The sequence below is a fragment of the Paenibacillus sp. B1-35 genome (assembly GCF_050474385.1).
In the GTDB taxonomy this organism is placed as follows: Bacteria; Bacillota; Bacilli; order Paenibacillales; family Paenibacillaceae; genus Paenibacillus_B; species Paenibacillus_B alvei.
The window spans coordinates 518,753-564,413 of sequence record NZ_JBCHVJ010000005.1; the positions used below are offsets into that span (position 1 = coordinate 518,753).

At 45.7% G+C, this 45,661-nt stretch carries 42 protein-coding genes, 1 tRNA gene and 1 rRNA gene (1 of these 44 only partly in view); 12 read left to right on the top strand and 32 right to left on the bottom strand.

What is annotated here, in order from left to right:
• The 15 genes from walK to rpsF all read right to left on the bottom strand — a co-directional run.
• Positions 1 to 102, bottom strand: the 5' end (the start) of a protein-coding gene (walK, locus tag ACQ5BJ_RS19030; protein WP_372515385.1) for a cell wall metabolism sensor histidine kinase WalK. Its footprint begins 1,686 nt before the window's first position; 102 of the gene's 1,788 nt are visible here — the first part of the coding sequence; its start codon is at positions 100 to 102; the stop codon falls past the left edge of the window.
• A gap of 80 nt (positions 103 to 182) precedes the next feature.
• Positions 183 to 917, bottom strand: coding sequence for a response regulator YycF (gene yycF, locus ACQ5BJ_RS19035; RefSeq protein ID WP_268599174.1), 735 nt, complete (start codon positions 915 to 917; stop codon positions 183 to 185).
• A 209-nt stretch (positions 918 to 1,126) separates the two neighbouring features.
• Positions 1,127 to 2,662, bottom strand: coding sequence for a peptidoglycan DD-metalloendopeptidase family protein (locus ACQ5BJ_RS19040; protein ID WP_289356756.1), 1,536 nt, complete (start codon positions 2,660 to 2,662; stop codon positions 1,127 to 1,129).
• Positions 2,663 to 2,986: 324 nt separating this feature from the next.
• On the bottom strand, positions 2,987 to 3,763 hold the full coding sequence (locus ACQ5BJ_RS19045; RefSeq protein ID WP_430111961.1) for a spore coat protein: 777 nt from the start codon (positions 3,761 to 3,763) through the stop codon (positions 2,987 to 2,989).
• Positions 3,764 to 3,999: 236 nt separating this feature from the next.
• A complete protein-coding gene (locus ACQ5BJ_RS19050) occupies positions 4,000 to 5,283 on the bottom strand; it encodes an adenylosuccinate synthase (RefSeq protein ID WP_005545412.1) in 1,284 nt (427 codons plus the stop codon).
• 174 nt (positions 5,284 to 5,457) lie between these two features.
• Positions 5,458 to 6,816 carry a replicative DNA helicase gene (gene dnaB / locus ACQ5BJ_RS19055; RefSeq protein WP_268622910.1) on the bottom strand — a complete coding sequence of 453 codons (1,359 nt, stop codon included), beginning with the start codon at positions 6,814 to 6,816 and terminating at the stop codon, positions 5,458 to 5,460.
• 1 nt (position 6,817) lies between these two features.
• On the bottom strand, positions 6,818 to 7,261 hold the full coding sequence (rplI, locus tag ACQ5BJ_RS19060) for a 50S ribosomal protein L9 (protein ID WP_005545414.1): 444 nt from the start codon (positions 7,259 to 7,261) through the stop codon (positions 6,818 to 6,820).
• Positions 7,258 to 9,216, bottom strand: a complete 1,959-nt coding sequence (locus tag ACQ5BJ_RS19065) for a DHH family phosphoesterase (protein WP_268622911.1) — start codon at positions 9,214 to 9,216, stop codon at positions 7,258 to 7,260. The genes rplI and ACQ5BJ_RS19065 overlap by 4 nt, the downstream gene beginning before the upstream one ends.
• A gap of 11 nt (positions 9,217 to 9,227) precedes the next feature.
• Positions 9,228 to 10,181: a DUF2232 domain-containing protein gene (locus ACQ5BJ_RS19070; RefSeq protein WP_238555788.1), complete on the bottom strand. Its 954-nt coding sequence runs from the start codon at positions 10,179 to 10,181 to the stop codon at positions 9,228 to 9,230.
• A 101-nt stretch (positions 10,182 to 10,282) separates the two neighbouring features.
• On the bottom strand, positions 10,283 to 10,705 hold the full coding sequence (locus ACQ5BJ_RS19075) for a CBS domain-containing protein (protein ID WP_005545418.1): 423 nt from the start codon (positions 10,703 to 10,705) through the stop codon (positions 10,283 to 10,285).
• Positions 10,706 to 10,852: 147 nt separating this feature from the next.
• Positions 10,853 to 11,830: an LCP family protein gene (locus ACQ5BJ_RS19080; RefSeq protein WP_005545420.1), complete on the bottom strand. Its 978-nt coding sequence runs from the start codon at positions 11,828 to 11,830 to the stop codon at positions 10,853 to 10,855.
• Between the two features lie 708 nt (positions 11,831 to 12,538).
• Positions 12,539 to 13,030 (bottom strand): hypothetical protein, encoded by a 492-nt coding sequence (locus ACQ5BJ_RS19085; RefSeq protein WP_005545423.1) that lies wholly within the window; start codon positions 13,028 to 13,030, stop codon positions 12,539 to 12,541.
• Positions 13,031 to 13,305: 275 nt separating this feature from the next.
• Complete coding sequence (gene rpsR, locus ACQ5BJ_RS19090) at positions 13,306 to 13,575, bottom strand: 30S ribosomal protein S18 (protein ID WP_005545426.1); 270 nt, start codon at positions 13,573 to 13,575, stop codon at positions 13,306 to 13,308.
• 20 nt (positions 13,576 to 13,595) lie between these two features.
• Positions 13,596 to 14,087: a single-stranded DNA-binding protein gene (gene ssb, locus ACQ5BJ_RS19095; RefSeq protein ID WP_005545428.1), complete on the bottom strand. Its 492-nt coding sequence runs from the start codon at positions 14,085 to 14,087 to the stop codon at positions 13,596 to 13,598.
• Between the two features lie 51 nt (positions 14,088 to 14,138).
• Positions 14,139 to 14,426 carry a 30S ribosomal protein S6 gene (rpsF, locus tag ACQ5BJ_RS19100; protein WP_005545431.1) on the bottom strand — a complete coding sequence of 96 codons (288 nt, stop codon included), beginning with the start codon at positions 14,424 to 14,426 and terminating at the stop codon, positions 14,139 to 14,141.
• A 236-nt stretch (positions 14,427 to 14,662) separates the two neighbouring features.
• On the opposite strand from rpsF, the gene ACQ5BJ_RS19105 reads away from it, so the two are divergent.
• Complete coding sequence (locus tag ACQ5BJ_RS19105) at positions 14,663 to 14,857, top strand: YjzC family protein (protein ID WP_005545433.1); 195 nt, start codon at positions 14,663 to 14,665, stop codon at positions 14,855 to 14,857.
• Positions 14,858 to 15,609: 752 nt separating this feature from the next.
• Here ACQ5BJ_RS19105 and ACQ5BJ_RS19110 read toward each other — a convergent pair.
• The 3 genes from ACQ5BJ_RS19110 to ACQ5BJ_RS19120 form a co-directional block, all read right to left on the bottom strand.
• A tRNA-Ser gene (locus tag ACQ5BJ_RS19110) sits at positions 15,610 to 15,700 on the bottom strand.
• A gap of 64 nt (positions 15,701 to 15,764) precedes the next feature.
• Positions 15,765 to 15,971, bottom strand: coding sequence for a DUF951 domain-containing protein (locus ACQ5BJ_RS19115; RefSeq protein WP_005545435.1), 207 nt, complete (start codon positions 15,969 to 15,971; stop codon positions 15,765 to 15,767).
• A complete protein-coding gene (locus ACQ5BJ_RS19120) occupies positions 15,971 to 16,906 on the bottom strand; it encodes a mechanosensitive ion channel family protein (RefSeq protein ID WP_268622913.1) in 936 nt (311 codons plus the stop codon). Before ACQ5BJ_RS19120 ends, ACQ5BJ_RS19115 begins: the two co-directional genes overlap by 1 nt.
• 146 nt (positions 16,907 to 17,052) lie before the next feature.
• Here ACQ5BJ_RS19120 and yyaC point away from each other — a divergent pair, with 146 nt between their 5' ends.
• The gene (gene yyaC / locus ACQ5BJ_RS19125; protein WP_005545438.1) at positions 17,053 to 17,640 is read left to right on the top strand and encodes a spore protease YyaC; all 588 of its coding nucleotides are present in this window, start codon (positions 17,053 to 17,055) and stop codon (positions 17,638 to 17,640) included.
• A 15-nt stretch (positions 17,641 to 17,655) separates the two neighbouring features.
• Here the strand turns inward: yyaC and ACQ5BJ_RS19130 are convergent, their stop codons facing one another.
• The 6 genes from ACQ5BJ_RS19130 to ACQ5BJ_RS19155 all read right to left on the bottom strand — a co-directional run bounded on the left by ACQ5BJ_RS19130 (position 17,656) and on the right by ACQ5BJ_RS19155 (position 25,361).
• A complete protein-coding gene (locus ACQ5BJ_RS19130) occupies positions 17,656 to 18,147 on the bottom strand; it encodes a DUF4446 family protein (RefSeq protein WP_005545440.1) in 492 nt (163 codons plus the stop codon).
• Positions 18,148 to 18,730: 583 nt separating this feature from the next.
• A complete protein-coding gene (locus ACQ5BJ_RS19135) occupies positions 18,731 to 19,585 on the bottom strand; it encodes a ParB/RepB/Spo0J family partition protein (protein ID WP_163979212.1) in 855 nt (284 codons plus the stop codon).
• Positions 19,578 to 20,339: a ParA family protein gene (locus ACQ5BJ_RS19140; protein ID WP_005545445.1), complete on the bottom strand. Its 762-nt coding sequence runs from the start codon at positions 20,337 to 20,339 to the stop codon at positions 19,578 to 19,580. Before ACQ5BJ_RS19140 ends, ACQ5BJ_RS19135 begins: the two co-directional genes overlap by 8 nt.
• A 226-nt stretch (positions 20,340 to 20,565) precedes the next feature.
• Complete coding sequence (gene noc, locus ACQ5BJ_RS19145) at positions 20,566 to 21,381, bottom strand: nucleoid occlusion protein (RefSeq protein ID WP_005545448.1); 816 nt, start codon at positions 21,379 to 21,381, stop codon at positions 20,566 to 20,568.
• A gap of 539 nt (positions 21,382 to 21,920) precedes the next feature.
• Positions 21,921 to 24,254 carry a S8 family serine peptidase gene (locus tag ACQ5BJ_RS19150; protein WP_430111969.1) on the bottom strand — a complete coding sequence of 778 codons (2,334 nt, stop codon included), beginning with the start codon at positions 24,252 to 24,254 and terminating at the stop codon, positions 21,921 to 21,923.
• A 168-nt stretch (positions 24,255 to 24,422) separates the two neighbouring features.
• Positions 24,423 to 25,361, bottom strand: coding sequence for a helix-turn-helix transcriptional regulator (locus ACQ5BJ_RS19155; RefSeq protein ID WP_430111971.1), 939 nt, complete (start codon positions 25,359 to 25,361; stop codon positions 24,423 to 24,425).
• A gap of 124 nt (positions 25,362 to 25,485) precedes the next feature.
• On the opposite strand from ACQ5BJ_RS19155, the gene ACQ5BJ_RS19160 reads away from it, so the two are divergent.
• A complete protein-coding gene (locus ACQ5BJ_RS19160; RefSeq protein WP_005545455.1) occupies positions 25,486 to 25,935 on the top strand; it encodes a VOC family protein in 450 nt (149 codons plus the stop codon).
• 65 nt (positions 25,936 to 26,000) lie between these two features.
• On the opposite strand, the gene rsmG is transcribed toward ACQ5BJ_RS19160, so the two are convergent.
• The 7 genes from rsmG to rpmH all read right to left on the bottom strand — a co-directional run bounded on the left by rsmG (position 26,001) and on the right by rpmH (position 32,669).
• Positions 26,001 to 26,726, bottom strand: a complete 726-nt coding sequence (gene rsmG / locus ACQ5BJ_RS19165) for a 16S rRNA (guanine(527)-N(7))-methyltransferase RsmG (protein WP_268593706.1) — start codon at positions 26,724 to 26,726, stop codon at positions 26,001 to 26,003.
• A gap of 68 nt (positions 26,727 to 26,794) precedes the next feature.
• Entirely contained in the window at positions 26,795 to 28,693 is a 1,899-nt protein-coding gene (mnmG, locus tag ACQ5BJ_RS19170) for a tRNA uridine-5-carboxymethylaminomethyl(34) synthesis enzyme MnmG (protein ID WP_268599168.1), read from the bottom strand.
• 75 nt (positions 28,694 to 28,768) lie between these two features.
• On the bottom strand, positions 28,769 to 30,145 hold the full coding sequence (gene mnmE, locus ACQ5BJ_RS19175; RefSeq protein WP_268622915.1) for a tRNA uridine-5-carboxymethylaminomethyl(34) synthesis GTPase MnmE: 1,377 nt from the start codon (positions 30,143 to 30,145) through the stop codon (positions 28,769 to 28,771).
• 195 nt (positions 30,146 to 30,340) lie between these two features.
• On the bottom strand, positions 30,341 to 31,105 hold the full coding sequence (gene jag / locus ACQ5BJ_RS19180) for an RNA-binding cell elongation regulator Jag/EloR (RefSeq protein ID WP_005545459.1): 765 nt from the start codon (positions 31,103 to 31,105) through the stop codon (positions 30,341 to 30,343).
• On the bottom strand, positions 31,102 to 31,881 hold the full coding sequence (locus ACQ5BJ_RS19185; RefSeq protein ID WP_040735641.1) for a YidC/Oxa1 family membrane protein insertase: 780 nt from the start codon (positions 31,879 to 31,881) through the stop codon (positions 31,102 to 31,104). The genes jag and ACQ5BJ_RS19185 overlap by 4 nt, the downstream gene beginning before the upstream one ends.
• Before the next feature lie 105 nt (positions 31,882 to 31,986).
• On the bottom strand, positions 31,987 to 32,325 hold the full coding sequence (gene rnpA / locus ACQ5BJ_RS19190; protein WP_005545461.1) for a ribonuclease P protein component: 339 nt from the start codon (positions 32,323 to 32,325) through the stop codon (positions 31,987 to 31,989).
• Positions 32,326 to 32,534: 209 nt separating this feature from the next.
• Positions 32,535 to 32,669: a 50S ribosomal protein L34 gene (gene rpmH, locus ACQ5BJ_RS19195; protein ID WP_040735642.1), complete on the bottom strand. Its 135-nt coding sequence runs from the start codon at positions 32,667 to 32,669 to the stop codon at positions 32,535 to 32,537.
• A gap of 872 nt (positions 32,670 to 33,541) precedes the next feature.
• Here rpmH and dnaA point away from each other — a divergent pair.
• The 6 genes from dnaA to gyrB all read left to right on the top strand — a co-directional run bounded on the left by dnaA (position 33,542) and on the right by gyrB (position 39,987).
• Entirely contained in the window at positions 33,542 to 34,897 is a 1,356-nt protein-coding gene (gene dnaA, locus ACQ5BJ_RS19200) for a chromosomal replication initiator protein DnaA (RefSeq protein ID WP_005545462.1), read from the top strand.
• A 246-nt stretch (positions 34,898 to 35,143) separates the two neighbouring features.
• Entirely contained in the window at positions 35,144 to 36,286 is a 1,143-nt protein-coding gene (dnaN, locus tag ACQ5BJ_RS19205; RefSeq protein WP_005545464.1) for a DNA polymerase III subunit beta, read from the top strand.
• Positions 36,287 to 36,323: 37 nt separating this feature from the next.
• Positions 36,324 to 36,548, top strand: a complete 225-nt coding sequence (yaaA, locus tag ACQ5BJ_RS19210) for a S4 domain-containing protein YaaA (RefSeq protein WP_197267165.1) — start codon at positions 36,324 to 36,326, stop codon at positions 36,546 to 36,548.
• A gap of 3 nt (positions 36,549 to 36,551) precedes the next feature.
• A complete protein-coding gene (gene recF, locus ACQ5BJ_RS19215) occupies positions 36,552 to 37,664 on the top strand; it encodes a DNA replication/repair protein RecF (RefSeq protein WP_268599166.1) in 1,113 nt (370 codons plus the stop codon).
• Between the two features lie 27 nt (positions 37,665 to 37,691).
• On the top strand, positions 37,692 to 37,937 hold the full coding sequence (gene remB / locus ACQ5BJ_RS19220; RefSeq protein ID WP_005545469.1) for an extracellular matrix regulator RemB: 246 nt from the start codon (positions 37,692 to 37,694) through the stop codon (positions 37,935 to 37,937).
• Between the two features lie 139 nt (positions 37,938 to 38,076).
• Entirely contained in the window at positions 38,077 to 39,987 is a 1,911-nt protein-coding gene (gyrB, locus tag ACQ5BJ_RS19225; protein WP_430111996.1) for a DNA topoisomerase (ATP-hydrolyzing) subunit B, read from the top strand.
• Positions 39,988 to 40,102: 115 nt separating this feature from the next.
• Here gyrB and ACQ5BJ_RS19230 read toward each other — a convergent pair whose 3' ends face one another.
• Positions 40,103 to 40,846: a YheC/YheD family protein gene (locus tag ACQ5BJ_RS19230; protein WP_268622916.1), complete on the bottom strand. Its 744-nt coding sequence runs from the start codon at positions 40,844 to 40,846 to the stop codon at positions 40,103 to 40,105.
• A gap of 470 nt (positions 40,847 to 41,316) precedes the next feature.
• On the opposite strand from ACQ5BJ_RS19230, the gene gyrA reads away from it, so the two are divergent.
• The 3 genes from gyrA to ACQ5BJ_RS19245 all read left to right on the top strand — a co-directional run.
• Positions 41,317 to 43,830 carry a DNA gyrase subunit A gene (gene gyrA, locus ACQ5BJ_RS19235; protein WP_171417375.1) on the top strand — a complete coding sequence of 838 codons (2,514 nt, stop codon included), beginning with the start codon at positions 41,317 to 41,319 and terminating at the stop codon, positions 43,828 to 43,830.
• A gap of 153 nt (positions 43,831 to 43,983) precedes the next feature.
• Positions 43,984 to 45,120, top strand: a complete 1,137-nt coding sequence (locus tag ACQ5BJ_RS19240) for an HD-GYP domain-containing protein (protein WP_430111978.1) — start codon at positions 43,984 to 43,986, stop codon at positions 45,118 to 45,120.
• Positions 45,121 to 45,457: 337 nt separating this feature from the next.
• A 16S ribosomal RNA gene (locus tag ACQ5BJ_RS19245) occupies positions 45,458 to 45,661 on the top strand; the annotation flags it as partial.

Consider the following 45,661-nt stretch of genomic DNA (forward strand, 5'->3'; position numbering starts at 1 on the left):
ATAAATAGACATAAGCTCTGCAGTGTTCTGCAGCTCCTTCGTAAAGTTGGTCGTCTGCGTATGCTTCATGGAACTGACGAAATAGACGCCTATGAGTTGCATTGCAATCAAGATGAGCAATACATAGATAATAATCAGCTTTGCTTGGATCGTACGAAAAAACCGGCCTATTCCCCGCTTCACTAGAAGCCTCCGCTCCGCGGATTGCGCATCATATAGCCCAATCCACGCCGAGTGATGATATATTCCGGCTTACTTGGATCGTCCTCAATCTTTTCGCGCAATCGCCTTATCGTCACATCCACTGTACGCACATCTCCGAAATACTCATAGCCCCATACGGCCTGCAGCAAATGCTCGCGTGTCATGACCTTGCCTGCGTTGCGCACTAAATAGAACAGCAGTTCATACTCCCGATGAGTTAAATCAAGCATTGCGCCGTTCTTATATACCACATACATATCCGTATCAATAAGCAGCTCGTGAAGCTTGATACCCTGCTTTTCAGCCAATAGCGCCTCGGCGTCCTCTTCTTGGGTCGGAGTCGAAACCTTGTTTTGACGCCGCAAATGCGCCTTTACCCGAGCCAGCAGCTCTCTCGTACTGAAGGGCTTCGTTACATAGTCATCCGCACCCATTTCAAGACCGAGCACCTTATCCAGCTCCGTGTCCTTTGCTGTCAGCATAATGATAGGCATATGCAAATGTTGACGCACCTCGCGGCACACGTCCATTCCGTCCTTCACGGGCAGCATCAAATCAAGAAGCATCAGATCCGGCTTCTCCGATAAGGCCAATTCAACAGCAGCTCCCCCGTCAAAGGCGCAAATTACCTCATAGCCTTCCTTTTCCAAATTAAATTTTAAAATATCTGCAATCGGTTGTTCATCATCTACAACGAGTATTTTGCCGTACACGAATCCACACCTCTCCCTCTGCCTTCACATTTCCAATTACATACTATGAATTCACAATATTCCGATCTGTATGCAGCTAGTCCATATGTCACTCTATTTTACCATAATTGTCTCTACATCCCGAACCCAAACGTTGGAGGGGACGGCATAACACGGCAGTTAAGCTACAAAAAAGACGGGACATCCGATTCGTCCCGTCTAGCTTGTGTTTATAAATATTTTAGAGGGTTTTGAACCTCGTCATTTTTGATAATCTCAAAATGCAGATGCGTACCGGTTGAGTCTCCCGTATTTCCCATGACACCGATATCCTGGCCCTTCTCAACAATATCGCCTACGTTGATGTTAATCTTGCTAAGATGGCCGTACAACGTTTTGTAGCCATTGCGATGATTGACAATAATGCAGTTGCCATATCCGTTCTTCACGCCCGCGAACAGCACAACGCCTTCATCGGCGGCCATAATAGAACGATCAGAGGATACCATGTCGATGCCCTTGTGCATACGCCCCCAGCGCTTGCCGAATCCGCTCGTCAAGGTTGCACTGTTCACTGGCCAGTCAAAGGAGCCTGTCCCTTCACCGCGCACGATTTTCGTGCCGCGAACGACAATTTCCGGAATGGCTGGCTCAACAACCTCTTGCTCAAGCCACTCCTCGTGGGACAGCTTGCCGTTGTCTTTCACCAGACGATAAGACATGCGCTTGAGTCCCTGCTTGCCCTTACGGACAACCTTCGACTCGCCAGAACGCATATTTGGGTCTTCCTTGATCACTTTTTGTGGCTCAGTAACTAAATATTCGCTATACGCCTCAACCGTCTTCACGGTAATAAGCGGCTTCGAATCTGTTAAGTTAAGTACTTGCCCCTCCTTCAATCGTTCTTCACCGATTTCTGGATTATTGCGATAAATTGCCTCCATCGACACATTCATCTTGTTTGCAATTGAAGAGACGGTATCTCCATCCCTTACAATATATTGGAGCTTATTCGTAAGACCTGTCGTCAGCTTGCTAATTGCCTCTTCTGGTGTTAACAGTTGCTTAGGGCTAATATTGGCATTTTCCGTGCTGACTCGCTCGCGGAAGCTGACGGATTCAAGGCGTGATACCGCCTTCGTTGCCTTTTCTGAGCGCATAGGCGCAGCCAGTACACGAACTTCCTTCGCATTGCCCTTTTTAGATGCCGAAGGCGTATACTTCGCCTTTACTTGCTTCAATACTTTATCAGCCGTTGCCTCATCATTGACATAGCCGATCGCCTTACCATTGATATTCAGTTCCACACCTTCTGCATAAGCAGTAGTCAATTGATCGAGCTTGTCGAGCGTTGCTGACGTCGTTGGCTCTGCCTTGAAGCCGGAATCCTCAATCGTTCGGATCCCTTCCCGATTCAACTTCATGTGAGCATTCGGATATTTAGCCTGCTCTTTTTGCAAACGCTCAGTATAGAAGCGCTCTATTTCACCAAGATTGGACACAGTGCCCAATAGCTCATCCTGATGATATACATGATAAAAAGTTATCGTATTAGCCTTTACATATGTAATGCCGCCCCATATCGCAGATGCGACCAATGCCATGCCGCTAGTTGCAAAAATAATTGTTCTTTTTCCCTTTGTCATCCATCGGGTTGCAGGATTCATCGCTAACCGTTCCCGCCATGCAGCCGTCCATTGTTGCCATCGGTTGCGGCTATCCATTTGTTCATCCTCATCCCGACGATTTCCGTTGAAACGTTCCATGATGGTCTCCTTTACGAATACAGTGCCTATATTCTCATACGTAGTTTGATTTTTTCTATGAAAAGTTGAAAAGTTACAAAAAATTAATGTTTTGTCATCATTTTTTAATGTACCATAGGTCGAAAGTACATTGCAACTTGACCGAATTCGTCGCTTTATAGACGTTCCTCACCTCGATACCCCTTACTTTTGCACACAAAAACGCGGAATTGTGCTCATCGAAGAAAAGATGGCCAATTCCGCGCTTATTATTTTCTCTATTTGCCCTGTTTATTCAAAACGTACCAATAGCTGTCCTACATGGTTTTTTCCATCGTATAAAGATTACGGAGTTCCTGTTCCCTCGTTTTTGCTCTCTTTCGTATTTGCTGTATTTGCTGTATCCGTTGTCTTCGATTCTCCAACCATCCATTCCCGCATCTCTTTATATTCCTCATCATTCAGATGCTTCGCCAGAATCTGCTCCACCTCGATAACCTCACTGGACGTCAGTCCGCCTTCCATCAATGTGGAGATGCGCTGCCAATCCTCCTGAGGCAGTTTCTTCATTAAGGTCGCAAAAATTTGCTCCTTCTTCTCCTTCGACAACTCTTCCTTGCTCTTCGATATCGATTCAGGCGGAACTATAATCGCTTCTCGTCCCTTTGATTCCTGACCGGATGATATACCTCCCATTACCGGCAAAGAACCATCAGGCGCCATATGTGAGCCGCTCTCGCCTTCATTCGTTTTATCAGTCGAAGGAATGGACGTTCCGTGATCCTCCTCCTTCGATCCCTGCCCTTTTTGGGTCGCTTGCTGCCCGTTATTGTCCGTACGCTCGTTCATACCGCTACTATTGTTGAGCGTGCCTCCCTGACTCTTCCCTATCGGAGTATTATTCTGAATACTAGCTGTTTGGGTATCAGAACCGAGTAGCACGCCCCACATAGAGGTTAACGTTAAAGGCTTCCGCTCTACTGGAATCTGGAATTTATCCAGAGCAGTTTGAATATATCGATCCACTACGATCGCTGTTGTCCCTATCGTTAATAAGCTAGATAATATGCCAACTACTAATATTGTCATTGCCACTCGCATTACACGCCATACTAAGCGCATCTATACTACCTCCTAGCCAGCCCTAGTCCCACGCGGCAGGCGCTATGCCTCCATCGTTCCTAGACGCGTATTAAGAGAAATAGAAGCACTAACCCGACTCTTTTTCCCCTATCTCGCATTTGGTCTCTTTACCGGCTCACAGTCATTTACTGCTTAGTATGCCCAAATATGCACAAAAAAAACGGCTACTCCCAAAGGAAAAGCCGTTTGTTTCCGTTTCAATATCATGCTTGCAATTAACGGTAGATAGGACGCACTTGATTCGTTTGCTCGCGGTTGCGGCCAACGGAGAAAATCGAGATCGGAATGCCTGTGAGCTCCGATACGCGCTTCACATAGTTGCGAGTTGATTCAGGCAGTTCATCAAGCGTTTTGCAACCTGTGATATCTTCCGACCAGCCTGGCATTTCTTCATAAATCGCCTCACACTTCGCAAGCATATCAAGGCTTGCTGGGTAGTGTTCGATAATTTCATCTCCACATTTATAAGCGGTACAGATCTTTACAGTTTCCAATCCGGTCAAGACGTCTAGCGAGTTCAGGGACAAGCCTGTAATCCCACTTACGCGGCGAGCATGACGTACGACAACACTGTCAAACCAACCAACGCGACGCGCACGGCCCGTAACTGTACCGTACTCATGGCCTGCTTCACGGATGAAGTCGCCTGTTTCATTGTTCAGCTCTGTAGGGAATGGGCCGTCGCCTACACGAGTTGTATAAGCCTTCGCTACACCGATAACCTCTTCAATTTTGGACGGGCCGACACCGGAACCGATGCAGACACCGCCAGCTGTTGGGTTCGAAGAAGTAACGAACGGATAAGTACCTTGGTCGATATCGAGCATAACGCCCTGCGCACCTTCGAACAATACCTTCTTGCCGCCATCGATTGCATCATTAAGCACAACCGAAGTATCAACCACATACTTGCGAATGAACTCTGCGTATTCGTAGTATTCCTGCAGCGTAGCTTCGATATCCAGCTCTTCGCCGCCGTACATTCTGATTAACTCGTTCTTCTCATTTGCCAAGTGGCGGAATTTCTTCTCAAATACATCCTTGTCGAGCAAGTCGACAATACGAATACCGTTCCGAGCTGCTTTATCCATATAACAAGGGCCGATCCCTTTGCGGGTCGTCCCGATCTTGTTCGGGCCTTTTCGCTCTTCTTCCAAGCCGTCCAGCACCATATGATACGGCATGATGACATGCGCACGATCACTGATGCGAAGATTATCGGTAGAGAAGCCATTTTCGTGAATATATTCAATTTCTTGGATTAGTGCCTTTGGATTGATGACCATACCATTACCGATTACACAAATTTTGTCTGTGTAGAATATGCCGGATGGAATCAGGCTCAGCTTATATTTCTTGTTATCAATCAAAATCGTGTGTCCCGCATTGTTACCACCTTGATAACGCGCAACCACGTCGGCGCTTTCGGCGAGGAAATCAGTGATTTTCCCTTTTCCCTCGTCTCCCCATTGGGTTCCTACGACGACTACTGTAGACATTTTCATACCCCCGTCGGGTGTTTACACACCGTTATTCACTGCTCTTTCAAGCGTTCGCTCCAAGCAGCATACCTAGTTTATCAGTCAAATAGTGCAAAGTCAACGAAAAGCGAACGTTGATATCCGACCTTAACCAAATGTTCGGAAAACAACGTTCGCTTTCTTTTACGCTTATTATCCCGCAGGAGCGTCCTGATGATTCCTTTCGTAGCTGACGAATTTGTTGAAGTTCTTCAAAAACACCAACTCCACCGTCCCTACTGGGCCATTCCGCTGCTTGGCAATAATAATTTCGATAATATTTTTTTTCTCCGTATCCTGATTGTAGTAATCATCACGGTAAAGGAAGGCTACGATATCGGCATCCTGCTCGATGGAACCCGATTCCCGAAGGTCGGACATCATCGGACGCTTATCCTGCCGCTGCTCTACGCCCCGGCTAAGCTGGGACAAGGCAATAACGGGAACTTCTAGCTCACGCGCAATCTGCTTCAAGGTACGGGAAATCTCCGAGACTTCCTGCTGGCGGTTCTCGCCAGGCTTACCGCGTCCTTGAATCAGCTGCAAGTAATCGATAAGAATCATGCCGAGACCGCGTTCTTTCTTAAGGCGTCTGCACTTAGCACGAATATCCGCTACCGTAATTCCCGGCGTATCATCAATGTAGACCTCTGCCTCGGACAAGGCTGCGATGGACATCGTCAGCTTCTCCCAATCGTCATCCTCTAACGCCCCTGTACGAAGCCGCCCTGCATCAACATTCGACTCGGCACAGACCATACGCTGTACAAGCTGTGCCGCAGACATTTCGAGACTGAAAATGGCTACCGTCTCCTTCGCGCGAACCCCAACATTCTGGGCAACATTCAAAGCGAAGGCTGTCTTGCCGACAGAAGGGCGGGCCGCCACAATGACAAGGTCACTGCGCTGGAAGCCTGACGTCATCTTATCCAAATCTGGGAAGCCTGACGGGATTCCTGTCGTTCCGCCGCCTTTTTGCTGGCTTAGCGTTTCTACTTTATCATAGACTTCCATCAACACATCTTTAATCGCGATAAAGCCGCTCGAAGAGCGGCGGTTCGAAATTTCCAAGATACGTCGTTCCGCATCGCTAAGCAGTCCAGAGACATCCTCACCGCCTGTATATCCTTCACTAGCGATTTGAGTGGCGGTTCGGATGAGACGTCGCATCATTGATTTTTCTTCAATAATTTGCGCGTAATAATCAACGTTGGCTGCGGTCGGCACCGCATTGGCCAGCTTCGTCAAATAGGACACGCTGCCGACGTCTTCCAACTGCTGCTTATCCTTCAGCTTTGCCGTAAGCGTCACGAGGTCAATCGGCTGGTTGTCTTCCCCCAGCTCGATCATGGCCTCATAGATCATCTGATGGGCCGGATTATAGAAGTCCTCGGACTGAATCCGTTCCATCGATGTAATCAACGCTTCGGACTGCAGCAATATCGCACCGAGAACGGCTTGCTCAGCCTCTAGGTTCTGCGGCGGAACACGATCGACATACATCTCATTCATTCTATTCCTCCGTTACGTGCACCTTCATCGTCGCCTTGACTTCAGGATGGAGCTTCACGGCTACATTCGTAAATCCAAGCGTACGAATCGGGTCATGCAGTTCGATTTTACGCTTATCTATTTTGATCTTCATGCCTGCAAGAGCTTCGGCAATTTGCTTTGATGTGATTGCGCCGAACAGACGACCGCCCTCACCAGCCTTTGCCTTTAGTTCAACCGTTGTTTCACCCAGCTTCTCTGCAAGCACTTCCGCATCGATCTTTTCTTGTTCCTTACGCTTCTCTTCAGACTTCTTCTGTTGATCCAGGGTCTTCAGATTGCCGTCCGTCGCCGGACGAGCCAGTCCCTGCTTGATAAGGAAATTTTGAGCGTACCCTTCGGAAACCTCTTTGACTTGTCCTTTCTTGCCTTGTCCTTTTACATCCTGCAACAAGATGACTTTCATTCGAACAACCCCTCTTCTGCGTCGATTTCTTCCAGCACGCGCTTTAGCTTCGCTTCTGCCTCAACCAGCGTACCTTGCAATTGTGCCGCGGCATTAGTTAAATGACCACCGCCGCCCAGCTGTTCCATAACAACCTGCACATTCATCTGGCCCAACGAGCGCGCGCTAATCCCGATGAGTCCGTCATGTCGCTCGCTGATTACGAACGAAGCGAGAACATCGGTCATATTTAATAGCGTATCAGCTACCTGTGCAATGAGCAACTGAGAAAATTTTCGTCCCGGTTCTGTAACCGCAACCGCAATATGCCCATAAAGCATCTGTGCATGGCGGATAACTTCCGCCTTCTGAATATACTCATCCAGATCTTCCTTCAAAATTCGCTGGATGAGCAGTGGATCCGCGCCCTGTCTGCGCAGGAAGCTTGCCGCATCGAATGTGCGCGAGCCTGTTCGCAGCGTGAAATATTTTGTATCCACAGTGATCCCCGCCAACAACGCCGTTGCCTCCAGCATGCTCAGATTAATTCGATTATGGATATATTGCAGCAGCTCAGTAACAAGCTCTGCCGTAGATGACGCGTACGGCTCCAAATAAACAAGAACCGCGTCATTTATAAACTCTTCACCTCGGCGATGATGATCAATGATGACAATCCGATCCGATTGAAGCAAGCGCGGCTCTTCCACCATAGAAGCTTTGTGCGTGTCACATACAACCAAAAGACTAGCTTCCGTAATCATTTCTATAGCTTCCGCTCGAGAAATAAACCTCGACCATAGAATTTCGTCCTTCTTCAAATAATCAACTAGACGATCAATCGACGGATTGCTCTCTTCCAGCACAATATAGGCTTCAACCCCAAGCATGCGACATGCGTTCAGCACTCCAATCGATGATCCAATCGAATCCGTATCTGGATTTTTGTGTCCCATAATGAAAACAGCATCGCTCTGCTTAATGAAGTCCCGAAGTGCATGAGCAATAACACGGGCACGGACGCGTGTCCGCTTTTCCACCGCATTCGACTTACCACCGTAGAACGATAGACGCTGGCCCATACGAACCGCCACCTGATCTCCTCCACGGCCCAATGCGATATCCAAGCTAGATTGGGAAAGCTGCCCAAGCTCCGGAATGCTGTCAGCACCTGCTGCAATTCCCATACTCAGCGTCACTGGGAGCTTGTTGTCCAGCGTCGTTTCCCGAACCTCATCAAGTATGACAAATCTCGTCTGCTCCAGCGCCTTGAGCGTCTGCACATCCATGATCATAAAATGGCGATCAGAGGATAGACGCTTCATCAGCACGCCATGCTCACCTGCCCATGACGTAATTTGACCGTTCACTCGGGCGAGCAGAGCCGCTCGCTGCTGATCGTCCAGTCCTTGTGTGGACTCCTCCAAGTTATCCATTACGACAACGCCGACCGCAATACGCTCCTCGTCATAACGCTTGCGCAGGCTCCACAAGTCAGTAATGTCCGTGAAGTAAACAACCCGCTCCTCTGGAACAATATCTGCATGTACGATTCGCCCGCCGATGAACAACTCTGCGGAACGATCCTTCTCTTTTCCCATATGAAGCTGCGGAAAGATGTCTGTCAATTCCTCGCCGACTAGCCCATCCTGACCGGTTAATTGAGAGACATAAGGGTTATGCCACTCAATGACACGATCTTCACGATATAGGAGGATACCATACGGCAGATCAACGATTGCCTCTTCCCCAGCCCGTTTTACCCGCAATCCAAGCGTCGATAAATACGACTCCGTCTCTTCCCGGAATTTGCGCTCTGCCGTGAACGATGCAACTGCGAGCGCTGCAATACAGAGCCATGCCAATACGCCTACTCCCCAATTGAACCAGGTGAGCACCAGGCTCATGGCGATCAGTACAACGAATGTCCAGCTTGTATGTTTCGTATACCAACGTTGAAACAATAGTTTAGGCATGCCTTCTCACCCTATACTTTTGGTTTGGACATGAACTTCCGCAGAGGAAGTACGAGATCCACCAATCCTACGATTCGAAGTAGTGAATAGAGCAGCGGAATGAACAATGCAGCTATTGTAATGACAATCGGCAGCACCTTGCCCCATTTCCTCATATGTGCAAAGAAGAAAAGGAAAGCAATTCCCTGCACCACGAATGCCAACTGCAAAAGTGGTGCCAAATTCAATAAAATCATCGTTAGAAAGCTGTCCGTTGATTTCGGGCCAACAAAGTCGAGAATCACAACGATGAAATAGTATACTACTAGGGACTTGGGAAGCATCCATTGGTGCACTGGCTTCATTTTTTGAACATCATGCCCTTGCGCAGTTAGCAATCTGCGGCTGATGGCATACGTAATTGTTCCCATATACAGCGCGCTCACAATCATCATGAATGGAACCATCTTACTCATGAGAAGCGCAAATTGCTGCTTCATTTCCGCCGTCACTTGTGTCGGGAATAACGCGGACTGTTCTACACCCACCATCCCATAGTTCAGCATTTCAATTACGAATTCATACACATTGAAGTCCAGAACCCACTTCGCAACGACAAAGAGGACAAGGGACTCGATAAGAAATGTCACGGTACCTGCAACAAATACAGAAAGTGCTGGTTTCCTGCCTTTAAACATTTGTCCAATGACAATGCCCGGAATAATAAAATACAAGGCGGAAACAGCTACATAAATGCCCGCTTTGCCCATCAATACATATACAATGGCAAGTACGGCAGCTGTGATGAGTGCGAACCCCTGCCTAGACTGTGTTGCGTACAGCATCACAAATGGAACCGCCATAAAACTCATCGTCAACACCTGTATCGGCTGCAATATGGATAATAACAATACGAGCGCTACAATCGCCCATAATAACGACGATGACCAGCGGTTTTTCAATTCGTTCACCTCTTGCGCATTCAATCTTTTTCCCCTGAATGTTATTCAGAGCCCGCTTACCGTACGGGTATACCCCTTTATCTTCCATAATTATGGAAAGGGCGTCATTTTCCATTATACCATATTTACCGCACGTCCATAGCTTTGGTGGCGAACTGCTCGCAATATTCTATAATTTGACTCCGCCTTACAATGCCAATGAAGCGGTTCATGTCGTCCACTACGGGGACAAAGTTTTGGACTTTGGCTAAGTTGATTAAGTCCCCCATGTTGGAGTCAATCCGAACAGATTTATTGTGCATATTCAGCGATACATCTTTCAGCATGAATTTTGAAGCGTTCTCAAACGTAATTGCGCCATTTGAGTTTTTCATGTGCCACAATAAATCCCCTTCAGTAACCGTCCCGACATATTCCCCATCATCGTTCAAAATGGGAACGGCCGTATACCGATGAAATTCCATACGTTCTAGTGTTTGTCTCAATGTTGTGTTCAGTGTTAGACTGACAACCTCATGTTTCGGTGTTAAGAAAAAAGCAATGTTCATCCGTTTGGTCTCCTCCTCAACGACTCCAGCGAGATGATCGCTGTAACTCCTTAACACTAAATTAACACATTTAGGCATACAAAAACAAAAAGCCAGCCGTAAAAAATACGACTGACTTTTTGCTTTTATTCCACTGCGTTCCGTTCTTTAATCTTCTTTTACTTCACGCGGTTCCATCAAATTCTCTTTGGTTGTTTTTGGATCCAGCCAGTTATCCAGCAAGGACTTGATATAATCCAGATCCTCGTCCTTCACCATATAGTACCAACCATTGCCGATCATCTTGCCATCGCCGTGCAGCATATAGCTGCTAATGCTTGGTATTCCGTCATTCGTGAACATTGTCTTGGCCAAATCAATCATATACTTCGGTCGCATATCCGTTGTAAAATTCTCACCCATAATTTCAATAAGCTCTGGAATGCGTCCGATTTTGTCCATTTCAATGGTACGCTGCATAACGGCATTCAAGAAGATTCGATGGCGCATCGTACGGTTCATATCTGAATCTTCACGGTAGCGTACGAAGTACAATGCTTCTTGACCATCATAAATTGGCTTGTTCGGCTCAATCCGGAACTTCTCGTGGTCTGGATCCTTGTTGACAATCGGCTTCGTAATCGGCAGCTTCACACCGTCTAATGCATTGACAACATCCTTTAATCCCTCGAAGTTAATCGTTGCATAATGGTCAACCTTATGCTTAAGCAGATTATCTACTGACTCCATGCTCATCTTCGCACCGCCGTAGGCATAAGCGTGATTGAGCTTCGTTTCGAATCCCTTGCCGATGATTTCCGTGTACGTATCACGCGGAATCGACAACAACAGCACCTTATTATCTTGTGGTCGAACTACAGAATATATAATCGTATCAGAACGTCCAATTTCCTTGCCTCGCTGGTCGACCCCCAGCAGTAGTACCGAGAATGGCTCCGTTACTTTGCGAATAACTTCTTCTTTGCCTTCAATTGGCTTATATGACTTATCAAGCGTCTCTTCAACATGTCCGGATAAGAACATATCGAAAGCCAGAACCGCGAGCTGCTTGCGGAAAATAAATCCGCTTATGCCGACAATCGCAATAATGGCAAGTGCGATTCCCCATTTTTTATATTTTTTCATTCCAGATCCTCTTCTTCCTTTATGTGATGCATTCAATCCAATCCCAATTCAACCGACACTTCTCACTTCATTAACTCGAGAAGTATTTTTTGTCCACTAGGACAGTAACTTCTCAAGCTCAATGACACTATCCACATTCCCCTAATGGAAAACAAAATGTTGCGTAACAAAGCCACCTGTGTTCATCCATGATCGCCTGACACGCATACAGTATTCCAAATTCCTCATGTGTATAGGGCTTCGGTCCCCTGTATTTCCAAATTGGCAGCAGCACATCGCATCCGCTTCGTCTTTCACAAGGATACCCGCCCCATTTGCCAACGACACGAATTTCCTATACCCGCATTTCCTATTCCCCTAGAATGCCTAGAGTGTTCTCATTGCATTGAAATTGCCGTGCTCACATTCATCACTTCCACAGCTTCTCAACCCATGAAAGGAGTATGCGATTCTCCCTGTGGGGGAAAGCTGTATCAGATATAGGATGAGCATGCACGGTCGTTTTTATCTGTATGTTACGACCGGTAATCCGAACCCTCTTTGGTATGTTTCTTTGATGATTATGCATGAAACAATATTTTTATTTTACATGCAAACGATCAAAAAGGAAAATACAGATTTCATGATCCAGATCACTAATTTGACAAAAGTACCAAAAAACCGCCCAAAAATGGGCGGATTTCGCACAAAATATGACAAAATATCCGATTAGCCGAACCAGCTTCTCACCCAGCGTATGACATCCAAGGTTAAAGGAATAAGTCCGAATCCGTGATTGCCAATCGCAATGATTCCATACGCATATTGACCCATCGCGATGACCCCTAACGCCAAATGGCTCATAGCGATAGCTCCAATGGATAACATGCTGCTTATCGCAATCGCCCCAATGGACAGCCAGTCACTTACGGCAATCGCCCCTACCGAAAAGCAATCACTAAATGCAATGGCCCCAGCTGCTGCCAGCAGTCCCAAGGAAATAGCGCCAAAAGCGAGCACGCCGACACTAATCATCCCCCCAGCAATTAGTCCAATGGCGATATCTCCGATTGCAATAAGACCAATTGCAACTTTGCTGTGTCGGCCCACTCGACTGGCGCCGCTGCTTCGAATGCTAATAATCGGAACCTGCGGGGACGGCCATTGATAGTCGATTTCTTGTCCATGCCAGCGCTTACTGAAACGTTCATGCCATCTCATTGCATTACCCCCCGCACCCATTTTCTTACGTCATTACTAGCTATTGTACCATCCAAAAAATCCGGAAAAATCAGCCCCAAGACGGAAATGGAACTGGACATAAGGCGGTGATTCTCCTCCGCTAGGTAAAAGGAGATAAGGATGTAATGATAATAAGATAAAGCATGCGTAGTTAATGTATGATCAGGCAAAAAGCTGAAAATATATTCCCGTTTTACCTTTATGTAATGAAAAAAGACAGCTGATTAATATCAGCTGTCTTTTCTGTACCTGCATTACTCTGTAGTGTATGGAAGCAATGCTACTTGGCGAGCGCGTTTAACAGCGATCGTCAAAGCACGTTGGTACTTCGCGCTTGTACCTGTTACACGGCGTGGCAAGATTTTGCCGCGCTCGCTGATGAATTTCTTCAACAGGTCGATGTCTTTATAATCAATGTGAGTGATTTTATTCACTGTGAAGAAGCACACTTTACGGCGCTTGTTACGGCCTCTACGGCCACCGAATTTACGGCCTTCGCCGCCTTCATTTTGCTTGAAGCTCATTCAATTCAGTCCTTTCCGTTTTAGAATGGCAAATCATCATCGGAAATGTCGATAGGTCTGCCGTCATCAGAGAAAGGATCCGCCGCTGCTTGTCCGCGAGAATTGGAATTCCCACCACGTGCTGGAGCATTGTACTGCGGCGCTGGTGCACCGTAATTACTGCCCATATCATCACGTGTTCCCCCGTTGTCACGGTTCGATTCCAAGAAACGCACATTATCTGCAATAATTTCAGTCACGTATACACGCTTACCTTCGTTATTGTCATAGTTGCGCACTTGAATGCGTCCTTCTACTGCTGTAAGCCGACCCTTGCGCAAATAATTTGCACATGTTTCCGCCAACTGCCGCCAAGTAACGACTGGAATAAAGTCCGCTTCACGTTCCCCACCTTGACTCGAGAACGGTCGATCAACCGCTAACGTAAACTGTGTCACTGCCACTCCAGATGAAGTGTAGCGCAATTCTGGGTCCCGTGTAAGACGTCCTATCAATATCACGCGATTCAACATGCTATCCCCTCCTTCGACGTATCCTTTACGAATTTACGATTGTTTTGGCTATTAAGCCACGTCGCTAACGACAAGATGACGGATGATTTCGTCAGCAATTTTCAGTTGACGATCCAACTCCGCTACTACTGCAGGTTCTGCAGTAAAGTTCACGAGAACGTACACGCCATCGCGGAACTTCTTGATTTCGTAAGCAAGACGGCGCTTACCCATCACATCGTGCTTCGTAATTTCTCCACCGCCGTTAGAGATAACGCCTTGGAATTTTTCGACTGCTGCTTGAACAGCTTCTTGCTCTACGTCAGGACGAATGATGTACATCAATTCGTATTTGCGCATTTCACGTTCACCTCCTTATGGACTTCAGGCCTCTGATCTTGTCAGAAGCAAGGAGCGAGAAAACTCGCACTAAACTAGTGTACCAAAATGAATCCTGACATGCAAGAAAAACTCTTTTTTCCAAGAGCAAACACTTTTCTCCATTCATGATTGGGAATCTGCACGCACACACTACAGAGGCAAGCGATCTCGTTACGCTTCTGCATCTATACGACAAGCATACAGGAGGTTACACGATGGGTGAGCGTACAGAATTCGAACCTGGAGACAAGGCGCCAAATGATGCCATCTATATGGAGGTTGGTGAAAGAAGTTTCCATACCGAGATTCAAAATCCAAAACAAATTAAGTTGAAAAGGGGAGATACATTCCCTGAAACGACGAACAAAGACCGCAAGTGGAAAAAGAAATCCCATGCCTTGACGCACTGATTATGGTCGTTCTCTTTTTTAAAGTATCGACGTATAAAACAGCGATTATGATCCATAATAACAACTGACGGTGCGAAGCGAGGTGGGTTCCGTTGAACAATGGAGCAAAGAAGCCTAGTGGAGACATTTAACTTTACGACATAAGAGAAGCGAGGGGTTGTGCTAAAGACCATTTGTCTGCAACACACTTATCGTAATATGGATTACTGCATAAGTATCCATATGCTGTAGGAAGCCTGAGCCATCTAATATTGTGAAGATTGAGGTCAATTAAGCACCGTCAACCAGGAAGGGATTTCGCGCAAGCGAAGTCCCTTTTCTATATGTCTTTACACCCTTATATAAACACATATACCTGCACGTTTTATGCCGAGTCACGCATAGAAATTTAATAATAACCCATAATAACAACTGACGGTGCGAAGCGAGGTGGGTTCCGTTGAACAATGGAGCAAAGAAGCCTAGTGGAGACATTTAACTTTACGAAATAAGGGAAGCGAGGGGTTGTGCTGTAGAGCATTTATCTGTAACACACTTATCGTAATATGGAATCCTTTATACGGTTCCATATGATAGGAAACCTGAGCCATCTAACATTGTGAAGATAGAAGTCGAATAAGCACCGTCAACCAGGAAGGGATTTCGCCAGGCGAAGTCCCTTCTTTTATTTTCCTTGGCAGCAACAGCAGCATAATCAGCTAATATGCAAAAAACTCCGAAGCCTCAGCTTCGGAGTTGTTATATACAATAAGTGGCGGAAAGGGTGGGATTCGAACCCACGCACGCCTTGCGACGCCTAGCTGATTTCGAGTCAGCCCCCTTGGACCTCTTGGGTACCTTTCCATAGCAAGAGTTATCTTACCATACTAATCACTTTATTGCAACATATTTTTTACAATTTTGCTTTTTACTCTGAGTCAGGCTGGGCAGAACGGAGCACCTTTTTCATGCTCTTCTCGAACTTCGCTCGCGGGACGAGTACACTATGCTTGCATCCTACACACTTAATGCGGATATCCATACCCATTCGGATGATTTCCATTTCGTTCGTGCCGCAAGGATGAGGCTTTTTCATTTGAACGATATCACCCAGTGCGAAGACTTTACGTTCCATCAATAACTCCCCCCTTGTTCTGTTCGCTGATACGTTACGAGTCGTGGATATGGAATTTCAATGCCTTCCTGCTCTAACGCCCGCTTCATCTCAGCATTTATCTCGCGAACAACTCCCGATTGTGTGAATGGACGGCATTCTGCAATCACGCGAATGGTTACTTCAGAAGGCCCAAGCGTTTGGACACCGAGTACTTGTGGCGTCTTCACTACATTTTCATTGCGTTCAGGCAATCCTTCCAAAGTCTGATTCATCACCTGAATCGCCTTGTCTACATTTTCCTCATAAGCAATGGATACATCAACTACTGCAATTGAATTGTTCAGTGAATAGTTTGTTACCTCTGTAATACTACCATTCGGGATAACATGGACTTCTCCTGTCCAGCTATGGATCCGCGTCGATCGCAGCCCGATCATCTCAACCGTTCCTTGGAACGAACCCACCTTAATGACATCCCCTACTGCAAAATGATCCTCCAAAATAATAAAGAATCCGGTCATGACGTCCTTCACTAAGCTTTGAGCACCAAAACCGATTGCTAAGCCGACAACCCCCGCACCCGCTAAGAGCGGCGCCAGATTTACATTGAATTCCGATAAGACAACAAGAATCATGATGAAATTCATCGCTAGCGACGTCATATTCTTGAGCAACTTGCCTACGGTTACAAGCCGTCTTGGATTCCCGTTAATACGGGACTTTTCCTGTTTCACAATCGCATGATTAATCATCCGATGAACGATTCGAATCACAATTCTCGTTACTAAAATAATCAGTACGATTTTTATGCATTTCACGAAAAGCATTTCCCAAGTTGCCATATCAGTCAACCAGTTCCATATTCCTTGCTGCCACTTCTCGAATACCGACAGCGTCTCTTCAATATTGTCGGTAACGTTCTCAGGGTTATTTGCCTCTGCGGCCCATAACATGATCATTCCCCCTCTGTCATTATCAATATGATAAGTGTTAGGAAACTTATTATAAAATAGGATGCTTCTTTTCGTCGAAGTATAAAAATATTCTCGCTTCCATATACTAGATACTAACCTTTAGTAGAAAACGGAGGCTGCTTGAGATGACATTTCCTTTGTTCAAACGCCCGACATCTGATGAATGCCATCCTTGTAAAGTGGCTTATGATGCACCTAACGCACGATCTTCCTTAATCCACTCCTGCCAACAACATTTGCAAATGCGCGCTCCCAATCAGTCGACGACAGTCATATGTATTGGAACTGACCGCTCAACAGGAGATTGCCTTGGACCGCTTGTTGGAACACGTCTATCACAATTATGTTCGCAAGACTTTCGAGTGCTTGGTACACTCCATCAACCCGTGCATGCCATGAATTTGCAAGAAACGATAGATTCACTGCAAGCGAGCGATCCTCATACCTTCATTATTGCAGTAGATGCGTGTCTTGGCCAGAGCAGCAGCGTAGGATCCGTTCAGGTCGTCGAGGGGCCGGTTCGCCCCGGCGCTGGGGTAAATAAACAACTGCCCCCGATCGGAGATATGCACATTACAGGCATTGTCAACGTCGGAGGCTTCATGGAATATTTCGTATTACAAAATACTAGACTTCATTTAGTTATGGGAATGGCCGATGTGATCGCAGATACGATCGAACAGTCGCTGACTGCCCTATCCTATCGTCCGTAATCGGGAACATTATTTTTATTTTGCCTCCGCGATTTCGATTGCTTTTTTCTCCTCTGGAGACAAAGAATAAGTCGACTGTCCCTTCTCAACGGGCTTCGCATATACATAAGAATGTTCCCGTCCGTGAATGCTTGTAATGACAACTCCGTCCTGCTCCTCATTTAACCATGCAATCGAGAAGCTAAGATCACTCCCGCGCTCTGCAAAGGCGTTGTAACGCTGAATGCCGACGTGGGATTTCATTTTTTTCAGAGCTTTTTTGGTCTGTTCCATTTCAACATGATGATGTTCCGTCATGCCTTGCAGATGTGCAATATCCTCATGCATGCTGGACAATACAACATCCAAGCTCTCAATACCGCTTTCTCCCATAATGGCTTCGTATTTACGGCGAAGCTTACGAATCTGTGAACCCTGGAGAAGAACAATAATAAGTAACAACAATAGTAATACACCGATGCCAGCGGCAATGAGCGGCAACCAATCATTCTGCAATTCATTCATCATAAGTCTCTGTTCTCTCCTGCCTATAACGTGTCCCGTACCTCATTGGCACGAACTTTCTCACCCTTGTTTCCCCATCTATTCCTTTATCGTCTGCAATATGGCTTGCTATTAATATCGGACAGCCCTGAATATGGCTGGCTGAATGAGGATTCGTATCTTTCTAGGGGCATCGTGTCCATTCTTATTATAATTTTTTTTAACGGACTCATACAACACATCTTACCTACTATTCTCTATATATCGAACTTACAAAGCATCAGCTTTATATCAACCAATTCAAGCTTTCTAGTTCGAGAAGCTGTTCCCAAAAATAGAGAATCTATTCATAGTCAAAAATATGCTCTTTGCCCCATATCTATATTTAGTTATATCATGATCCAAGCGGTATAAGAGACAACAAAATTGTAACCTTTTACTTCAATATTTTGTAAATTAAAAAATAGGTTCAAGCAATTGCTATTCGTTTCTTATCAAGTGATTATATGTATACCCGCAATGCAAAAACTGGCATCCCTCGTGTAATCCTTCTTGCTTTGGATAACAACCAAGAATGCCAGTTCTTGTTCAAATTATTGCTATGGCTTCATTCAACCGACAACGTTTGAAGCATTTCGAGCAATCGCTCCAAATCCTGCTTGTTAAAGTAAGAAATTTCGATTTTCCCTTTATCTTTACTTTGCTTAATTTTTACCGTTGTGCGGAACCTTTCTCGTAGGCTTTCTTCCAACTCATCTAAATATGGATCTTTACGGATAGGCTTTGCTTTATCAACTGGCTTTCCTTTTTTGTTCATTTGTTGGATTGCTTCCTCCAACTGGCGAACACTCCATCCTTGATTTATAGAGTCTTTAGCCAACTGTTTTACTTTTGCCTCATCCTTGACCCCTACAATTGCACGTGCATGTCCCATTGATAGTGTTCCACGTGAAACACAGTCCTTAACTTCCTCAGGAAGCTGTAATAACCGTAAGAAGTTTGCAATATGTGAGCGTGACTTTCCAACCTTAACAGATAGCTCTTCTTGCGTTAAGGAGAACTGATCCATTAGTGCTTGGTAGGCAACGGCCAATTCAATAGCATTCAAATTTTCACGTTGTAAATTTTCAATCAGGGCAATTTCCATGACCTGCTGATCGGAAAAATTACGCACAACAGCTGGGATATTCAGCAAGCCCAATTGCTGAGAAGCACGATAGCGGCGTTCACCAGCAATAATCTCATATCCTTTTAATACACTCCGCACAATAATTGGCTGAATGACACCGTGCTGCTTGATCGACTCTGCAAGTTCCTGAATGGACTGCTCATCAAAATGCTTTCGCGGCTGATATGGATTGGGACGCAACTGCTGTAGGGATAATTCTACCACCTTGTCGTCATCATTGACGGATAGTGACGGAATAAGGGCGTCTAATCCACGTCCTAATCGCTTACTCATACGAAATCACTTCCTTCGCAAGTTCCAAGTATACTTCCGCACCTTTCGATTTCGGATCATAGGTCATAATGGATTGACCATGTGATGGTGCCTCACTAAGGCGTATGTTTCGAGGAATAATCGTTGTATATACTTTCTGCTGAAAATACTTCTTAACCTCGTCGATGACTTGAATCCCTAAATTTGTACGTGCATCAAGCATCGTTAGGAGAACACCTTCAATTTGCAGTGAGGTATTCAAATGCTTCTGAACGAGTCTGACTGTATTCAGTAGTTGGCTGAGTCCCTCCAATGCATAGTACTCACATTGAATTGGGATAATGACCGAATGAGATGCAGTCAAGGAGTTGATTGTCAATATACCAAGTGAAGGCGGACAATCAATTAATATATAATCGTATAAATGTGCTACAAGCTGAAGCGACTTCTTCAATCGCACCTCACGCGATATCGTCGGAACCAATTCGATCTCAGCACCCGCCAACTGTATTGTTGCCGGAATAATGTGCAGACCTTCGACCATGGTCGGGATCGTTGCGTCCTTTGGATGAACATCATTAATAATCACGTCATAAATACAATTGGTCACGTCTGCCTTGTTAATCCCAATTCCGCTTGTAGTGTTGCCTTGTGGATCAATATCAACAAGCAGCACTCGCTTCCCTAATAACGCCAAACCTGCACCCAAATTTACCGTCGTCGTTGTCTTGCCGACGCCGCCCTTCTGGTTGGTAATGGCAATGACCTTAGCCATTCCTCTTCACCCCAATGTTGTTTCTTTTGCGTTTCTAGCTGTAACAATAACCGCTAACGACCACAAAAACAGAAAAGAGCGGCCTCTTGCCTGCCGCTGCACATATAAGCACTACGCATGACAACAATCTCGCTGTACGACATATAAGGTACAACGATTAGGCTCGAATCAACCGATAATTAGGTGGATCAACTATTCAGGTTGTTAAAAAGGTGTGAGATTTGACCTACCTTTTCGGTATTTTGATGACAATTTCATAATGATCCTCGTGATCATGTTCATCTGTCTTAATTTTTAGACCGGAACCCGTCACAAGATCAATGGATTGACGAATCGTATTGAGTGCAAGTCGCACATCCTTCGTATAGGAGATACGCTTCGATTTCTTAGCTTTGTGAACCTCTTTATAAAATGCGACCCGTGCTTCCGTCTGCTTCACATTTAATTCTTTTGCGATAATTTCCTCAAGCAGCTTGAGCTGCAGGTTCTCAGATTCGAGTCCAAGCAATGCTCTTGCATGTCGCTCTGTAATCTTACGTCCCATTAAAGCCTGCTTCACTGCATCCGGTAGATTTAACAAGCGAATTTTATTTGCAATTGTAGACTGGCTCTTGCCTAGTCGTTGAGCTAAGCTTTCTTGCGTCAAATCATGCAAATCAATCAGCTTCTGATAAGCATATGCTTCTTCAATCGCTGTAAGTCCCTCACGCTGCAAATTCTCGATTAGGGCAATGGATGCCGCTTGAGCATCATTAATTTCTCTAACGATGCCCGGGATCGTATCCAAACCCAACTTCTTGACAGCACGCCAACGGCGCTCTCCGGCAATGATTTCAAATTGCCCGTTTCGCTGGCGGACAACGATCGGCTGAATAACACCGTGCGTTTTGATCGTCTGACACAGTTCATCAATACGCTCATCATCGAATATAGTACGAGGCTGATAGGGACTGCTGACAATCTCATTCACCGGAAGCTGTTTTACTTCATCCAGCGATTGACGCTCCGCAAAACCGAATAACCGAGACAGTTGTTCTTTCATTTCCGTATAATACCACCTAACTTCAAAATAATGCCAGGCACATGAAGAAGCGGCAGTGCTCTGCTCCATTCTTGATCTTCGCCCTATATCGTTCAAGACGGCAAATCGGTCACGATCCCCGCTACTCTTCGCGAATTCCGATTGCTTTACATCCTTTGCGACAATGTTCAACAGGGCATCTGATTCAAACCATTTCTTTCCTTCGACAAAATTATACGCTCTGCCTTATGTATTCTCCAAGCTTGTGCCTTTTTCCTGCCTTTTTGTGTACCCGTGTAAGAAAAACTTCTACAGATTTCTTTCACTATACTAAACTTATATTTTAAACAACACCGTTGCATATAAACATCGTTATCATTACACCTGTTTCACGTGGAACATTTCCCCACATTGCTTTTTACTGCTCCTCTATCCTATCATAATTACTTGCTAAAATGAGATTGCATCCGTAACATTCTATGAATTATCTTCTACCTCATCTTGAACATGAAAATTATTCCACGCAAATAAAACAAAAGTGGGGTAACCCCCCGCTTCTGCTATAACTTCACTTGTGTTTTTTGAATCTGTGCATTCCCAGCTGCATCTTCCATGCGGATGAATATATCATGAGTTCCTTTTCTCATTCTTGATCCGATAAATGAAATATAGAAAGTCCGTTTATCCTCATTGAAGCGCATCTCTTTCCACGCTCCTGTATTGGATGTGCTCCATTTTACGCTAATTAGAGCTGCTTGCTTATTATGAACAGACGAATGAAGCATAGGGCGCACTGCATACTCGAGTTCCAGCATCATATCATGAATTGTCCCTTGCACAATACCGCGCTCCGCCTTTTCCTTCATAAATATTGCCGTTGGGGCCTCTCGATCGATATAAATCAATTGATCGCCCTTTATCTCCGAGCGGCCATCAGCAAAAGCTTTACTTTTTAGGTTATATAAACCGTCAGGCAGCTTATGCCCGGATACATCCGTGCCCTTCCATTCATACGTATGCAGCCCGCTGGAAGGTTTAACTGTATTGAGCAGCAGATATTCTTTACGATTCTTTTTATGTTTATCAATCCGAGTTGCGGTAATCAACATCCGTTCAGCATCACCAGGCAGATAATAATGGAATTCAATAGATTTATTTTTATCCCCGTTCGGCGTGAGCAGTTGATGACTTGCGAACCATCCCGTCAGCAGCGGGTACTGACTTGCTCCACGAATCAATTGAATAGGCACTCGAAGCTTTTCCGTGTCATGAATAAGCTGTAAATACCCTGTAAGAACTCCTGTCTCCTGTAGGGTGGATAGATTCCATGCCACAGGAATACGTACCGTTTCACCAGGCTGTACGGTGACGGAAGCAGGATATGAAATATCCCACTTACCCGCTTCAGACGATAACGTAATTTGATAAGTTATCTTATGATTAGACCGATTCGTTAACTGAAGAGACTGCTCTTTCATCAAATCACACGAATCCGGATCAACAACACCGTAAGACAGAGCTGCCGGTTGGAGAAACGAAATTGTCTCCATGGCTCTATCTACATTCACAAGTCCTGATCCTTGCGCGTGATACGGATATTCTGCTCCATTGTTATCAGTAAGTTTATCCGCTGATGTCATCAAAGCTGATTTTACCATGGCCGGCGTCCACTCCGGATGTGCTTCCAGGAGAACCGCCGCTGCGGCAGATACATAAGGAGCAGCCATACTCGTCCCACTCATATTCCCGTATCCTTGCTCCATCTGGTTACGAGGCACAGAGCTTCGCACATTAATTCCAGGTGCCACTAGATCAGGCTTCAACAGCCATGTGCCAACTGCAGGCCCACGAGAACTTATGGCAGACATCCGACTTCTTTGTTCCTCTCCCCACTGCCATGCCCATGACTTGCCCTGCTTCAGCATAGAGGCTCCTTGTGGAGAAATGGAGGCTGCTGGGATAAGTCTGTCATCATTTTTACTATCAATTCTGAGCTCTGGCTCCCACTCCACCTTGTCATTCTGATAGAATAGAATACCGCTAGCTCCTGCGTTACACGCTGCTTCGTAATAAGATGAAGCAGCGGAACTGGTTGTTTGGACAACGAGCAATTTCCCTTGATGAAGCTCTTGCTTGATTACTTTGGGACTATTTCCCTCGATGAATACCAGATCAGGCGAGCCTTCCTTCGGAAAATCAGGCGATCCCATCCCCGAAATAAGACGTATGCTGTGATTACGATACGAGAGCATGGACTCAAATGTAGGCAAGGTAGCCGCTCCAACGGTGATTACATCCTCCACCAATCCTGGAGCGGTAATACTCCATAGCTTGTCTCCTGCATTGCCCGCAGAGTTTACAACAACAACCCCTTTACTTACCGCATCTGCGATCATCCGTGACAGCGGCTCATCCGGAGCATCGATATCAGAATGAAGCGATAGATTGATGACCTTCGCTCCATCCTTCACCGCTTGCTGCATCGCTTTAACAATCGTAGAAGTGAATTCGTGACCCTCTGTAGCAATCGCTCGATAAATAAGCAGAGAAGCATCGGGAGCCTGCTGGGCTACAATACCGGCAACATGCGTGCCATGCCCTTTTTCATCCTGCGGGATTGTATCATTTTCTACAAAATCATAAGCTTCTACGATTCTCTCCTTGAGCAGCGGATGCTGGATATCTGCTCCCGAATCGATAATGGCAATTTTAACGCCTTTGCCTGTATATGGAGGCTGCTTGATAGACGATATAGAGGAATCAGCCTGCACGGATACACTCTCTATCTGTGCGGCTGCTGTCTTCGTTCCTAGCGGTGCAGCCAATAAAGCTGCAGCCACAAATAAGGTGCATGAGGCCTTCATTATTGGGTTGTACCAGCTATTTATCTTCATGTTGTGAATTCCTACTCTCTAAGCCTTTCATGATGTTCATAAATCGTAACATAGGACATAGAAAGAAAGATTTACGCCACTGTAACCTAGTTCCACCAAATTTTTCAAATCAGTACCAGCTTTCCAGCTAACTTCTTGTCTAACTTCATATTTACCCAGTATTTCGATTTATAACGTTTGATAGTGTTGTAAGAGATTAGATATTTTATCTTGAATGAGCTGTTTTAAAGAATCCGGCTTCACTTCTAACACATCACTACCATATCTCATCAAATAAGAAGCTATAAAATCCTCTTCCCCTTGATTATAACTTCCTGTAATAATTGTTCTATGACCTGTCTCAATTTGCATCGATGGATAATGCTCCTTATAGAAAATATCCTTCGCCTGCTCGGCAATCTCAACTTCAAAGCTAATACTGTTCACAGATTGATACCTTTCTAATGATCGGCTATTCAGCTCATCCAGCAAAAAATGTCCATGCTCTCCCCCCTCCTCCATAGCGGTAATTCGATCACATCTAAAAACTCGATATTGATTCGTCACTGTCTCGAATCCTGTTGCATACCACTGGCCGAACTTAGCTGATATTTTGAAAAATTGAACGTGATATTTTTTGGTCTGTTTATGTTTTACATAATCTATGATGCAACTGCTCTCATTCAGGATACTCTTTAGGATCTTATCCAAAAAACGGCTCGCATGATGATGCTGGTAGCTTTCGAATTGAAGCACTTTTCGCATGTTGTGAATTTGCCTGATTTGTTCCGAAGACAGACAGCTTTCGAACTTTTCATTAAGCTGATTCGCCCGTAAATGAAAAGGCGTGGATTGATAAGCACTTAGTGTCAACATTGCAAAATACAGAGCATACACTTCATCGATCGTAAAGATAATGGGAGATAATAATCGATTTTTCAACATTCCGTATCGTCCATGTTTTCCATATTCCGAATAAATGGGCATGCCTAATTCCTCTAAGGAACGAATATCGCGCAGTGCTGTACTTTTTGAAATACTGTATTTCTCCATTAGATCATGCAAATTGAAAAATTCTCGACTGTTTACATATCTAATCATGTCATATAATCGCTCTGATTTCTTCATGAATAGCTCCTTCATAAAGGTGTCATATTTTGATACCTTTATCCATTATGATGAATCTAAGCTCGTCTATCAAATAGAAAAGATGGTTGGGTTAACATCTTTGCTTAAAAAGGAGATTGATCTCATGAGTGCAACCCTGGAAGTTGCGATTTTCTTATCCATGAACGGAAAGGCACAAGAAGCCATTGATTTTTACAAGATCCATTTCCATGCAAAAGAATCGCTGCTCGTTACTTATGAAGACATGGCGAAGCGCGACAGCTCGATACTGCTTACGGAGGGGAATAAAAATAACATCGTCCACTCTGTCCTATTGATCGGGAAAACAAAAGTAATGATTGCGGAGGATACAATGGATCCGCGGAGTAAATACTCGGTTGGCAATAACACATCATTATGTATTCAAAGTTCGAACCTAGAAGAGATTGAACAATTTTATAGCAGCCTGCTTACCGATGATAGAGTAAAAGTGATTGTCCCTCTCTCTGCAAATTCATTTAGTAAAGCCTATGGCATTATTGAAGACCCATTCGGAATCCACATCCAACTGATGTATGATCCTCGGTTGAAATGATTCCTTTATCACATAACGCAAAAAAGAGGTCGAATGCATTCGACCTCTTTGTCTTATAACTGAAATTATACAAGCGGTGTCTTTAGCGGCGTCCCCGGCTTGCGCGGATAGGCCTTAGGGGTTGTCCCCTTCTTCGTCATCACTACGATATGACGCTCGGATTGCTCTACTGGAAGCTTCAATGCATAATCAGCCGTGAAGGTCGCCTGCAGCACCTGAAGGCTCCGCTTCGCTTCTACAATCTCTTCCTGTGGATTTGTCCCTTTCATCGCAGCGAACGTCCCGCCTGGACGTACGAACGGCAGGCAGAACTCATTTAGCACGTTCAATCTTGCAACAGCGCGTGCCGTCACAAGATCATACTGATCGCGATGCTCCGGCTTGCGTGCAACCTCTTCTGCGCGACCATGAATGCAGGAAACGCCTGTTAATCCAAGCTCCTGTACCAAATGATTCAGAAATACGATCCGTTTGTTAAGGGAATCAACAATTGTCAGCTTAATATGCGGAAACATAATTGCGAGCGGTATCCCTGGAAAGCCTGCACCTGATCCGATATCCGCCATGCGCTTCACACTCATCATATCGACGTGAAAGCCTAACGTTAGCGAATCATAGAAATGCTTCTCGTATACGAGCTCACGCTCTGTAATGCCTGTCAAATTCATTTTTTCATTCCACTCAACCAACACACGGTAATACGTATCGAGCTGGTTCCATTGTATATCTGTAACCGGCGGCCATCCATGTCCGGACAGCCAGCCTTGGAACTGTTCTTGCAATGCATCCATTACTGGCAATCTCCTCTTCTGCAGTTAGTATCCCATTCCTGCATACTTGCCACAGCCTACATCCTCAATTACGCCTCAGCATGCTTCTCAGCTGTTACACGGTTATAGTGCTCCAAGTATACAAGCAGGATCGAAATATCCGCAGGAGTTACACCGGAAATACGCGACGCTTGCCCGATCGACAGCGGACGGATTTTCGTCAGCTTTTGCTTCGCTTCCGACGCAATTCCATGAACTACATCGTAATCGATATCCTGCGGGATAAGCTTCTTCTCCATCTTTGCCAGACGCTCTACCTGCAGCAGTTGCTTCTCAATATATCCTGCATACTTTATTTGAATTTCAACTTGTTCCTTTATCTCATCGTCCAGCTCCAGCGGTGATGGAAATAACTTATCCACATGTGAATAAGTTATTTCTGGACGTCTCAGCAATGTCACTGCATCACACCCGTTGGTCAGTGGAGCGGAACCCGCTTCAGCAAGCATTGACTGTACAGCCTCATCCGGCTTTACCTTCGTTGCCTTCAGGCGCTCCATCTCTTGACCAACCAAGTCAAGCTTATGCTGGAATGCTGCGTATCTCTCATCGGTAATAAGGCCAATCTCATGCCCGATATCCGTCAAGCGCATATCCGCATTGTCATGGCGAAGCAGCAATCTATATTCTGCGCGAGAAGTAAGCAAGCGATAAGGCTCATTGGTTCCCTTCGTCACGAGATCATCAATCAGAACGCCAATGTAAGCTTGCGAACGATTCAAGATGACAGCAGGCTTGCCCTGTACCTTACGCGCGGCATTAATGCCGGCCATAACCCCCTGTGCAGCAGCCTCCTCATAACCGGATGTTCCGTTAATTTGCCCAGCTGTGAACAAGCCATCGACCCGCTTCGTTTCAAGAGTTGGCCACAACTGTGTCGGTACGACTGCATCATACTCAATCGCATAACCGGTTCGCATCATTTCTGCATTCTCAAGTCCTGGAACAGAGCGCAGAATTTGTAGCTGTACATCTTCAGGCATACTCGTTGACAGACCCTGCACATAATACTCAGCCGTATCCTTCCCTTCTGGCTCAAGGAAGATTTGGTGTTTCGGCTTATCAGCAAAACGAACAATTTTATCTTCAATGGACGGGCAATAGCGAGGTCCTGTACCTTCTATGACACCAGAGAACATCGGTGCACGATGCAAGTTCTCATTAATAATGCGATGCGTATTCTCTGACGTATACGTCAACCAGCAAGGAAGCTGCTCATTATCGGAAGACTTCGTCTCATAAGAGAAGAACTTCGGATGATCGTCTCCAGGCTGGATTTCTGTTTTGGAAAAGTCGATCGTCCCACCATTCACCCGTGGAGGTGTACCTGTCTTGAAGCGAACGAGATCAAATCCGAGATTGCGCAAACATTCGGACAGCTTCAAGGAAGGCTGCTGGTTATTCGGACCGCTCTCATACATCAGCTCACCGATAATAATTTTGCCCCGCAGGTACGTACCTGTCGTTAAGACAACCGCTTTCGAACGGAATATAGCGCCTGATTTCGTGATGACACCTACACATTTACCGTTTTCCACGATCAGTTCCTCAACCATGCCTTGACGCAGCGTCAAGTTCGGCGTCGTTTCCACCGTTTCCTTCATTTTCGCCTGATACAATACCTTGTCGGCCTGGGCACGCAGTGCGTGAACGGCAGGCCCTTTCCCTGTATTGAGCATCCGCATTTGAATAAAGGTTTTGTCAATATTGCGGCCCATTTCTCCGCCTAATGCGTCGATTTCACGTACAACATGGCCCTTAGCTGGGCCACCAATGGAAGGGTTGCACGGCATGAAAGCAACCATATCCAGGTTAATCGTCAATAGCAGCGTATCGCAGCCCATCCGTGCAGAAGCAAGTGCCGCTTCACAGCCCGCATGGCCCGCTCCGATAACTATTACATCATATTTTCCCGCCTCAAATGGCATGGGGCTCCCTCCTTTTACTACTTCTCTATGATAAACAACACTCACGGCAAAACGACCGTATCCGTGTTCGCTTTTCTATTTTCCAAGACAGAACTGAGAGAAAATTTGATCAATCAGTGAATCGCCAACTGCGTCTCCGATAATTTCACCGAGCAGCTCCCAAGCGGTGCGTACGTCGATTTGAATCATGTCGATTGGTATTCCCTGTTGGGAAGCCCCCACAGCATCTTCTAATGCCTGCAGCGCCTTCTTGAGAAGCGCAATATGCCGTACGTTGCTGACATACGTCATATCTCCCGCTTCAATTCCTCCACTGAAGAACAACTCAGAGATTACCTTTTCAAGCGCGTCGACGCCTTCCTGTTCCTTCGCCGACATGCGCACAATCTGATTCTCACCGAATGCCTCCTTTAACGGAGCATCATCCAACACCGTAGGCAGATCCATTTTATTCACAATCACAATCACTTGTCTACCCGTAATTTGCTCCATCCACTCGCGCTCATCCGGATGAAGCTCATCATTATTGTTCACAACGAACAATATCAAGTCTGCTTCCTGAAGGGCACTGCGAGAACGCTCCACTCCGATTCGTTCAACGACATCTGTCGTCTCCCGAATGCCGGCTGTGTCCAGGAGACGCAGCGGAATTCCGTTAATTGTTACGAATTGCTCGACTACATCGCGAGTTGTCCCCGGAATATCGGTTACAATCGCTTTATTATCTTGGGCAAGCGTATTGAGCAGCGATGATTTACCGACATTCGGTCTGCCGATAATCGCTGTCACAATACCCTCCCTCAATATTTTCCCTTCGGATGCGGTTTTCAACAGCCGCGTGACCTCTTCCATAACATGCCCGCATTTATCTTGGATAAAGGCGCTTGTCAGCTCCTCTACATCATGCTCAGGATAGTCGATATTCACTTCAATATGAGCAAGTGTCTCAATGAGTGTATGACGGAGTGACTTGATTCGGTTAGACAATTGACCTTGCGCCTGCTTCATAGCGATGCTGAAGGCGCGATCCGACTTCGAGCGAATGAGATCAATGACCGCCTCAGCCTGTGACAAGTCAATTCTTCCGTTCAAGAAGGCTCGCTTCGTGAACTCGCCCGGCTCCGCCAAGCGAATCCCCTGCTGAAGCAGAATATCCATCACTTTCCGCACCGAAATAATCCCGCCATGCGTGTTGATTTCGACAACATCCTCAGTCGTAAATGAACGCGGCCCGCGCATCACGCTTACGAGCACTTCCTCTACCCGCTCTCCAGACTTCGGATCAACAATATGTCCGTAATGTATTGTATGGCTTTCCGCCTCTGTCAGCTTCGTTTTCGAACGGAATATGCGATCAACCTCAGCAAAAGATCCCTCTCCGCTTACTCGGATAATCGCTATACCGCCTTCTCCAAGCGGTGTAGATACCGCTGCGATTGGTTCGTAATTCATCCTAATAATGACCTCCGCACATATAGGGTACATTTATATTATCTCATTTTACGTCAAACACCTAATCATGAAATCCAATTCTGGTTCAGCAAAAAACGAAAAAATGCAATGAGAGCACCCTGAACCAGGCGCAATCATTGCATTTTCTATCTGTCTATGCGTTCTGAATAGAGGTATTCATAAGTGCAGTCATGCCTATTTAATCATAATGACTACGCGCCGGTTTGGCTCTTCGCCTTTACTGCAAGTTTTCACTTTCGGATGATCCTGCAGCTTCGCATGAATAATCTTGCGATCCTGCGCCGTCATCGGCTCCAGCACAACCTCTTGCCGGGAACGAATAACTTTGTTCGCGAGCCGCTCAGATAAGGATTCGAGCGTTTTCTTACGTCGCTCACGGAACTGCTCTGCATCAAGAATAATACGGAGATGATGCTTGGAATAACGATTGGCTACCAGGTTCGCCAAATATTGAAGCGAATCCAGCGTCTGACCGCGGCGACCGATAATGAGGCCCAAGTCCGAGCCGCTAATATCAAGCGTTACCGTGTCCTTCCTCTTATGTACTGCAACTTCTACATCAAGCCCCATCGAGCGGGCAACATCCACAATGAATTGCTTTGCTTCTTCAATCGGATCTATATCGTCATCTGAGACAGCGCTCCTGCCCGTCTCCTGATCCTTTGATATAGTTGCTGTTTGCTTATCGGCCACAACAGAAGATGTCTGAACTGGCTTCGATGATGTTGATTGTGTTGTAGGCTCAGAGAGCGGGACATCCTTGTCCGGAAGAAGTGTCAGTTCGACCTTCGCCGGACGTACCCCGATAAGTCCGAACAGCCCGCGTGATGGCTTCTCCAGCACGCGAACAGATACGCGATCCTCGGTTACGTTCATTCGTTCCAAACCGTTCTTTATTGCATCTTCGATCGTCTTTCCCGATACAACGAGCGTATTCATTTCGCCGGACGAACCTCCTTATCCTTATCGCGATAAAGGAAATAGTTCTGAACAATAGTAAAGACGTTGCTGTATACCCAGTACAACGGAAGTGCCGCTGGGAAGTTGATCGACATGACGAAGATCAACACTGGGAAGATAAGCATCATAAACTGCATTGGGCCTTGCATTGGATTTTGGCTTGCCATCATCTTGGACTGCAAGAACGTCGTCAAGGCAGCCACAACTGGCAAAATGTAAAACGGATCCGCCTCGCCCAACTTGAGCCACAAGAACGTATGCTCACGGATTGCTGAGTTCATATAGATCGCATTATACAAAGCAATAAATACTGGCATTTGAATGAAGATTGGCAAGCATCCCGCAAGCGGATTCACGTTATGCTGTTGGAACAGCTTCATCGTTTCTTCCTGCTGCTTCTGCGGGTTATCCTTATGCTTCTTTTTTATTTCAGCGAGCTGAGGCTGCAGCTTCTGCATTTCCTTCGAGCTGCGCATTTGCTTAACTGTAAGCGGCAAGATACACAGACGAACAATAACGGTTAGCAGCAAGATGGCGAATCCATACTCCCCGCTGAACCAGCCTGCGAATGTATCAAGTGCTAGTGAAAAATAATAGACCACGTTACGCTCCCAGAAGTTACCTTGCAGCAAATCCTCCGTCTTCAGCGTAGTGGTCGTGGACGTACATCCCGACAATACAACGATCAACAGCACAGAAACCGCTACCAAGAGCCATTTGCGGTTCGAGAACAACTTGTTCAGCGACAATAGCATAACCCCTCTCTTAACCTTCCGATTCCAAAGTAAATATATCACATTTCCCATCTTAAAGGAAACGATTCAACAGGTGTATCGTGCGATATTGCTGACAATTCAATTTCATTTATATATAGAAGCTTTTCGCATGACATGATTGACGCTCTTGGCAAGCTTCTCATAGTCCATCTCTGTTGCGCCTTTGCGCACAATGAACACCAAATCGACATGATCCTTAATGCGATCTGCCTGAAGTCTGACAATTTCCTTGATCATGCGGCGCATTCGATTGCGCACTACCGCATTGCCTATCTTTTTACTTGCCGATATTCCTACACGGAACCGTTCAACCTTTGGCTGTTCGTATACGTACAGCACCAGCTGATGGTTGGCAAAGGAACGACCATTGCGGTAAACACGGGTAAAGTCTGCGCGATCCTGCAGCCGATACTGTTTTTGCATCGGATCTTTCTCCTATCTGTCCGAATTAACTACGCTCATCCCTACTCGGAAATACTCGAATGGTATGATCCAAGTATAGGCACCTGCGGAACGGAATAAACATTTCTCTCATCTGCACGGTAAAATTCCAATTTGCAAGCAAGAATATATGCTAACTTCGCCTAAAAAAGAAAAAAAGACCACCGAGGTGGTCTTGTATTCACGCGATCTTATGCGCTCAATACTTTTCTGCCTTTTTGGCGACGAGCAGCCAACACCTTACGGCCGTTTTTCGTGCTCATTCTTTTACGGAAACCGTGAACTTTCTTACGTTTGCTCACGTTAGGTTTAAATGTCGGTTTCAACGTATTGCACCTCCTCGAACGAGATATGTCATGGTGAACCATTCATTGCTACGTTTATCTGTCTGCGCAAAATTCCTTTTTACATTTAATCAGAATACGGACCAAAAGTCAATCCTCATCGATCCTCTCCCTCTTCCAACTTCCCTCCTAAAATCATGCGAATTGAAAAAAACGTTCTTATATGTATAGAAACAATTATCCACATTCCGATCTTCGATTAATCTCGACACCTTCGGTTATTCACATGTGCAAAACTAAAAATTATCGACATTTTCCTTTCTTGACCTGTGCACAAAAAATAAGGGGCCTTTGTCCGGACTTGTCAACAAGAAACAGGTTATAAACAATATCTAGTGGTGTAGATAACATTTATGCACAAGTTATTGAATTTGTGGATAAAATCCGCCCGATCATTGAAATATAAGGGCTCATCTGCTATGATTATATTGTTTTTCGGTTGTGAATAGTGGTTGTGGATATTTAATTATCAACAGTCTGTGGATAAAGTTGTGAACAATTTATACTCACTTGTTAAAAAGTTGTTCGACATGATCTGCACACTGTGGATAAATAGTTGTAAGAAACGGTATACTTCGACAGCAGCATGTCTGATGTTTCGTAGAAAGTACGAGAAATTTCTCGACCTATGCAGGATCATCAGCATGTCAGCATAGACCCCGACAATACGCTCTTATCAAGGAAATGTTCCATTATCGACTTTGCATCGACTCGAACTTCCTTCCATAAGAGGGCTTTCTGCGCCTTGCGGAGCCTTTTTGCGTCTTGTCGGGGCAATTGTCCTTTTTTCAGGCGTAATTGCCGGTAAGCGCGTCATATGAAGACGCAGCAGGCTTGAAGGAGTGAAACAATCTGTGGAGCGCCAAGCAAATGAACATTGGCAGGAAATATTGTCCGTTATCCAGACGAAGCTGAGCAAACCTAGCTTTGATACCTGGTTCAAGGCCACAAAAGCTGTAAAGTTTACAGACTCGCAGCTGCTCATTACCGCACCGAATACGTTTTCGGTCGAATGGCTCGAGAGCCGCTATACAAAGCTTGTCAGCTCGACAGTAATGGAAGAAACGGGCAAGCAGGTGGACGTCAAGTTCATTATTGAAGAAGCAGCTCAAGCGGAAGCTGAAATCGTGCAGCCACAGGCTTCACCGGCTCGAGTCGCTGTCTATGATGAACCGGCTTCCAATATGCTTAACCCAAAATATACGTTCGATACATTCGTCATTGGCTCGAACAACCGCTTTGCGCATGCTGCATCGCTCGCCGTCGCTGAAGCGCCGGCTAAAGCATACAACCCGCTATTTTTATATGGAGGGGTAGGTCTCGGCAAAACGCATCTCATGCACGCAATCGGCCATTATATTTTGGAGCACAATCCTGCAAGCCGCGTCGTTTATACGACGTCAGAAAAATTCATGAATGAGTTCATTAATGCCATTCGGGATAATCGCGGAGAAAGCTTCCGCAATAAATATCGCAATATTGACATTTTGCTCATTGACGACATTCAGTTTTTGGCAGGGAAAGAACAGACGCAAGAGGAGTTCTTCCATACATTCAATGCACTGCATAACGAGAACAAGCATATCGTCCTCTCCAGCGATCGTCCGCCGAAGGAGATCGAAACGTTAGAGGAACGGCTGCGCTCTCGCTTTGAATGGGGCTTAATAACGGATATCCAGCCACCAGATCTGGAGACACGGATCGCGATTCTTCGCAAGAAGGCGAAGGCTGAGAATTTAGATATACCGAATGAAGCTATGGTCTATATCGCCAACCAAATCAATACGAACATCCGTGAGTTGGAAGGTGCGCTTACACGCGTTGTCGCATTTTCCACGATGACCAACCAAGATATTACAACTCACTTGGCTGCAGAGGCACTCAAAGATCTCATCCCATCCAGCCGTCCGAAGATGATTACGATCCAGGACATTCAGCATAAGGTAGGAGAGTTTTATGGCTTGAAGATGGAGGATTTCAAAGCGCGCAAGAGAACGAAAGCCGTAGCTTTTCCTCGTCAAATCGCCATGTATTTGTCGCGGGAGCTCACTGATTATTCATTGCCGAAAATCGGAGAGGCATTTGGCGGACGAGATCATACGACCGTCATCCATGCCCATGAGAAAATCACGCAAAATCTGCAGGAAGATCAGGATCTATATAAGGTCGTTCAGAACCTGATCGACAAAATTAAAAATCCAACGCTGTGAACAACATAACAAGCCTATACACAATCTATACACATGTGGATAGGCTTTACTTTATGCCTGTTCAGGAGGGTTATCCACATATTCAGTGCCCCTACTATTACTACTATTATTAAAAAAGATTATATAGATCATCATAAGAAGAGCACATATTCGGCAATTCTCCATTCAAAAGAAGCCGAATGTCACAAGATTCGAATATAAAGCAACACTAGAACGAGCGCAAAATTGGTGTTAGGGAGTGAACGTATGAAACTTTCGATATTAAAAAATGAACTGAACGAAGCGATACAAAACGTATCTAAGGCGATTTCCAGCAGAACGACGATTCCCATTTTAAGCGGGATCAAGGTTGACGTTACGTTTCAAGGGGTAACCCTTACCGCTAGTGATACAGATATATCCATTCAAACTTTTATCCCTGTGGAGGATGATCGCCAAACGATCGTTCAAGTGGAACGTCCGGGTAGTGTTGTTTTGCCGGCTAAGTTTTTTGTCGAAATTATTAAAAAGCTGCCTTCACAAGATGTCGAAATCGAAGTAAAGGAGCATTTCCAAACCTTCCTTCGTTCCGGTACTACCGATATCCAAATGGTTGGACTTGATCCTGAAGAGTATCCAGTTCTCCCTAGTATCGAAGAGAATCAAGTCATTACCGTAAATGGCGATTTGCTGAAGACGATGATCAAGCAAACGGCATTCGCTATTTCTTCCAACGAAACAACGCCAATTTTAACAGGGGTATTGTGGAATTTAAGCGAAGGAAATTTAAAATTCGTATCCACAGACCGCCATCGCTTGGCGAGCCGTACAGCTGATATCCAAGCAGATCCTGACATTCGGTTTACGAATGTTGTCATTTCTGGCAAAACATTGAATGAACTCAGCAAAATTATTCCGGATCAAAATACGATGGTGGACATTGTTGTTGCAGACAATCAAGTCCTGTTCAAAATCGACCGTGTTCTGTTCTATTCGCGTATTTTGGATGGAACCTATCCGGATACTTCTAAAATTATTCCGCAAAACTATAAAACAGAACTTATTTTGGACACGAAAAAGCTTATTGATGCAATTGACCGTGCTTATTTGCTGTCCCGTGAAGATAAAACGAACATTGTTCGCCTGCAAACGAAGGAAGACGGTACGATTGAAATTTCCTCCAGCTCCTCTGAATTGGGACGCGTTACGGAGCAACTTGATGTGAAGGAATTCAATGGGGATCCACTGCGGATTGCGTTTAACTCCAAATATATGCTCGATGTGTTGAAGGTTGTCGAGTGTGAAAATATTTTCATCGGATTTACAGGCGCTATGAGTCCAATCATCATTAAGCCGACAGAGCACGTAAGCAGCCTGCATCTCATTTTGCCTTACCGTACGACAAACTAAGCAAGATGGTGAACGTGCATCACAAGGAGGAAACGACATGAATGACATCGAGATTCGAACGGAATTCATCACGCTTGGTCAATTTTTGAAATTGGCCAATTGTGCATCAACTGGCGGTCACGCCAAAATCATGCTTGCAGAGAACATGGTGAAGGTAAATGGTGAAGATGAAGCACGACGCGGTCGGAAGCTGTATCCTGGCAACGTCGTCACAGTAGATGGATGCGGAGAGTTCCGTATCGTTTCATCCCAGGAGGCTTAGCGGGTGTTCGTCAAATCGATCGCCCTGCAAAATTATCGCAATTATGGTGCGCTCGAATTGAGTACTGACAATCGGGTCAATATTTTTGTTGGCAATAATGCGCAGGGGAAAACCAATTTGCTTGAATCCATATTTGTGCTTGCCTTAACGAAATCGCATCGTACACCGCGCGATAAAGAGCTTATCGGATGGGAAGGTGAGCATGCACAGCTGAAAGCTGCTGTGGAACGCAAATATGGAACGGTACAGCTTGAGCTTACCATTTCTCGACAAGGGAAAAAGGCCAAGCTTAACGGTCTGGAACAGCGTAAGCTGAGCGGCTTCATTGGTGCGCTTAATGTCGTCATGTTCGCTCCTGAAGACTTGGAGATCGTAAAGGGTTCGCCAGGCATACGCAGAAGATTTCTCGACATGGAGATTGGTCAGGTACAGCCGAGCTATTTATATCATTTGCAGCAATATCAAAAAGTTCTCATTCAGCGCAACAACCTACTTAAGCAAATGTGGAGCAGCCCAAGCGGGCAGGCGAATACGATGCTTGATATCTTTAATGAGCAGCTTGTCATGAATGGTGTTAAAGTTGTAAAGAAAAGGAAACAATATTTAAAGAAACTCCAATCATGGGCGGAGCAAATTCATGCCGGGATCTCGAATGGCAAGGAAGCTCTAGTCATTGAATATAGTCCTTCCTTTACGATGCCAGACGAAGATGAAGCTGTCTTATTCGAGCAATTTATGTTAAAGTTAACACAAATGAAAGACCAGGAGGTGCGGCGCGGCATGACACTTGTCGGACCGCACCGGGACGATCTTGCCTTCTACATTAACGGCAAAGAAGTGCAAACCTATGGGTCTCAAGGTCAACAACGGACGACAGCGCTGTCGCTGAAGCTGGCCGAGATCGAACTGATGCACGAGGAAATTGGGGAGTATCCTGTCCTGCTGCTCGACGATGTTCTGTCTGAGCTTGATTCGATGCGCCAGACGCAGCTGATTGAGACGTTTCAGAGCAAGGTACAAACGTTCATTACGACGACAGGCATTGAAGGCATTAATACCGGCAAGTTGCATGATGCAAATATGTTCCACGTGGAAAATGGGCAAGTCATGCGGTAAGAGGTTGTTCTAAGGGGAGTGAGCGCTATGTATATTCACTTGGGCGGAGAAAGAGTCATTCGTTCCTCGGAACTGGTCGCCATTTTTGATGTATCGATTGAGAAATCATCCAAGCTGTCTAAGCAGTTCGTGGCGAATGCGCACAAAGTGAAGAATGTTGAGGCGATAGGCGAGGAAGAAGCAAAGTCCATCGTCGTGACGAAGGGAAAAGTATATTACTCTCCGATTTCATCTACAACATTGAAGAAGCGTGCGCATCATTTTAACGAGTAGCGAACATTGCATACAGCCTTGTTGACAGCGTCATCTTGGTTTTCCTCTGCACAGCAGTCTGGATTCTGGGATGATGCTCTTGCAATTACATGCGATTGGCATAATGAACGGTACTGAAATTAGAGAAGTAGGTGAAGGCATGTCTGTGAATCATAACACGTATGATGAGAGCCAGATTCAGGTACTGGAAGGCTTGGAAGCCGTACGCAAACGGCCGGGGATGTATATCGGTTCAACGAGTGCCAAAGGTCTGCACCATTTGGTATGGGAAGTCGTCGATAACAGTATCGACGAGGCGTTGGCTGGGTATTGCACGAAAATCGAAGTAACCGTACATGAAGACAACAGCATCACGGTCGTGGATAATGGCCGCGGTATTCCAGTCGGGATACAAGAAAAAATGAAGCGCCCCGCTGTTGAAGTTGTTATGACTGTTCTTCATGCGGGCGGTAAATTCGGCGGCGAGGGATACAAAGTATCCGGCGGCTTGCATGGTGTCGGTGTCTCGGTCGTAAATGCCTTATCTACGAGCTTGGTCGTCACCGTGAAACGAGACGGACATATCCATCAGCAGGAATATCGTCGTGGAGTTCCACAAGCAGACTTGGAAATTATCGGGGATACAGAGGAGACAGGTACAACGGTTCGCTTCCAGCCTGACCCCGAAGTATTTACAGAAACGACAGAATACGACTACGATACACTCTTATCCCGTATTCGGGAGCTTGCATTTTTGAACAAAGGCATTCAAATGGTGCTTACTGATGAACGTACCGGACAATCGGAAACGTTCAAGTATGACGGCGGAATTAAAGAATTCGTTGAGTACCTGAACCGCAATCGCGAGAAGATGCATGAGCAGCCTATTTACGTGGAAGGCTCCAAAGATTACATTACGTGCGAGATCGCACTCCAATATAACGATAGCTATACCGAGAATATTTACTCTTTTGCCAACAACATTCATACGCACGAAGGCGGTACGCATGAGTCTGGTTTTAAGAGTGCACTTACGCGAATCATTAACGATTATGCTCGGAAAATGAACCTCATGAAGGACAATAACTCGAACTTAAGTGGGGACGATGTCCGTGAGGGTCTGACCGCGATTATTTCCGTAAAGATTCCAGAGCCGCAATTCGAAGGGCAAACGAAGACGAAGCTCGGAAACAGTGAAGTACGCAGCATCGTAGAGTCTGTATTTTCTGAGAAATTCATGGAGTTCTTGAATGAGAATCCGATGGTATCGAAGAAGATCGTCGAGAAGGGGATGCAGGCATCCCGAGCTCGAGAAGCAGCTCGCCGTGCACGTGAGTTGACGCGCCGCAAGAGTGCGCTCGAAGTGAGCTCCCTACCAGGTAAGCTGGCGGATTGCTCCTCTAAGGACGCTGCACATTGCGAATTGTTCATCGTCGAAGGTGACTCTGCGGGTGGTTCTGCGAAGCAGGGCCGCGATCGTCATTTCCAGGCGATCTTGCCGCTGAAGGGTAAAATCTTGAACGTTGAAAAGTCTCGTTTGGATAAAATTTTATCCAATGCAGAGATCCGGGCGATTATTACGGCACTGGGTACAGGGATTGGCGAAGACTTTGATCTTGAAAAGGCTCGCTATCACAAAATTGTGATTATGACCGATGCCGATGTTGACGGTGCTCATATCCGGACACTGCTTTTGACCTTCTTCTATCGCTACATGCGTAAGCTTATCGAAGCGGGATATGTGTACATTGCACAGCCGCCGCTCTACAAAATTGAGCGCAATAAAATTGTTCGATATGCAGATAGTGATAAGCAGAAAGATGAGATTATTGCTGAGTTTGGTGAAGGTGCGAAAGTTAACGTTCAGCGTTACAAAGGTCTTGGTGAGATGAATGCGGAGCAACTGTGGGAGACGACAATGGATCCTGAAAGCCGTAAAATGCTCCAAGTGTCATTTGATGATGCGAAGATGGCTGACGATGTGTTCGACACGCTCATGGGAGATAATGTAGAACCGCGTCGTGATTTCATTCAACGCCATGCCAAGTTCGTTAAAAACTTAGACTTCTAATCGCATCCATTCATTCGGAGGCGTGTGTTCGATTGGAATGCACGTTGGAGCGGTTTAAGATCAAGCCCCAGTTCCATATCAGGACTGGGGCTTTGATATAGATGAGGGGTTATTGCTACTTTAAACGTCCATATGCTTTGGCATTCCGGACAATGCGGCGATATGCAGCGGGATTGAATGTGCGGTACACATAGATAGCTGGCTTGGTATTTACTTCCAGGATCCAAGGGTGCTTATTTGTATCGAGCGCTATGTCCAGCCCAAGCTCTTTGAGGCTCTTGTGTTTTTTGCTTAGTTGTGTCCCTACGGACAAACCGATTCGTTCCAGCTCACTGCGAAGCTGCCGAATTGAGCTTCCATTCGAGTGGGGTTTCATGAGAACCCGCAGCGATTCCATTTTCCCCCCGCTGCTAACGTTCGTTACAATCTTGTGGGCGGCTGCCTTTCGTCCTAAAATCGACATAACCTCCCATTTGTTATTCAAGTTCTTTTGTACGAACACACGGAGATCGAACTTCCTTCCTCGATGGGACAGCATATGGATACCTTGTTGGATCAAGTATTTCCGCTTTCTGATTCTTTTTTTGATTTTAGCGGTCAGCGATTCTATATCAGTAAAGGTACTCGTGGAGGTTCCTTCTCTCAATTCGAATGAATTATTGGCTCGCTGCGTGACACGCATAACACCTTTCCCATGGGTACCTAGGTCAGGTTTCACATACACCATTTGATACTGATTGAGCATCTCCTTTAACCGAAGTGCGCTATAGACGGATGTTTTAGGAATGTAGGTACTTAGTGAAGAGTCTTGCAAGATTTTCGTCTTTTTCCATTTGCTAAGAATGCGCCGACTAGACATTCATACATCACCCTTTTCATTTTGTTTGTCGAATGGATGGAGAGTGCAAGATACCCAGTTGGTATCAATGTATGATCATGTAGACAAATAGAAATAGTACAATCAACCATATGAAGAGGAAAATGTTCGGATTTTGGGCGGTTTCATGGAACGTTTAATTGTATCTCTTTTGTGAAAGTAATATAATATAAATAGTGCAGTTATGGAATTGATGAGTATGATTTTATCCGCATGATCAGACGAGATTAGAAATTCTCCCTTGAGAGCATGACTGATGTTAAGCTTGAAATAGCTTATCTAGTCATGTGGGGAGTTTCGATATGGACTAGATAAAAGATTATTCGTCCGTGGAAATGGTTCGACCCCATTTATGGGGGGAAGGGCCGTTTTCGCTTGTAGGGCAAATTTTTATTTTGCTTTTTGCTAGAAGATGCTGACGCTGTTAAATACGAATTTTGAGGAGGTCCAGCATGGCGGAAGAACAACAACCGCAAATCAGGGATCGCGACATCGGCACAGAGATGCGGGAATCATTCCTGGATTACGCGATGAGTATCATCGTAAGCCGCGCTCTGCCGGACGTGCGTGATGGATTGAAGCCGGTTCACCGACGTATTTTGTATGCGATGTCAGACCTCGGCATGGCACCGGACAAGCCGTATAAGAAATCAGCGAGAATCGTTGGGGAAGTAATCGGTAAGTATCACCCGCATGGTGACTCTGCTGTTTATGAAACTATGGTGCGCATGGCGCAGGATTTCTCGCTTCGTTACATGCTCGTAGATGGCCACGGGAACTTTGGTTCTATTGATGGTGACTCGGCAGCAGCGATGCGTTATACGGAAGCACGCCTTTCCAAGATCGCAATGGAATTGCTTCGTGATATTAACAAAGAAACAATTGACTTCGCACCGAACTATGATGGCGAAGAGCAAGAGCCTGTTGTATTGCCGGCTCGCTTCCCCAACTTGCTCGTAAACGGGGTATCAGGTATCGCGGTCGGCATGGCAACGAACATCCCACCGCATAACTTGACTGAAGTAATTGATGGTCTGCAGGCGCTTATTAAGAATCCAGAATTAACGCCAATGGACTTGATGGAATACATCAAGGGCCCAGATTTCCCGACATCCGGATTAATTATTGGCCGAGAAGGTATTCGACAAGCGTATGCGACCGGACGTGGCTCTGTCACAATGCGGGCACGTGCGACGATCGAGGACAATAACGGCAAGGCTCGTATCGTTGTCCACGAGCTGCCTTATCAAGTCATTAAGGCTCGCCTCGTTGAGAAGATTGCTGAACTGGTACGTGAGAAGCGTATTGACGGCATTACAGACCTTCGTGATGAATCAGACCGTAACGGAATGCGCGTCGTCATCGAACTTCGCCGTGATGTGAATCCAAATGTCGTTCTGAACAACCTGTACAAGCATACAGCGATGCAGAGCAACTTCGGTATCAATATGCTGGCTCTCGTGAACCAGGAGCCTCGCGTTCTTAACTTGCGTGAGATGCTCCATTATTATTTGGAACATCAAATCGAGGTTATTCGCCGTCGTACCGAGTTTGACTTGAAGAAGGCTGAGGCACGCGCGCATATTCTCGAAGGGCTGCGCATTGCGCTTGATCATATCGACGAGATCATTGCGCTTATCCGCGGCTCGAAGAATGACGAAGAGGCACGCGAAGGCTTAATCACTCGATTTGGTCTTAGCTTCGACCAAGCTCAAGCGATTCTCGATATGCGTCTGCGCCGTCTGACCGGCTTGGAGCGCGAAAAGATCGAGGCAGAGTATAATGAATTACTATTGAAGATTGCGGAATACCGTGAAATCTTGGCGAACGAACAGCTTGTGCTGACCATCATCAACGATGAGCTTGAAGAAGTGAAGCAGAAGTATGGAGATGAGCGCCGTACAGAAATCACGATCGGAGAGGATAGCATACTGGATGAGGATCTGATCCCTCAAGAGGATGTTATCATCACGATTTCGCACAGCGGATATATTAAGCGTCTGCCGGTAACCACTTACCGCAGCCAGAAGCGCGGAGGCCGTGGAGTAGTTGGCATGGATACGAAGGATAATGACTTCGTTGAGCATTTATTCGTGTCCAACTCGCACCATTACCTTATGTTCTTCACGGATAAGGGTAAAGTATACCGGATAAAGGCGTATGAAATTCCAGACTTGAGCCGCACAGCTAGAGGTACACCAATTATCAATTTGATTCAAATTGAGCAGGGTGAAACCATTAGTGCGGTAATTCCGGTCGTTGAATTTGAATCCGACAAGTACCTGTTCTTTGCAACCCAGCAAGGGATTGTGAAGAAGACTCCGCTCGATGATTATGTCAACATCCGCAAGGGTGGCTTGATCGCCATTAATTTACGCGATGACGATGCTCTGATTGGTGTTCGTTTAACGGATGGCGAACAAGAGATCATTATGGGGACGAAGATGGGTATGTCGATTCGATTCTCAGAGAATGATGTACGCTCTATGGGCCGTTCTGCTACCGGTGTCAAAGGGATTACACTGGATAGTGATGACCAAGTAATCGACATGGACGTCGTTAACAAGGACAACGATGTGCTTATCGTTACAGCCAAGGGTTATGGCAAGCGTACACCAATGGAAGATTATCGAATCCAAAGCCGTGGCGGTAAAGGGATCAAGACGATAAATGTAACCGATAAAAATGGTGCAGTTGTTGGCTTGAAGGTTGTACAGGACGAAGAGGACTTGATGATTATTACGGCATCAGGGACAATTATCCGTACGAGCATGTCAGGCATTTCACAAATGGGCCGATACACCCAAGGTGTTAAACTTATTAATATTCGTGACGATGATTCCGTATCTACGGTAAGTCGCTGTGATAAGAACGACGAAGATGAAGAGTCTTCTGAGGAAGCATTGCAAGAACCGGATATGACAGAAGGGGAAGCACCTTCTACCTCAGAGCCGGATTCAGAATAGAATGATGAATGTTACGATGCAGCAGTAGTAAGCATTGACATCAGGTAGGGCGTATTCTTTTATAGAGTGCGCCCTTTTCCTTGAAATAATCAGATACATAATAAGAACAATTAAAATCCATATGAAGAGGCCAACAGGAGCGTGTAATGACCTATGGTATTCATTCTCGTCTCACAAGCTAAGCCAGGAGACCAATTGGAGCAGGATGTGATGACAGCACTTGGCGGCGTACTTATGTACAAGGGCAGAACGCTCAGTGTACGCGATTTGGATGTCCTTGATGCCTTTCTAATTAAGTCGGTAGCAGTGTTGAACTCTTATACTGTTCCAGTCACAGATATAGCTGGAAATCGTTCAGATATGCCTGACAGCAAAAATAGTGAGCCGACGATCAATCAATCTGTAATGCGTCATGCAGGCAAATTCCAGCATGATGCCGGTTTTGTTGAATCATGGCTTCAAATGGTTAATCTAATGAAAAATGTGTATAAGACAACAGGAGCTACGAAGCTGCCTATTCTAGAACTGCGTCAGCAAATGGAGTGGCTGCTTGGGCAGATCGTGCATTACTCTCCGGTCTGCTTCCATCCGCAAATTAAAGAAATGCTGCAAGGAAATGAAGAGGATTATCTGTTTCATAAATCAGTGGCAGTTGCGCTTACCTCCTACCTTATTGGGCAATGGAGCGGGTATCCTTCCAAGGAGGGGATGCAGGTAGCTCTATCAGGACTGCTCCACGATATAGGAAAAGCGAAGGTAGATAATGATGTATGGCATAAAAAAGGCCCACTGACGGATAGTGAAAAGATTGAAATGCGCAAGCATACGCAATATGGATATGAACTGCTGCGAAATGTGCCTGCTATTAATGATGGCGTCAAGCTAGCAGCTTTGCAGCATCATGAGCGTTTGGATGGCAGCGGCTACCCTTTAGGTGTAAAGGGAGATCGAATTCATCCATATGCCAAGATTGTTGCGATTGCAGATATCTTCCATGCGATGACACAAAATCGGGTGTATAAGCGTGCTTCTTCTCCATACATGGCACTGGAAAGACTGAAGGAGGATTCATTCGGCAAGCTCGACCCACAGCTAGTGCGTACGTTTATCCTTAAGGTGGCACAAATGCATCAGAATGCGTTTGTAAAACTAAATGACGGTCGGGTGGGGCGAATCGTATTTACTGAGGATAGCTATTTGACCCGTCCTTGGGTATCGGTCGATGGGGGCATCATTCAGCTTACTCTGGAAAAACAAATATGGATTGAAGAGGTGCTCTCCGTAGATTAACTTTAGTTACAGCGATTGCTTCAGTAATAGTAATTAAGATGCGGGTGCAAAAAAGTCTGCTTCTACGCTATAAATAAGGTGCTGAAATGGCGCTATTATAGCAAAAAAGCAGACTTTTTATGTTTTCTAAAGTTTTTTTTAAAAAATGCTTGCGTTATTATAATGGGCGTGATATATTATATGAGTCGCCGCTGAGAGACGCGGTGAACGAAAGCGAAAGAGGCGATAAGCCGAAGCGCTGGAATGAAGATTGTTCTTTGAAAACTGAACAACGAGCAACGTTTGTGAATGAGGTAGCAATACCTCGTCAAAAGATATGAGCAGTTCAAACTTAACTTTAACGGAGAGTTTGATCCTGGCTCAGGACGAACGCTGGCGGCGTGCCTAATACATGCAAGTCGAGCGGACTTGATGGAGTGCTTGCACTCCTGATGGTTAGCGGCGGACGGGTGAGTAACACGTAGGTAACCTGCCCATAAGACTGGGATAACCCACGGAAACGTGAGCTAATACCAGATAGGCATTTCCCTCGCATGAGGGA

Coding starts and splice junctions, on each gene's coding strand:
- rpsF (WP_005545431.1), bottom strand. CDS start 14,426: ATGCGCAAATACGAATTGATGTACATCATTCGTCCTGACGTAGAGCAA.
- rsmG (WP_268593706.1), bottom strand. CDS start 26,726: ATGGATGCATTGCAAGAACAGTTCCAAGGCTGGCTGTCCGGACATGGA.
- mnmG (WP_268599168.1), bottom strand. CDS start 28,693: ATGCCATTTGAGGCGGGAAAATATGATGTAATAGTTATCGGAGCGGGC.
- dnaB (WP_268622910.1), bottom strand. CDS start 6,816: ATGAATGAGATGTATGTCGATCGTGTTCCGCCGCAGAACCTAGAGGCT.
- ACQ5BJ_RS19150 (WP_430111969.1), bottom strand. CDS start 24,254: ATGAAGATAAATAGCTGGTACAACCCAATAATGAAGGCCTCATGCACC.
- ACQ5BJ_RS19185 (WP_040735641.1), bottom strand. CDS start 31,881: ATGCTATTGTCGCTGAACAAGTTGTTCTCGAACCGCAAATGGCTCTTG.
- ACQ5BJ_RS19155 (WP_430111971.1), bottom strand. CDS start 25,361: ATGAAGAAATCAGAGCGATTATATGACATGATTAGATATGTAAACAGT.
- ACQ5BJ_RS19050 (WP_005545412.1), bottom strand. CDS start 5,283: ATGTCTACAGTAGTCGTCGTAGGAACCCAATGGGGAGACGAGGGAAAA.
- ACQ5BJ_RS19230 (WP_268622916.1), bottom strand. CDS start 40,846: ATGTCTAGTCGGCGCATTCTTAGCAAATGGAAAAAGACGAAAATCTTG.
- noc (WP_005545448.1), bottom strand. CDS start 21,381: ATGAAAGAACAACTGTCTCGGTTATTCGGTTTTGCGGAGCGTCAATCG.
- jag (WP_005545459.1), bottom strand. CDS start 31,105: ATGAATACGCTCGTTGTATCGGGAAAGACGATCGAAGATGCAATAAAG.
- ACQ5BJ_RS19160 (WP_005545455.1), top strand. CDS start 25,486: ATGAGTGCAACCCTGGAAGTTGCGATTTTCTTATCCATGAACGGAAAG.
- gyrA (WP_171417375.1), top strand. CDS start 41,317: ATGGCGGAAGAACAACAACCGCAAATCAGGGATCGCGACATCGGCACA.
- rplI (WP_005545414.1), bottom strand. CDS start 7,261: ATGAAAGTCATCTTGTTGCAGGATGTAAAAGGACAAGGCAAGAAAGGA.
- ACQ5BJ_RS19085 (WP_005545423.1), bottom strand. CDS start 13,030: ATGAGATGGCATGAACGTTTCAGTAAGCGCTGGCATGGACAAGAAATC.
- yaaA (WP_197267165.1), top strand. CDS start 36,324: ATGAATGACATCGAGATTCGAACGGAATTCATCACGCTTGGTCAATTT.
- ACQ5BJ_RS19080 (WP_005545420.1), bottom strand. CDS start 11,830: ATGAAAAAATATAAAAAATGGGGAATCGCACTTGCCATTATTGCGATT.
- ACQ5BJ_RS19065 (WP_268622911.1), bottom strand. CDS start 9,216: ATGCCTAAACTATTGTTTCAACGTTGGTATACGAAACATACAAGCTGG.
- ACQ5BJ_RS19075 (WP_005545418.1), bottom strand. CDS start 10,705: ATGAACATTGCTTTTTTCTTAACACCGAAACATGAGGTTGTCAGTCTA.
- ACQ5BJ_RS19140 (WP_005545445.1), bottom strand. CDS start 20,339: ATGGCTAAGGTCATTGCCATTACCAACCAGAAGGGCGGCGTCGGCAAG.
- remB (WP_005545469.1), top strand. CDS start 37,692: ATGTATATTCACTTGGGCGGAGAAAGAGTCATTCGTTCCTCGGAACTG.
- ACQ5BJ_RS19130 (WP_005545440.1), bottom strand. CDS start 18,147: ATGATGAATGAATTGCAGAATGATTGGTTGCCGCTCATTGCCGCTGGC.
- gyrB (WP_430111996.1), top strand. CDS start 38,077: ATGTCTGTGAATCATAACACGTATGATGAGAGCCAGATTCAGGTACTG.
- rnpA (WP_005545461.1), bottom strand. CDS start 32,325: ATGCAAAAACAGTATCGGCTGCAGGATCGCGCAGACTTTACCCGTGTT.
- mnmE (WP_268622915.1), bottom strand. CDS start 30,145: ATGAATTACGAACCAATCGCAGCGGTATCTACACCGCTTGGAGAAGGC.
- rpsR (WP_005545426.1), bottom strand. CDS start 13,575: ATGAGCTTCAAGCAAAATGAAGGCGGCGAAGGCCGTAAATTCGGTGGC.
- ACQ5BJ_RS19045 (WP_430111961.1), bottom strand. CDS start 3,763: ATGCGCTTAGTATGGCGTGTAATGCGAGTGGCAATGACAATATTAGTA.
- ACQ5BJ_RS19135 (WP_163979212.1), bottom strand. CDS start 19,585: ATGAGTAAGCGATTAGGACGTGGATTAGACGCCCTTATTCCGTCACTA.
- ACQ5BJ_RS19115 (WP_005545435.1), bottom strand. CDS start 15,971: ATGGAACGTAAAGTCTTCGCACTGGGTGATATCGTTCAAATGAAAAAG.
- ACQ5BJ_RS19240 (WP_430111978.1), top strand. CDS start 43,984: ATGGTATTCATTCTCGTCTCACAAGCTAAGCCAGGAGACCAATTGGAG.
- ssb (WP_005545428.1), bottom strand. CDS start 14,087: ATGTTGAATCGCGTGATATTGATAGGACGTCTTACACGGGACCCAGAA.
- ACQ5BJ_RS19120 (WP_268622913.1), bottom strand. CDS start 16,906: ATGTTATGGGCCGCAGAGGCAAATAACCCTGAGAACGTTACCGACAAT.
- yyaC (WP_005545438.1), top strand. CDS start 17,053: ATGACATTTCCTTTGTTCAAACGCCCGACATCTGATGAATGCCATCCT.
- ACQ5BJ_RS19040 (WP_289356756.1), bottom strand. CDS start 2,662: ATGGAACGTTTCAACGGAAATCGTCGGGATGAGGATGAACAAATGGAT.
- ACQ5BJ_RS19105 (WP_005545433.1), top strand. CDS start 14,663: ATGGGTGAGCGTACAGAATTCGAACCTGGAGACAAGGCGCCAAATGAT.
- dnaN (WP_005545464.1), top strand. CDS start 35,144: ATGAAACTTTCGATATTAAAAAATGAACTGAACGAAGCGATACAAAAC.